This is a genomic window from Parapedobacter soli (assembly GCF_025460835.1).
Classification (GTDB): Bacteria; Bacteroidota; Bacteroidia; order Sphingobacteriales; family Sphingobacteriaceae; genus Parapedobacter; species Parapedobacter soli.
Genome location: NZ_JAMXAY010000025.1, coordinates 1 through 57,217, shown reverse-complemented (window position 1 = coordinate 57,217; position 57,217 = coordinate 1). Strand labels below are relative to the sequence as shown.

General features: G+C 48.4%; 60 protein-coding genes and 3 tRNA genes (1 of these 63 cut by a window edge). 30 read left to right on the top strand and 33 right to left on the bottom strand.

Translation table 11 applies throughout. From position 1 onward, the window contains the following. From NGM62_RS12110 to NGM62_RS12085, 6 genes are all read left to right on the top strand, one after another. Positions 1–929, top strand: the 3' portion of a protein-coding gene (locus tag NGM62_RS12110) for an acyl-CoA reductase (RefSeq protein ID WP_262248283.1). 88 nt of this gene lie to the left of the window's left edge; the window shows 929 of its 1,017 coding nt (coding positions 89–1,017); its start codon lies beyond the left edge, outside the window; the stop codon is at positions 927–929. 39 nt (positions 930–968) lie between these two features. Continuing rightward, complete coding sequence (locus NGM62_RS12105; protein WP_262248282.1) at positions 969–1,172, top strand: fructose-6-phosphate aldolase; 204 nt, start codon at positions 969–971, stop codon at positions 1,170–1,172. Positions 1,173–1,176: 4 nt separating this feature from the next. Then, on the top strand, positions 1,177–1,857 hold the full coding sequence (locus NGM62_RS12100) for a cell division ATP-binding protein FtsE (RefSeq protein WP_262248280.1): 681 nt from the start codon (positions 1,177–1,179) through the stop codon (positions 1,855–1,857). A gap of 143 nt (positions 1,858–2,000) precedes the next feature. Beyond that, positions 2,001–2,579: a nucleotide exchange factor GrpE gene (locus NGM62_RS12095; RefSeq protein ID WP_262248278.1), complete on the top strand. Its 579-nt coding sequence runs from the start codon at positions 2,001–2,003 to the stop codon at positions 2,577–2,579. A 12-nt stretch (positions 2,580–2,591) separates the two neighbouring features. Beyond that, complete coding sequence (gene dnaJ / locus NGM62_RS12090; protein WP_262248277.1) at positions 2,592–3,737, top strand: molecular chaperone DnaJ; 1,146 nt, start codon at positions 2,592–2,594, stop codon at positions 3,735–3,737. 368 nt (positions 3,738–4,105) lie between these two features. Next, complete coding sequence (locus tag NGM62_RS12085; protein ID WP_262248276.1) at positions 4,106–4,690, top strand: porin family protein; 585 nt, start codon at positions 4,106–4,108, stop codon at positions 4,688–4,690. 54 nt (positions 4,691–4,744) lie between these two features. Here the strand turns inward: NGM62_RS12085 and NGM62_RS12080 are convergent, their stop codons facing one another. From NGM62_RS12080 to NGM62_RS12050, 7 genes are all read right to left on the bottom strand, one after another. After that, on the bottom strand, positions 4,745–5,956 hold the full coding sequence (locus NGM62_RS12080) for an NADH-quinone oxidoreductase subunit D (RefSeq protein ID WP_262248275.1): 1,212 nt from the start codon (positions 5,954–5,956) through the stop codon (positions 4,745–4,747). Then, positions 5,937–6,437, bottom strand: coding sequence for an NADH-quinone oxidoreductase subunit C (locus tag NGM62_RS12075; RefSeq protein WP_262248274.1), 501 nt, complete (start codon positions 6,435–6,437; stop codon positions 5,937–5,939). Before NGM62_RS12075 ends, NGM62_RS12080 begins: the two co-directional genes overlap by 20 nt. Positions 6,438–6,450: 13 nt before the next feature. Further along, positions 6,451–7,104, bottom strand: coding sequence for a pyridoxamine 5'-phosphate oxidase (gene pdxH, locus NGM62_RS12070; protein WP_262248272.1), 654 nt, complete (start codon positions 7,102–7,104; stop codon positions 6,451–6,453). 13 nt (positions 7,105–7,117) lie between these two features. Then, entirely contained in the window at positions 7,118–7,930 is an 813-nt protein-coding gene (locus NGM62_RS12065) for a M48 family metallopeptidase (RefSeq protein WP_262248270.1), read from the bottom strand. A gap of 95 nt (positions 7,931–8,025) precedes the next feature. After that, the gene (plsY, locus tag NGM62_RS12060) at positions 8,026–8,676 is read right to left on the bottom strand and encodes a glycerol-3-phosphate 1-O-acyltransferase PlsY (protein WP_262248268.1); all 651 of its coding nucleotides are present in this window, start codon (positions 8,674–8,676) and stop codon (positions 8,026–8,028) included. A gap of 60 nt (positions 8,677–8,736) precedes the next feature. Beyond that, on the bottom strand, positions 8,737–9,597 hold the full coding sequence (nadC, locus tag NGM62_RS12055) for a carboxylating nicotinate-nucleotide diphosphorylase (RefSeq protein WP_262248267.1): 861 nt from the start codon (positions 9,595–9,597) through the stop codon (positions 8,737–8,739). Between the two features lie 142 nt (positions 9,598–9,739). Further along, positions 9,740–10,123 carry a DUF4783 domain-containing protein gene (locus NGM62_RS12050; protein WP_262248265.1) on the bottom strand — a complete coding sequence of 128 codons (384 nt, stop codon included), beginning with the start codon at positions 10,121–10,123 and terminating at the stop codon, positions 9,740–9,742. Between the two features lie 286 nt (positions 10,124–10,409). On the opposite strand from NGM62_RS12050, the gene gpmI reads away from it, so the two are divergent. Both gpmI and NGM62_RS12040 read left to right on the top strand, forming a co-directional pair. Next, entirely contained in the window at positions 10,410–11,939 is a 1,530-nt protein-coding gene (gene gpmI / locus NGM62_RS12045) for a 2,3-bisphosphoglycerate-independent phosphoglycerate mutase (RefSeq protein WP_262248264.1), read from the top strand. A gap of 10 nt (positions 11,940–11,949) precedes the next feature. Then, on the top strand, positions 11,950–12,531 hold the full coding sequence (locus NGM62_RS12040) for a hypothetical protein (protein WP_262248263.1): 582 nt from the start codon (positions 11,950–11,952) through the stop codon (positions 12,529–12,531). Here NGM62_RS12040 and NGM62_RS12035 read toward each other — a convergent pair. Continuing rightward, entirely contained in the window at positions 12,503–13,150 is a 648-nt protein-coding gene (locus tag NGM62_RS12035) for a tetratricopeptide repeat protein (protein ID WP_262248261.1), read from the bottom strand. The genes NGM62_RS12040 and NGM62_RS12035 overlap by 29 nt on opposite strands. Positions 13,151–13,621: 471 nt before the next feature. On the opposite strand from NGM62_RS12035, the gene lon reads away from it, so the two are divergent. Together lon and NGM62_RS12025 are read left to right on the top strand one after the other, a co-directional pair. Next, positions 13,622–16,081: an endopeptidase La gene (gene lon, locus NGM62_RS12030; RefSeq protein ID WP_262248259.1), complete on the top strand. Its 2,460-nt coding sequence runs from the start codon at positions 13,622–13,624 to the stop codon at positions 16,079–16,081. 53 nt (positions 16,082–16,134) lie between these two features. Further along, positions 16,135–17,436, top strand: a complete 1,302-nt coding sequence (locus NGM62_RS12025) for a hemolysin family protein (protein ID WP_262248258.1) — start codon at positions 16,135–16,137, stop codon at positions 17,434–17,436. Here the strand turns inward: NGM62_RS12025 and pyrF are convergent. The 7 genes from pyrF to rpsU all read right to left on the bottom strand — a co-directional run bounded on the left by pyrF (position 17,431) and on the right by rpsU (position 22,761). Then, on the bottom strand, positions 17,431–18,261 hold the full coding sequence (gene pyrF, locus NGM62_RS12020) for an orotidine-5'-phosphate decarboxylase (protein ID WP_262248257.1): 831 nt from the start codon (positions 18,259–18,261) through the stop codon (positions 17,431–17,433). The two genes, NGM62_RS12025 and pyrF, sit on opposite strands and share 6 nt — an antisense overlap. 67 nt (positions 18,262–18,328) lie before the next feature. Next, entirely contained in the window at positions 18,329–19,477 is a 1,149-nt protein-coding gene (locus tag NGM62_RS12015; RefSeq protein WP_262248255.1) for an acyl-CoA dehydrogenase family protein, read from the bottom strand. Between the two features lie 178 nt (positions 19,478–19,655). Continuing rightward, positions 19,656–20,186: an adenine phosphoribosyltransferase gene (locus tag NGM62_RS12010; protein ID WP_262248254.1), complete on the bottom strand. Its 531-nt coding sequence runs from the start codon at positions 20,184–20,186 to the stop codon at positions 19,656–19,658. Further along, on the bottom strand, positions 20,179–21,126 hold the full coding sequence (locus NGM62_RS12005) for a ComEA family DNA-binding protein (RefSeq protein ID WP_262248252.1): 948 nt from the start codon (positions 21,124–21,126) through the stop codon (positions 20,179–20,181). The genes NGM62_RS12010 and NGM62_RS12005 overlap by 8 nt, the downstream gene beginning before the upstream one ends. A gap of 110 nt (positions 21,127–21,236) precedes the next feature. Next, positions 21,237–21,584 carry a ribosome hibernation-promoting factor, HPF/YfiA family gene (gene hpf / locus NGM62_RS12000; RefSeq protein WP_262248250.1) on the bottom strand — a complete coding sequence of 116 codons (348 nt, stop codon included), beginning with the start codon at positions 21,582–21,584 and terminating at the stop codon, positions 21,237–21,239. A 14-nt stretch (positions 21,585–21,598) separates the two neighbouring features. After that, on the bottom strand, positions 21,599–22,480 hold the full coding sequence (locus NGM62_RS11995; RefSeq protein ID WP_262248248.1) for a tyrosine-type recombinase/integrase: 882 nt from the start codon (positions 22,478–22,480) through the stop codon (positions 21,599–21,601). A gap of 89 nt (positions 22,481–22,569) precedes the next feature. Next, positions 22,570–22,761, bottom strand: coding sequence for a 30S ribosomal protein S21 (gene rpsU / locus NGM62_RS11990; RefSeq protein WP_262248246.1), 192 nt, complete (start codon positions 22,759–22,761; stop codon positions 22,570–22,572). 151 nt (positions 22,762–22,912) lie between these two features. Here rpsU and NGM62_RS11985 point away from each other — a divergent pair, with 151 nt between their 5' ends. Further along, complete coding sequence (locus NGM62_RS11985) at positions 22,913–23,377, top strand: DUF1569 domain-containing protein (RefSeq protein ID WP_262248244.1); 465 nt, start codon at positions 22,913–22,915, stop codon at positions 23,375–23,377. 181 nt (positions 23,378–23,558) lie between these two features. Here the strand turns inward: NGM62_RS11985 and NGM62_RS11980 are convergent. Next, positions 23,559–23,631: transfer RNA gene (locus NGM62_RS11980), tRNA-Phe, on the bottom strand. 187 nt (positions 23,632–23,818) lie between these two features. On the opposite strand from NGM62_RS11980, the gene mnmA reads away from it, so the two are divergent. Further along, entirely contained in the window at positions 23,819–24,907 is a 1,089-nt protein-coding gene (gene mnmA / locus NGM62_RS11975; protein ID WP_262248242.1) for a tRNA 2-thiouridine(34) synthase MnmA, read from the top strand. A gap of 490 nt (positions 24,908–25,397) precedes the next feature. Here the strand turns inward: mnmA and gap are convergent, their stop codons facing one another. The 3 genes from gap to pfkA are packed head-to-tail and all read right to left on the bottom strand — an operon-like array spanning position 25,398 to position 28,216. After that, complete coding sequence (gene gap, locus NGM62_RS11970) at positions 25,398–26,393, bottom strand: type I glyceraldehyde-3-phosphate dehydrogenase (RefSeq protein ID WP_262248241.1); 996 nt, start codon at positions 26,391–26,393, stop codon at positions 25,398–25,400. A 6-nt stretch (positions 26,394–26,399) separates the two neighbouring features. Further along, entirely contained in the window at positions 26,400–27,248 is an 849-nt protein-coding gene (locus NGM62_RS11965) for a hypothetical protein (RefSeq protein WP_262248240.1), read from the bottom strand. After that, a complete protein-coding gene (pfkA, locus tag NGM62_RS11960; protein ID WP_390937196.1) occupies positions 27,245–28,216 on the bottom strand; it encodes a 6-phosphofructokinase in 972 nt (323 codons plus the stop codon). The genes NGM62_RS11965 and pfkA overlap by 4 nt, the downstream gene beginning before the upstream one ends. A gap of 163 nt (positions 28,217–28,379) precedes the next feature. On the opposite strand from pfkA, the gene NGM62_RS11955 reads away from it, so the two are divergent. Next, positions 28,380–29,078: an NUDIX hydrolase gene (locus tag NGM62_RS11955; protein ID WP_262248238.1), complete on the top strand. Its 699-nt coding sequence runs from the start codon at positions 28,380–28,382 to the stop codon at positions 29,076–29,078. 7 nt (positions 29,079–29,085) lie between these two features. Here NGM62_RS11955 and NGM62_RS11950 read toward each other — a convergent pair whose 3' ends face one another. Further along, complete coding sequence (locus NGM62_RS11950; protein ID WP_262248237.1) at positions 29,086–30,393, bottom strand: sensor histidine kinase; 1,308 nt, start codon at positions 30,391–30,393, stop codon at positions 29,086–29,088. A gap of 186 nt (positions 30,394–30,579) precedes the next feature. Between NGM62_RS11950 and NGM62_RS11945 the strand changes: the two genes are divergently transcribed. Then, the gene (locus tag NGM62_RS11945; protein ID WP_262248235.1) at positions 30,580–30,906 is read left to right on the top strand and encodes a HesB/IscA family protein; all 327 of its coding nucleotides are present in this window, start codon (positions 30,580–30,582) and stop codon (positions 30,904–30,906) included. Between the two features lie 46 nt (positions 30,907–30,952). Here NGM62_RS11945 and bshB1 read toward each other — a convergent pair whose 3' ends face one another. After that, positions 30,953–31,687, bottom strand: coding sequence for a bacillithiol biosynthesis deacetylase BshB1 (bshB1, locus tag NGM62_RS11940; protein ID WP_262248233.1), 735 nt, complete (start codon positions 31,685–31,687; stop codon positions 30,953–30,955). 5 nt (positions 31,688–31,692) lie between these two features. Further along, the gene (locus tag NGM62_RS11935) at positions 31,693–32,319 is read right to left on the bottom strand and encodes a DUF4294 domain-containing protein (protein ID WP_262248232.1); all 627 of its coding nucleotides are present in this window, start codon (positions 32,317–32,319) and stop codon (positions 31,693–31,695) included. Positions 32,320–32,513: 194 nt separating this feature from the next. Between NGM62_RS11935 and NGM62_RS11930 the strand changes: the two genes are divergently transcribed. From NGM62_RS11930 to NGM62_RS11915, 4 genes are all read left to right on the top strand, one after another. After that, on the top strand, positions 32,514–34,721 hold the full coding sequence (locus NGM62_RS11930) for a RelA/SpoT family protein (RefSeq protein ID WP_262248231.1): 2,208 nt from the start codon (positions 32,514–32,516) through the stop codon (positions 34,719–34,721). A gap of 62 nt (positions 34,722–34,783) precedes the next feature. After that, positions 34,784–35,290: a Fur family transcriptional regulator gene (locus NGM62_RS11925; RefSeq protein ID WP_262248312.1), complete on the top strand. Its 507-nt coding sequence runs from the start codon at positions 34,784–34,786 to the stop codon at positions 35,288–35,290. Between the two features lie 157 nt (positions 35,291–35,447). Continuing rightward, a complete protein-coding gene (locus NGM62_RS11920; protein ID WP_262248230.1) occupies positions 35,448–36,722 on the top strand; it encodes an adenylosuccinate synthase in 1,275 nt (424 codons plus the stop codon). A 7-nt stretch (positions 36,723–36,729) separates the two neighbouring features. Next, positions 36,730–38,013 carry an anthranilate synthase component I family protein gene (locus tag NGM62_RS11915; protein WP_262248229.1) on the top strand — a complete coding sequence of 428 codons (1,284 nt, stop codon included), beginning with the start codon at positions 36,730–36,732 and terminating at the stop codon, positions 38,011–38,013. Positions 38,014–38,129: 116 nt separating this feature from the next. Here the strand turns inward: NGM62_RS11915 and NGM62_RS11910 are convergent, their stop codons facing one another. From NGM62_RS11910 to gldG, 7 genes are all read right to left on the bottom strand, one after another. Then, entirely contained in the window at positions 38,130–39,416 is a 1,287-nt protein-coding gene (locus NGM62_RS11910; RefSeq protein ID WP_262248228.1) for a M16 family metallopeptidase, read from the bottom strand. Further along, positions 39,409–40,653 carry a M16 family metallopeptidase gene (locus NGM62_RS11905; protein WP_262248227.1) on the bottom strand — a complete coding sequence of 415 codons (1,245 nt, stop codon included), beginning with the start codon at positions 40,651–40,653 and terminating at the stop codon, positions 39,409–39,411. Before NGM62_RS11905 ends, NGM62_RS11910 begins: the two co-directional genes overlap by 8 nt. 23 nt (positions 40,654–40,676) lie before the next feature. Beyond that, positions 40,677–41,576 carry an oxygen-dependent coproporphyrinogen oxidase gene (hemF, locus tag NGM62_RS11900; protein ID WP_262248225.1) on the bottom strand — a complete coding sequence of 300 codons (900 nt, stop codon included), beginning with the start codon at positions 41,574–41,576 and terminating at the stop codon, positions 40,677–40,679. A 14-nt stretch (positions 41,577–41,590) separates the two neighbouring features. Continuing rightward, positions 41,591–43,315, bottom strand: a complete 1,725-nt coding sequence (gene ggt, locus NGM62_RS11895; RefSeq protein WP_262248223.1) for a gamma-glutamyltransferase — start codon at positions 43,313–43,315, stop codon at positions 41,591–41,593. A gap of 7 nt (positions 43,316–43,322) precedes the next feature. Further along, the gene (locus NGM62_RS11890) at positions 43,323–44,330 is read right to left on the bottom strand and encodes an NAD(P)H-dependent glycerol-3-phosphate dehydrogenase (RefSeq protein WP_262248221.1); all 1,008 of its coding nucleotides are present in this window, start codon (positions 44,328–44,330) and stop codon (positions 43,323–43,325) included. 84 nt (positions 44,331–44,414) lie between these two features. Beyond that, positions 44,415–44,488: transfer RNA gene (locus NGM62_RS11885), tRNA-Arg, on the bottom strand. A 47-nt stretch (positions 44,489–44,535) separates the two neighbouring features. Continuing rightward, positions 44,536–46,932 (bottom strand): gliding motility-associated ABC transporter substrate-binding protein GldG, encoded by a 2,397-nt coding sequence (gene gldG / locus NGM62_RS11880; RefSeq protein ID WP_262248219.1) that lies wholly within the window; start codon positions 46,930–46,932, stop codon positions 44,536–44,538. Between the two features lie 177 nt (positions 46,933–47,109). Between gldG and NGM62_RS11875 the strand changes: the two genes are divergently transcribed. The 6 genes from NGM62_RS11875 to NGM62_RS11855 all read left to right on the top strand — a co-directional run bounded on the left by NGM62_RS11875 (position 47,110) and on the right by NGM62_RS11855 (position 49,936). Then, positions 47,110–47,197: transfer RNA gene (locus tag NGM62_RS11875), tRNA-Ser, on the top strand. A gap of 610 nt (positions 47,198–47,807) precedes the next feature. Further along, a complete protein-coding gene (locus NGM62_RS11870) occupies positions 47,808–48,104 on the top strand; it encodes a DapH/DapD/GlmU-related protein (RefSeq protein WP_262248217.1) in 297 nt (98 codons plus the stop codon). Between the two features lie 259 nt (positions 48,105–48,363). Next, a complete protein-coding gene (gene vapB, locus NGM62_RS11865; RefSeq protein WP_262248215.1) occupies positions 48,364–48,576 on the top strand; it encodes a type II toxin-antitoxin system VapB family antitoxin in 213 nt (70 codons plus the stop codon). Next, on the top strand, positions 48,576–48,962 hold the full coding sequence (locus tag NGM62_RS11860; protein ID WP_262248213.1) for a type II toxin-antitoxin system VapC family toxin: 387 nt from the start codon (positions 48,576–48,578) through the stop codon (positions 48,960–48,962). Before vapB ends, NGM62_RS11860 begins: the two co-directional genes overlap by 1 nt. Before the next feature lie 50 nt (positions 48,963–49,012). Continuing rightward, a complete protein-coding gene (locus tag NGM62_RS22220; RefSeq protein ID WP_390937226.1) occupies positions 49,013–49,330 on the top strand; it encodes a helix-turn-helix domain-containing protein in 318 nt (105 codons plus the stop codon). Positions 49,331–49,402: 72 nt separating this feature from the next. Continuing rightward, positions 49,403–49,936, top strand: coding sequence for a dihydrofolate reductase family protein (locus NGM62_RS11855; protein ID WP_262248211.1), 534 nt, complete (start codon positions 49,403–49,405; stop codon positions 49,934–49,936). Between the two features lie 262 nt (positions 49,937–50,198). On the opposite strand, the gene NGM62_RS22215 is transcribed toward NGM62_RS11855, so the two are convergent. From NGM62_RS22215 to NGM62_RS11845, 3 genes are all read right to left on the bottom strand, one after another. Then, positions 50,199–50,381, bottom strand: a complete 183-nt coding sequence (locus NGM62_RS22215) for a DUF5615 family PIN-like protein (protein WP_390937184.1) — start codon at positions 50,379–50,381, stop codon at positions 50,199–50,201. A gap of 283 nt (positions 50,382–50,664) precedes the next feature. Continuing rightward, positions 50,665–50,907: a DUF433 domain-containing protein gene (locus NGM62_RS11850; RefSeq protein WP_262248209.1), complete on the bottom strand. Its 243-nt coding sequence runs from the start codon at positions 50,905–50,907 to the stop codon at positions 50,665–50,667. Positions 50,908–51,086: 179 nt separating this feature from the next. Beyond that, entirely contained in the window at positions 51,087–51,539 is a 453-nt protein-coding gene (locus tag NGM62_RS11845; protein WP_262248208.1) for a hypothetical protein, read from the bottom strand. Between the two features lie 286 nt (positions 51,540–51,825). Between NGM62_RS11845 and NGM62_RS11840 the strand changes: the two genes are divergently transcribed. The 5 genes from NGM62_RS11840 to NGM62_RS11820 all read left to right on the top strand — a co-directional run bounded on the left by NGM62_RS11840 (position 51,826) and on the right by NGM62_RS11820 (position 54,442). After that, positions 51,826–52,011, top strand: a complete 186-nt coding sequence (locus NGM62_RS11840) for a hypothetical protein (RefSeq protein WP_262248206.1) — start codon at positions 51,826–51,828, stop codon at positions 52,009–52,011. A 258-nt stretch (positions 52,012–52,269) separates the two neighbouring features. Continuing rightward, on the top strand, positions 52,270–52,839 hold the full coding sequence (locus NGM62_RS11835) for a type IV toxin-antitoxin system AbiEi family antitoxin domain-containing protein (RefSeq protein WP_262248205.1): 570 nt from the start codon (positions 52,270–52,272) through the stop codon (positions 52,837–52,839). Between the two features lie 93 nt (positions 52,840–52,932). Continuing rightward, positions 52,933–53,472 carry a helix-turn-helix transcriptional regulator gene (locus NGM62_RS11830; RefSeq protein WP_262248203.1) on the top strand — a complete coding sequence of 180 codons (540 nt, stop codon included), beginning with the start codon at positions 52,933–52,935 and terminating at the stop codon, positions 53,470–53,472. A gap of 68 nt (positions 53,473–53,540) precedes the next feature. Continuing rightward, positions 53,541–54,137, top strand: coding sequence for a nucleotidyl transferase AbiEii/AbiGii toxin family protein (locus NGM62_RS11825; protein ID WP_262248201.1), 597 nt, complete (start codon positions 53,541–53,543; stop codon positions 54,135–54,137). A gap of 101 nt (positions 54,138–54,238) precedes the next feature. Then, complete coding sequence (locus tag NGM62_RS11820; protein WP_262248199.1) at positions 54,239–54,442, top strand: DUF2683 family protein; 204 nt, start codon at positions 54,239–54,241, stop codon at positions 54,440–54,442. A gap of 322 nt (positions 54,443–54,764) precedes the next feature. Here the strand turns inward: NGM62_RS11820 and NGM62_RS11815 are convergent, their stop codons facing one another. Next, on the bottom strand, positions 54,765–55,604 hold the full coding sequence (locus tag NGM62_RS11815) for a tyrosine-type recombinase/integrase (protein WP_006260881.1): 840 nt from the start codon (positions 55,602–55,604) through the stop codon (positions 54,765–54,767). Positions 55,605–56,186: 582 nt separating this feature from the next. Here NGM62_RS11815 and NGM62_RS11810 point away from each other — a divergent pair. Further along, a complete protein-coding gene (locus NGM62_RS11810) occupies positions 56,187–57,134 on the top strand; it encodes an aminoglycoside phosphotransferase family protein (RefSeq protein WP_182628773.1) in 948 nt (315 codons plus the stop codon). The last annotated feature ends 83 nt before the right edge of the window (positions 57,135–57,217 follow it).

Genomic DNA, 57,217 nt, shown 5'->3' with positions numbered 1-57,217 from the left:
CTGCTTATAACCATAATCCATGGTTCACACCCGCAGACGTACACCGGGCATTGGCAGCAACTGCCCACAACCTATCAAACGATCGGCTCCAGGATTGGTTGGCCCCCTACCCTTTCGATGGGGATACCGATATGACCGTGGGGTTGGTTCTGGCTGGCAACATCCCATTGGTAGGCTTCCACGACATCCTCTGTGTACTTTGCGCAGGCTACAACGTGCAAGTTAAAACTGCAGCGGCCGACCCCATCCTTACCTTCCACCTACTGACGAAACTGCGGGAGATCGACCCGGACTTTACCGCTAAGATCAGCGTGACCGACCGGTTGGCCAATTTCGATTTGGTAATCGCCACGGGCAGTGATAACAGCTCGCGATATTTCTCTTATTATTTCGGAGACAAACCACACATCATACGAAAAAACAGAAACAGCGTTGCCATCCTCACCGGCACGGAAACCAACGAGGAGCTGCAGCTCCTTGGCCACGATATCTTCGACTACTTCGGACTCGGCTGCCGCAATGTCTCAAAACTATTTGTGCCCCAAGGTTTCGACCCGGCCGACTTCTTCCAGGGGATTACAGGGTTTGCCGACATCATTAACCACCACAAGTATGCGAACAACTATGATTACAATAAATCCATATATCTTATTAATGGCGACGAGCACTTCGATAACGGCTTTCTATTATTGAAACCTGACGAGCGGATAGCTTCGCCGTTGGGGGTGGTTTATCTTGAGACGTATGCGACGGGAAGCGAGCTTACCGAAAGACTGGAGGGGTTGGCACCCCAATTGCAATGCGTGGTTTCCAAAGGGCAGTTGCCAATCGCCACGCCGGTAGTACAGTTCGGGCAAAGCCAACAGCCGGCCCTCGACGACTATGCCGATGGAGTGAATACATTGGATTTTTTAGCTGCACACCGATGAAGCCTTTATCTTTCAGGTAATAATGCTAACTTTGCGATTATGTATGTCATCAAAGTAAAAGGCGTGGCCAAAATACCGGATTATGTCCAGCTACGCGATGATGAGTTTACATTACTAGCCTACTTCCGGGTAGACCGGCCCGACAAGTCCCTCGAGAAATTGGGATTGAGTGAAAAAGCGGCAGATATCATGGAGATAGTCAAAGAAATGCCCTTCGGGCAAATTAAAAAATTAGAATTGTAACTATATGATCGGCGATACGGTAATCACACTTAAAAATGTTGATATCTACCAACCCAAGCACCTGGTACTCGCTAACGTAAATCTCACCATCGATAAAGGGGAATTTGTTTTCCTGATCGGCCAGACAGGCAGCGGCAAGAGCAGTCTTCTCAAGATCATTTATGGTGATCTGCACATTGGCAGCGGTGAAGGGATGGTAGCCGGATTCGACCTTAAAAAGCTAAATGAGCGCGAGATCCCATTCCTCCGCCGTAAACTGGGCATCGTTTTCCAGGATTTCCATCTGCTGACTGACCGGACGGTGGAGAAAAACTTGGCGTTCGCATTGCGCGCCACCGGCTGGAAGGATAAAAACCTCATCAATAACCGGATGCTGGATGTACTCGAAAAAGTGGGCCTTCGTTCCAAACTCAAAAAAATGCCCCACGAGCTGTCTGGGGGCGAACAGCAGCGGGTGGTAATTGCTCGGGCTCTGCTCAACAACCCCGAGATCATCTTGGCCGATGAGCCCACCGGCAACCTGGACCCCGAGACCTCCGAGGAGATCGTCCTCCTGCTGAAAGAAATCAGCCGGGGAGGTACCTCCATCCTGATGGCAACGCACGACTATCAGATCATCCGTAATATGCCCTCACGGATTATTAAGACCGCAGATAGCATATTGCACGACAATGTGACAATATAACCCCTGATAAGCAGCCGTAACCCAAGTTAAGTACGCCACTTTGGACACAGCAGGCAAAAAAAACTGACAGGGTGACCGAATTTCGCTGCTGGCAGCGAAATTGCGGTTATAAGGAACAATTGACAAGATGTTTGATAACAGCTATGGCAAAAAATAAGAAAACAGAACACAACGACAATAACGACCCAATGGGAAATCCCGACGTATCCGTAAATGAAACACCAGCAACGGACACTGTGCCTCCCCAGGAGGAACAGGCTGCCGAAGAGCAGGTTACTACGGAGCAATTGCGTGCCGACCTCGATACGGCAAACGACAAATACCTACGCCTCTATGCAGAGTTTGACAATTACAAACGCCGCGTGGCCAAGGAACGCATTGAACTCATGCAAGTAGCCGGGAAAGAGGTCATCTCAAACTTATTGCCCGTGATTGACGACTTAGACCGGGCCCTTAAGGCATTTGAAACGGCCACTGAAGTGGCCCCGATACAAGAAGGCATCTCGCTGGTTGCCCAAAAGCTAAAAACCATTCTGGCAAACCAAGGACTCAAAGAGATGGAATCTATCGGAAAACCATTCGATGCCGACTTGCAGGAGGCCATCACCAATGTCCCGGCACCAAGCGATGACCTCAAGGGAAAAGTGATTGACGAGATTGAAAAGGGATATTTCTTACATGACAAGGTATTGCGCCACGCTAAAGTCGTTGTTGGTAGTTAACGGATTATAAGCATGGCAAAACAAGACTATTACGATATATTGGGCATTTCACGTAATGCTGACCAGGCTGAAATCAAGTCGGCTTATCGCAAATTGGCCATCAAGTATCACCCGGACAAGAATCCGGACAATAAGGAAGCAGAAGAGAAATTCAAAGAAGCAGCAGAGGCATACGAAGTGCTTAGCAATCCGGAGAAACGGCAGCGTTACGACCAGTTCGGACACGCGGGCGGAGCTTCGGGAGGTTTTAGTGGTGGCGGGATGAATATGGAAGACATATTCAGCCAATTTGGAGACATCTTCGGCGGTGGTGGCAGTCCATTCGAAAGTTTTTTCGGCGGCGGGCAGCGAAGTGGCCGCCGTGTCTCCAAGGGGTCGAACCTACGCATTAAAGTTAAATTGACATTGAGTGAAATCGCCAAGGGGGCGGAAAAGAAAATCAAGGTCAACAAAAAAGTGGTCTGCTCCACGTGCGATGGAACCGGCGCCAAAGACAAGTCATCGTTCAACACATGCCGCACTTGCGGCGGAACGGGTGCCGTACGGCGGGTTACCAATACCATCCTCGGCCAAATGCAAACCACCAGTACATGTCCGACATGTAACGGCGAAGGAGTGGAAATATCCGCAAAGTGTACCACATGCCACGGCGATGGCCTCACCCGCGGTGAAGAAACCATCACCATTAATATACCTGCAGGTGTAAGTGAGGGCATGCAGTTGTCCATGAGCGGAAAAGGAAATGCAGCACCCCGCGGCGGCATCCCCGGTGACCTGATCATCCTCATCGAAGAAATACCCCACGAAACGCTAAAGCGAGATGGTACCAATGTAATCTACGACCTGTATATCAATTTCGTGGATGCCGCACTGGGTACCAACGTGGAAGTACCAACAATCGACGGCAAAGCCAAAATTAAAATCGACTCCGGCACACAGGGAGGCAAAATACTGCGCCTGAAAGGCAAAGGTGTGCCGGAAGTGAATTCATACCACAAGGGAGACCAGTTGGTATACGTGAACGTCTGGACACCAAAAGCCCTCTCGCCCGACGAGAAGGAGCTCCTGGAACGACTACGCAATTCACCGAACTTCAAGCCACAACCCGGCCGGAATGAAAAATCATTTTTCGAACGTGTAAAAGAGTATTTCGAATAAATCGAACGCTCAAAAAAACATACTCAACTAGTAGGCCCTCGACAACAGACGAGGGCTTTTTTTTGTCTATATTTTTAGAATTGACTATATATATTAAAAAGTCAATACCTAGTTTCTATAAATTTGATAGCTAACATTGTTGTCGATTTATCAAATAATATGTTATGTATTTGTTTCGTAAAAAGATTGATACTCGTCAGTAAGATGCATTTCGATGAAAAGATGAAAGCGACAAAACAATGACAAACTAAATCACCTAAAAATAATTTCTGGCATTGCTATTGTAATATTGACTTCGAAAGTCAAATGGTATAAACATACAGTCTATACGAATTGGCTGGGAGTTTTTAACTAAAATTTATCACATCATGAAAAAACTATTTTTAACTTTATCAGCAGCCGTAGCATTAACCTTCGCCGCCCAGGCACAGACCGAGAAAGGCAAGACCATTCTGGGTGGAACTGTATCGTACGATTATTCGAATGTGAAAGACGTTGACGGCAGCGTCCAAAGCTTTTCCATCATACCTAGTGTTGGTGTATTTGTAAACGACAATGTGGCAGTAGGCCTCGGCATCGGTTACGCATGGGGTCAAGAAGACAATGGTACTAACAAAACCAAGATTGGCGAATTTTCTGCTGCCCCCTATGCCCGCCTCTACAAAGGCGATGGTAACTTCAAATTCTTCGGGCAGCTTTCCGTACCGATGGGTTGGGGCAACTCGAAGGTTGACGACACCAAATTAGGCAGCTCCGAGCGTTACGGCGTCGAACTGGCTCCGGGTTTTGCTTTCTTCCCTACCAATAAGATAGGCATCGAATTTTCGGTAAGGGGTCTGTATTACCAAAACAGCACATTGAAGTCGGAGGGTGGCGACAATGTTTCGACCAACTCGTTCGGTTTGGACGCCAGCTCGTTCGCACCTCGGATCGGGCTTCAGTTCTATTTCTAAGTATAAACAGACACTAGCGTAAAGAGCGTCCGGGCGGGTAGCCCGGACGTTTTTTTATCGGTCCACCTCTCCCAGCACAATATCTATCGATCCCAGAATAGCAATCAAGTCTGCAATCAGTACGCCTTTTGCCAACTCCGGGAGCACAGAAAGGTTATGGAAGCTCGGCCCCCGGGCCTTCACCCGCTTCGGGATATCCGTTTTCTCCTGCGTCACGAAATAGAATCCCAACTCACCCTTTGGGTTTTCTGCGCGCACATAATAGTCCTGTGCTTTGAGGTTTACTTTTTTCGGCACCAAAGCCCGCGGGTCGAAATCGGCGGTGCGCTTCAACGGTCCTTCCAGCCGCTCCAGGCATTGTTCGATAATCCGCACAGACTCCTTGACTTCATCGATCCGTACTTTGAACCGGTCCCAGCAATCCCCCTTGCTGCCCATCTCCCCCTTACCTACCGGTATATCGAATTCCAATTCGGGATATACCGAATATTCGTCGACCCGCCTCAAATCCCATTTGACGCCCGAGGCGCGCAGCATCGGCCCGGAGCAACCGTAATTGATTGCCACGTCGGCCGGCAGAATCCCTATATTTGCTGTCCGCGAGATAAAAATCTGGTTGTCTGTCAGCAACTCGTCGAGCTCTGGCAACTTCGGTTTGAAATACCGTACAAACTCACTGCACCTTGCCTCGAAGCCCACGGGCAGGTCATAAAACAACCCGCCTACCCAAATATAATTATAAAGCATGCGCGACCCCGATGCCCATTCAAGCATATTCATGATATGTTCTCGGTCGCGGAAGCACCACATGAACGGAGTAAAAGCCCCGATGTCTATCCCGTAGGTTCCGATGGCAATCAAGTGCGAGGCGATACGGTTGAGCTCACAGACCAGTACACGGATATACTCAATGCGCTTCGGTATTTTCCGGTCGATACCTAGCATGCGCTCCACCCCCATCACAAAAGCGTGGCTGTTGTTCATCGACGCCAGGTAGTCCAAGCGGTCGGTAAACGGGATGGTCTTACCATAATTCATTGACTCCGCATGCTTCTCAAAGCAGCGGTGCAGGTAGCCTACATGGGGGATGACCTCTTTAACCAACTCGCCGTCGGTTATCAGCTGCAGGCGTAGCACCCCGTGGGTAGAGGGGTGCTGGGGCCCCATGTTGATCACCATTTCTTCGGCACCTACGGCTGCCAATCGGGCCTCGTATGCCCGAAGTGCCTCCTGGTAGGGCGGTGTGTCATTTAATTGGAATGCCATGATATGCTTCTGCTTCTTCGTAGTCCTTACGCAAGGGATATCCTTCCCAATCGTCTGGCAGCAATATCCGCCGTAGGTCCGGATGCCCGTCAAAATAAATACCCATGAGGTCAAATGCTTCCCGCTCATGCCAGTCGGCCGTGCGCCAAACCCCGCTTACGGTAGGCACCACCGGAAGGTTATCGAGCGTCCTGTCGTTTTCTATAGTTGTTTTCAGGGTTAGCTGGTGCTGGTGGGGTATGGAAGCCAAGTGGTACACTACTGTAAACGAACCGCTCTCCACACCGTTATCCACGGCGCTGATACAGGAAAGAAAATCGAAATAGGTCTCTTCATGATCGCGGAGATACAAACAGACCTCAGGCAGCGCTTCCGAGGCTACCACGAGTGCGGCCTGGAGCCCCGACTCCTCTATGGCAACAATCGCTTGGTTGCCAAACGCTGCTACTAGCAGCTCTTGAACACGTGTTATAATTTCCATTCAAATTGAGTGGTTAAGGTGCCAGCCGGCTGACTTCCCATTCCGTACCCTGCTGTGTATATACCAACCTATCGTGGAGCCGGTTATCGCCCCCCTGCCAAAACTCTATCCGATCCGGATGTAGGCGGTAGCCCCCCCAATGGGATGGCCGTGGAATCCGGGTACCATCCTTGTACTGCTGTTCCAACTCGTCCAGTTTCGTGCTAAGCGTTTCCCTACCGGTAATCTCCCGGCTCTGCGGCGACGCAATGGCTCCCAGCTGGCTGCCCCGGGGCCTGGAGTGGAAGTAAGTTTCAGACTGCTCGGCAGACATCTTTGATACCCGTCCCACTACGCGCACCTGCCGCTGCAGCTCCGGCCAGAAAAATAATAAAGCAGCCTTGGGGTTGCCTTGTAGCTCAACACCCTTCTGGCTCTCATAATTGGTGAAAAATCCGAAACCATTGTCGTCCAAATCTTTGAGCAGTACAATCCGTGCCGAAGGTTGTCCATTGGACGATACCGTAGCCAGTGTCATGGCATTTGGTTCCATCACATCTTTTTCTAGCGCCTCTTCAAACCAATCCCGGAATTGTTCTATGGGATCGGGGCGGAGCTCGTCTTCACTCAACTCACCCATCTTATACGCCGTCCGGATAACTCCGATATCAATACGTTTCAATGTCATTCCCGTTTACGCCTTATTTCTTATAATAGCTCAACGCTTCGGGCATCAGTTTTTTGATGTTATTGATACGCCGGGCGTCACTAGGGTGCGTGCTCAGGAATTCGGGGGGTGCTCCCCCGCCCTGCGCTTCTTTCGCTTGGGCCATACGCTCCCAAAAACCGATGGCTTCATTGGGGTCATACCCCGCCATGGCCATGAATACCAGTCCTAACCGATCGGCTTCACTTTCCTGATTACGCGAGTAATTCAGTAATGCCAGCTGGCCACCCAAGCCATAGGCCGTATTGAGCACAGCCCGGGTGGTACTCGATTTTTCGGCTGTGGCCACGTCCACGGCAACACCACCTGCCTGCGCCAATATCGTTTGAGACATGCGCTCGGCCGAGTGCTTGGCAATGGCGTGTGCTATTTCGTGTCCCATTACCGTGGCAAGTCCTGCCTCGTTCTTGGTAACCGGCAGAATGCCGCTATACACCGCAACCTTCCCGCCGGGCATACACCAAGCATTTATCTGGTTCTCCTCAATCAGGTTGAACTCCCAGTGGAAATCATACTGGTTGCCGTACCCGTTCTCCTGCAAGAAACGGTTTACCGCATTTGCAATATTTTTTCCCACCCGCTGCACCATTTGTGCCTGATTGCTGCTCTTAATCACCTTGGTTTCCGAATCGTCCAGGAAATCCTTGTACACCAGCGCAGCCTGTTGCTGAATTTCAGCCTCGTTTACTAAACTCAATTGCTTCCTTCCAGTCAGCGGCACGGTTGCGCATGATGCGATGATAATTGCACCCAATAGGATGCAACCACGTGTGATAATATTGTTCATTTGAATATATTTAAATCTGGCTCCACAATTCAACTTTTTAAAATGGCCTCAGCCACGCATTTCAAAGAAAGCAATATATATGCCGAATTTGCGTCTTAAACCTTCGCCCGCTTTCCAAACAAATAAACTTTCGACTCCTTTCCTTTCAACAAACGTTCGATATTTTTCTGGTGGGTGATCAGAATCAGCACACAGATGCATATCCCATACAGCAACACGGATTTAACCGATGTGTGGAACAGGAAAACAATGCTGAACGGGAAGGCGAACCCGGCAGATATCGAACTCAACGATACGTAGTGGGTAAGCAGCAATACGATTAAGAATACCGACACACATACCAGGGCTGCCTGGAAATGCACGGCCAGGATCATCCCGAATAATGTGGCCACCCCCTTACCGCCCCTGAACCCCGCAAATACCGGGAATAGGTGCCCCACAACTGCGATAACACCCAGCGCAAGTTGGTAATTCACAAATTGAGCCGCAGCTTGCGGTCCGGTTACAGAAGGCCCGATGAAATAGGCCAGATTGGTGGCGGTCCACCCTTTCAGAATATCGATGATCATTACGGCAACACCTGCCTTGGTACCCAGCACGCGGAACGTGTTGGTAGCCCCGGCATTCCCACTGCCGTATTCCCGTACATCCACACCATAGAACGATTGCCCCAACCATACCGCAGTGGGTATTGATCCAAACAGGTAGGCTAAGACAACAGCTCCAATGAGATAGCTCGATATCATGAGTTACAAACTTAGATAAAGTTGATTTTATTCGCAATGCTTTATCAGCAATGCGATTATTTAATCGACCACTTTTGCTTTCAAACTCATATCCAGCCCTTTTACGGAATGTGTCAAAGCACCGATAGAGATAAAGTCAACCCCTGCCGCGGCGTAATCGCCGATATTGTCGGCGGTAATCCCGCCAGACACCTCCGTTACTAGTCGCCCATCGATCAAGGCTACCGCCTTTCTTACTTCACCGGGCGTGAAATTATCCAGCATTATCCGGTCTACACCCCCAACGGCAAGTACCTCTTGCACTTCTTCCATATCCCGCACTTCTACCTCAATGGCAATAGGCCGTTTCATTTTCCCTTGGTATTCTCGGGCACGTGTTATGGCTTCCTTTATTCCGCCGGCGTAGTCTACGTGGTTATCCTTGATCAGCATCATGTCGTGCAATCCGAAGCGGTGGTTTACGCCACCGCCTGTTTTCACTGCTTTTTTTTCAAGGAATCGGAGCAATGGTGTGGTTTTGCGGGTATCCAGCACTTTTGTACCCGTACCCGCGATCGCGGCAACAATCCGGTGTGTTGCGGTGGCAATCCCACTCATCCGTTGCATCATGTTGAGCACAAGCCGTTCGGCGATCAGGATACTGTGGATGCTCCCGGTAACCGTAAGCACCACATCGCCTACAGCTACTGCATCACCGTCGGTGCTGAAGGTCGAAACCACCAGTGTTTCGTCTACATAACGGAATACCGCCAGCGCTTCTTCTAAGCCCGCCAGTATCCCTGCCTCTTTGATAATCAGTTGAGCCTGGCCTGCTGAGCCAGCCGGGATAGTGGCTATCGAGGTATGGTCACCGTCGCCTACATCTTCTGCAAGTGCTGCCGCAATGAAGCGCAGCAATAATTCGTTTTCAATCTGAGTCATTGGTTATCCATCATGCGTACTCCATGTATGCCAAGTGTTTCGAAACACCCCATGCAAACATGGAATAACTTCCGTTAAACGGCGCTAAGATGGCTATTTAAAATAAAAGAAAACGAATAAAATTAAAAATCGGGTAGGTTTATCAATAAATCGATTCGATACGAAATTCGGTAACCTCGAAGGTATTGTCGTTGTTTGTCAGCTTATAAGAAACCCTAAATGTATCCTTTGCCGTTTCAAGATTAAGCACCACATACCGGAAGTTGGGATTTGAATCCAACCGGTGTGCAACCTTTACGTCCGTGGGTGTATGCTTATTGAAAAAATCCCTTAGAATGATTTCCGCCTGCACGCGGGAGTAGATTCCCTCATCATTTAGCAACGTCATACTCACGGTCGATGAAAAATGCTTGGAAAGTTCTTTGGTGTTGCCGCTACGTACGCACGACGCGATATCATCGATCACATCATTGATATTGGCAAATCCCACTCCCATCACGAGACACATTGCACCTATCATCCCCATCTTTTTAATCAAACTAATTCCCATCGCGTTCCAATGTAATTGTTTATCCAAATTTCAATTCTGTTTGGCGTTTAACTCGTAAAGTCCACATTCATTGATTAGATTGTAGACTAAATTCTACACATATCGGACTGTGGGCCCGATTCACGTTCAACGGTTTACGTATAGCTAAAAACATGCCATCTTTTGCGGCTGTATTCCCTACTACAGCAAATACACGCTGTATCCGTGCGATATAGCAGCCGATAAACTTGCATCTAAAAGCAACTTTGTCTAAGTTTGCTCCGTGAATAACAGTAGAAAAGTAGCGCTCATAATCTTGGATGGTTTGGGCTATGGCAAAGCGGATCAGTCGAATGCCGTCCGTGCAGCAAACACACCGTTTTTGGATGAATTATTGGCCAGTAAACCCAATTCGCGGCTGGAGGCGTCGGGCGAGGCGGTAGGACTTCCCGCAGGCCAGATGGGCAACTCCGAAGTGGGGCACATGAACCTGGGGGCCGGCCGTGTCGTTTACCAAGAACTGGGGCGGATACACAAAGCCGTTGCCGACGGTGAATTCAACCGGAATGCCGTACTGCAGGACGCGTTTGGCTATGCAAAGGCAAACGGCAAACGCGTACACTTTATCGGACTGTTGTCTGATGGCGGGGTCCACGCCCATACCCGCCACCTCAAGGGACTGTGTGATGCCGCCAAACATGCCGGGTTGACAAACGAGAATGTATTCATCCATGCGTTTTTGGATGGCCGCGATACCGACCCCAATTCGGGTGTTGGGTACGTAGCTGATCTGGAAGAATTCTTACCTACAAGTGTAGGTCAGCTGGCTTCAGCGATCGGACGGTACTATGCTATGGACCGCGACAACCGGTGGGAACGGGTTAAGTTGGCCTACGACCTGCTGGTACACGGAACCGGCAGCAAGACTACAGATTTAGGTAAAGCGATCGAGCAATCGTATAAGGAAGGTATCACCGATGAATTCGTCAAACCAATCGTCAAGACCGATTCGGAGGGTAATCCGTTGGCGTTAATCGCTGCCGGTGATGTAGTGGTATGCTTTAATTTCCGGACCGATCGTGGCCGGGAAATTACGATAGCGCTTACGCAGCAAGCGTTCCCGGCTTTCGACATGCTTCCACTCGATCTGCATTACCTCACCATGACCACCTATGATGAAACCTTCAAGGACGTCCAGGTGCTATTCCTCAAAGACAACCTCACCAATACGATCGGCGAGGTACTGGAGGCTGCCGGCAAGACACAGACCCGCATTGCGGAAACCGAGAAATACCCACACGTCACCTTTTTCTTCTCGGGTGGGCGCGAGCAGGAATTCAAAGGCGAGCATCGCATCCTGATACCGTCGCCCAAAGTGGCGACGTACGACCTGCAGCCAGAGATGAGTGCCCAGGGTGTGGCAGATGCTATCTGCAATGATATATCGCTGAATAAGCCCGACTTTATCTGCCTAAACTTCGCAAATCCCGACATGGTGGGTCATACCGGGGTGTTTAATGCAGTGGTAACAGCGGTGGAAACCGTAGACCGATGCGCACGGCAAGTAGTTGAATGCGGACACCGGGAAGGTTACAGCTTTATCATCATTGCAGACCATGGAAATGCCGAATTCATGGTCAACGACGACGGATCGGTTAATACGGCCCACACGACCAATCTGGTGCCCTGCATACTCATCGACAGCAATTATACGGCGATTGCCGACGGGAAATTGGGCGACATCGCGCCGACGATCCTGACCCTCATGGGTATCCCCATTCCGCCGGAGATGACAGGCAATGTATTGGTATAAACGGAATGCCATGCGTTGGCTAAACACAACATCGTGGCGCTATCTCATTGCCGCCGTACCCATGCTGCTCACCTCATGCGGCGACGCAGGCGATGCATCGGGGGCTGCGATTCGCCCAGAAACCAACTATTTCAGCCTAACTGACTATTTTGATCGGGAAGCGGAACGGTTACAGCAAATCAATCCTGAAATCACCAAAACAGTAGCTAAAAGTGGGGATAGCGAAAGTAAAAATATCAGGGTAACCGACTGGAAAGGTGAATTTGCCCTATTTACAGATGCCGACATCAATAAGCCCGCTTGGCAAAACAGCTACCGGATAGACAGTACGGCAAGCTCTGTAAAATATACCGCAACCGACCCTACGTTGCGTACCAAAGAAATCCTTGTGGAAAAATCGGATGATGGCACCATTACCCATATCCGCATCACGAACCAGGTAGACAATATGCTATACCATACCGATGAGCAACTCGACTACTACACCGATTCGCTATACCGGATCGACAAAAAACAGCGCGTGCGTGTAATCGGCGAAAGCCATTACACCATCTCCGGCCGGTTTATTTCAGGTTATCCCGATACACCTTAGCCTTCTTGATTTCAGTTTGGATATCCTTTTTGCCTGGCGACATAGCCAATACCTGCTCAAAATCGATTACACTTTTATTATAGGCATCGGCAGCGACTTCTTTGTCGTAATTGGCGGTGCCAGACGTTCCCCTCAGGATGCCTAAATCGCGGTAGGCTATACCCCTATTTTGGTAATACTTCACATCTTCGCCATTCAGCTCAATAGCTTTGGTATAATTCACGATAGCATCGTTCAGCATCTTTTCACGATTGGTCGAACTGATCTTCTTATCCGTTTGCACCGCTAGGATGTTGCTGGCTTTACCCCGGTAATAATAAGCCGATTCGTGGTCAGGACGCAATTCAATCACCTTGCTGAACGAATCCAGTGCTTTGCGGTACTCACCGATCTGGTATTGCGAGTAGGCCAGCATATACATCACATTCGGATCGTTGGCCTCTGCAGGCAACGCCTTTTGCAGATGGCCTGCAGCCGCTTTGAAATCGCCATCTATCAACGCTTTCTGACCCAAACGTACATATGGGTTGCTGGGTGCGGTTTCAGTGGTCTGGGCATGGCCCCCCATTACTACAACACACAGTAGCGCCATGACGATACCCGATTTAACTCGTTCCAAAATAGTGTTCAAATTGTTTATTTTCATCACGTTATAAAATTACACAAACTTCTCCGGGCCCTGCCATTCGGCAAAATAACACCCTTTTGCCATTCGTTACTACAATTTCCGTGCTACAAACATAACCATTAGTTTGCCACCTTCAAGTGCTGCGTAACCAGAATTTTCCACTTAAAACTCCAAATCGGCCATTTTATTATCCATTGATTTAATTTTACTGGGCAATTACGTATATTAGTCAAATTATCCGTATGCAGCGATATCTTTACCAACATGCAACCGTAACCCGGCCGAGCGTTTCACAGCTGACTTTTTTTCAGCAAATGCACCTAATGACACAAGTTTGCATTCAAATACCGGCCAGACTCACTATTGGCATAGGCATTGCAATTATGTCTACATTATATGTAGTTAATTCACCAAGTGTTTCCAGCTGCCAAAATGGCGCCACATCATAGACGAAAAATATACATGAGCAATTTTGATCCATTTGATTTTAATCAAGCAATCCCCATCATAAATGAAGACACGGAGTTTTTCCCCTTGCTAAGCCAGCAGGATGAAGATGAGATGAGCAATGCCGATCTTCCGGAGTCATTGGCTATCCTACCATTACGCAACACCGTGCTGTTCCCCGGTGTGGTCATCCCAATCACCGTCGGGCGCGACAAATCCATTAAACTGGTAAAGGAAGCTTATAAGGGCGATCGCATAATCGGTGTCGTTTCACAGCAGAACATGGCCATTGAAGACCCGTCGTTCGATCAATTGCATCTAGTGGGCACGGTGGCCATGATTATCAAAATATTGCAGATGCCGGATGGCAATACGACCGTCATCATTCAAGGGAAACAACGTTTCCGGCTACGTGGGCTTATCCAAAGCGAACCATACATCAAGGCACACGTAGAACGATTCGAGGAGAAGAAACACAAATCGAACAGGGAGTTCAACGCTCTTATTTCGTCAATCAAAGAGATGGCCCTGCAGATTATCCAGCTCTCGCCACACATTCCAAGCGAAGCCGGTATCGCCATCAAAAATATCGAGAGCCCGGCGTTTCTGATTAATTTCATCTCATCGAACCTCAATGCCGACCTTTCGTTCAAGCAAGAATTATTAGAGATCTCCGGCTTGGATAAACGTGCGTCTAAAGTACTGGAACAGCTCAATGTAGAACTACAGTTGCTTGAGCTTAAGAATCAGATACAGAATAAGGTAAAGGGAGATTTAGATAAGCAGCAGCGGGATTACTTCCTCAACCAGCAGCTGAAGACTATCCAGGAAGAGCTGGGCGGTAACACGCCCGACCTGGAGATGGAAGACCTGCGCAAACGGGCCAAGTTGAAAAAATGGTCGAAAGAAGTAGCCGAGCATTTCGACAAGGAGCTCGACAAGCTTGCGCGCATCAATCCGGCAGCTGCCGATTATTCGGTGCAGGTGAATTATTTAGAGCTATTACTTGAACTGCCGTGGAACGATTTTACCAAAGACAATTTCGACCTGAACCGTGCGAAACGGGTATTAGACCGTGATCACTATGGGCTGGAGAAAGTGAAGCGCCGGATCATCGAGTACTTGGCCGTACTGAAGTTAAAGCACAATATGAAGGCGCCGATATTATGTCTGGTCGGCCCCCCAGGTGTGGGTAAAACGTCGCTGGGCAAGTCTATTGCCAAAGCCCTAGGCCGCAAATATACACGCATGGCGCTGGGCGGTATCCGCGATGAGGCTGAAATCAGAGGCCACCGAAAAACGTATATCGGCGCTATGCCGGGCCGCATCATCCAGTCGCTCAAAAAAGCCGGCGCTTCAAATCCGGTGTTCGTGCTCGACGAAATCGACAAGGTCGGTAGCGACTTCCGCGGCGATCCGTCATCGGCATTGCTGGAAGTCCTCGACCCCGAGCAGAATAACGCGTTCTACGACCACTATGTCGAGCTTGATTACGACCTATCGAACGTGATGTTCATTGCCACGGCCAATACGCTCAGCAGCATCCAACCCGCATTGTTGGACCGCATGGAGATCATCGAGGTAAATGGCTATACCATCGAAGAGAAGATTGAGATTGCCAAGAAGCACCTGATCCCGAAACAGCGGGAATTGCATGGCCTCAAAGCTAGGGAATTTTCGCTCCGTACGAATATCATTGAGAAGGTAATCGATGAATATACGCGTGAATCGGGCGTACGTGGCCTGGAAAAGAAAATCGGCTCGCTTGTGCGCGGTGTGGCTACCCACATCGTTATGGAAGACCCGTTGCCCAAACCGATCGATGCGGCCGTTGTGGAGAAAACCCTCGGTGCGCCGATATTCGACAAGGAATACTATGAAAACAACGATGTAGCGGGCGTGGTAACTGGGCTCGCGTGGACCCAGGTTGGCGGCGACATCCTGTATATCGAGTCGAGCTTGAGCCCCGGCAAGGGCAAACTGACGCTTACGGGCAATCTGGGCGATGTGATGAAGGAGTCGGCAACGATAGCAATGGCATACCTGCGTGCAAATGCCGGCGAATTTGATATCGACTACCGCGTGTTCGACAAGTGGGATGTCCATATCCACGTGCCTGCCGGTGCGACACCCAAGGACGGTCCTTCTGCCGGTATCACCATGCTTACCGCACTGGCCTCGAGCTTCACCCAGCGCAAGGTAAAGGAAAAGTTGGCCATGACCGGAGAGATAACCCTCAGGGGCAAGGTACTCCCCGTTGGCGGCATTAAGGAAAAGATTCTGGCAGCCAAGCGAGCCAATATCAGAGAGATCATTCTCTCCAAAGCAAACAAAAAAGATATCCTGGAAATCAAAGAAGATTATATCAAGGACCTCACCTTCCACTACGTAGTAGAGATGCGCGAGGTAGTTGAAATTGCGCTACTGAGAGAACAGGTCAAAAATCCGAAAAGGCTTTTGACAGATGAAATATAATGCGGCATCGTTTCTGGCTTTTGTTTGTTTAAATTAATTATTACCTTAGCTTCATGCTTACTGAATCGCTGATTATCTTAGCGTTAATCCTATTGAATGGCGTTTTGTCGGCTTCCGAGATTGCTATCGTATCCAGTAAGAAAGCACGTTTGCAGGTACTGGCCGACAAAAGAAATTCAGCAGCCAACCAGGTGCTCAAGCTAAAGGACAAGCCCAACGAATTCCTATCGACCGTGCAGATCGGCATCACGCTCATTGGTATCCTTACGGGTATTTTCGGGGGTGCCACCATTGCGCAGCGCATCGAGGTTTACCTGTCGGGGATTTCTTGGATAGGCAGCCACGGCGGGCAACTGTCGGTACTAATCGTCGTGATTGCCATTACATTTTTGACGTTGGTTTTCGGCGAGTTGGTACCCAAGCGGATTGGGCTGGCCATCCCAGAGCGATTCGCCATGCTGGTGGCCTACCCCATGCAGGTGCTTAGTAAGGCCGTGGCTCCCTTCGTGTGGCTGCTCAGCGCCACGACGGAAGGTGTGGTCAGGCTACTCAATATCAAAACGTCGCGGAGCGCCGTTACCGAAGAGGAGATCAAGGCCTTGGTCGACGAAGGGGCCAACAGTGGAGCCATCGAAGATATCGAGCATGAAATCGTGGATCGTGTGTTCAGCTTGGGCGACAAACGTGCCATCAACCTAATGACCCACCGCAGCAACATCGTATGGCTGGATATCAACGACGGCTACGACGTACACCGCGACACCATCCTGAAGAGCGGCCACACTGTGTATCCTGTTTGCCAAGGCGGGTTAGACAACATCATCGGTATCGTCCACATCAAATCACTGCTCAACCAATACCTCATCGACCACCCCATACAATTGGACCAGTTGACGCAACCCCTCAATTATGTACACGAAAACAGTTCGGCATACAGCATACTGAATAAATTCCAAACCTCTCGGATTCACCAGGCGATTGTACTCGACGAGTACGGGTCGCTCCAGGGCATCGTCACCATCAACGACATCCTCAGCAGCCTTGTAGGCGACATTTCCGACGGGGATATGGCCGAGAAGCCCGAAATCGTTACCCGTGAAGACGGAAGCCTGCTTATCGATGGCCAGTACCAATTGGATGAGCTGTTCATTGCACTGAATATCGATCTTTCTGAAGACGAAGATGAAAGCATGGGCAGCATCAGCACCATCGCTGGCCTGGTATTGCTCAGGCTGGGCCACATGCCGGCCATTGGCGAGCGCACGCAATGGAAAGACCACGAATTTGAAGTGATGGATATGGACGGCAATCGGATTGATAAAGTGCTCGTTACCTACCTTGGGGAGCAATTATAACGAACAGGCTTCCAATTCCTTTTCCATCTGCCGTTGCAATGCCAGGGCCTCTTCCCTAGCCCGCTCCGCAAAATCTTCACCATTGGAAGCGTAAATGATCGACCGGGTAGCGTTTACCAGCAGCCCGCATTCAGCATTCATCCCATAGCGGCACACCTCTTGGAGGCTGCCCCCCTGTGCGCCCACACCCGGGACGAGCAGAAAATGATCAGGTGCCAATTTACGGATGGCAGTAAAAGCCTCACCCCGTGTGGCGCCCACCACATACATCAAATTATCCGTGGTACCCCAGCCGTTGGCTTTTTCGATCACACGCTCAAACAGCTGCGTGCCACTTTCGTCCCGGTGTGTTTGGAAGTCGAGCCCTCCCGCATTCGACGTGAGTGCCAATACGATTGTCCACTTACCCTCAAAACCGAGGAAGGGTTCCACTGAGTCGTGTCCCATATATGGTGCCACGGTGATGGCATCAAAGCCGAGGCCCGAGGTCTGTGGGTCGAAGAAAGCGTTGGCGTACATTTTGGATGTGTTGCCTATATCGCCCCGTTTGGCATCAGCTATGCTGAGGCAGTCGTGCGGCAACGCGGCCCATGTCTTTTGCAGGCTTTGCCATCCAGCCGCCCCCCGGCTTTCGTAAAAGGCAATATTGGGCTTGTAGGCCACGCATAGGTCTGCCGTCGCCTCAATGATTTGCCGGTTGAATTCAAAAACCGGATCTTCATAGTCCAGCAGGTGGCGGGGTATTTTTCCGATATCTGTGTCGAGTCCCACACATAGGAAAGAGCGCTTGGTTTTTATCTGGTGGATGAGTTCACTCCGCGTCATAGCTGCTTATGATTTTAGTCACCGCAAACCTAAGACAAAAATTGCTGCTAAAAAACAAAAAGCTGGTCTATTTCAACACCTCCCTGGCGATGACCATTTTTTGGATTTCGGATGTTCCTTCGCCAATAGTGCACAGTTTAGCATCACGGTAGTATTTTTCTACGGGGAAGTCTTTGGTATATCCGTAGCCCCCGAAAATCTGTACCGCTTCGGTCGCACAGCGCACGGCAACCTCCGAGGCGTAGTATTTGGCCATAGCCGAATTTTTGGTGACATCGCCACCGGAATTCTTCAGGGCGCAAGCCTGCCTGACCAGCAGCTCGGCGGCCTCGATCTCCGTGGCCATATCGGCCAGCTTGAACGAGATGCCCTGGAAATTAGCTATCGGTTGTCCGAACTGGTGCCGTTCCTTGGCGTAGTCGACAGCGGCTTCCAACGCCCCTTTAGCCATGCCCAATGCCAGCGCGGCAATGGAGATGCGCCCCCCATCGAGCACTTTCATGGCTTGTTTGAACCCCTGTCCCTCCTCACCTAGCAGGTTCGCACGCGGCACGCGGCAATTATCGAAAATCAGCTCCGTGGTTTCCGATGCCCGCATACCCAGTTTGTTCTCTTTCTTTCCATGTGTGAAACCAGCTGTTCCTTTTTCAATGACCAATGCCGATACCCCGGCCGATTTATTTGTCTCGCCGGTACGCACCATTACCACGGCCACATCACTGCTTTTGCCGTGTGTGATCCAGTTTTTCGCACCGTTAACCACATAGTGGTCACCGTCTATCCGTGCCGTGGTAACCATACGAAGTGCATCGGAGCCGGTGTTGGCTTCGGTGAGTGCCCAGGCACCCAGCCACTCGGCCGAGGCGAGCTTGGGCAGCCACCGCTGTTTCTGGCCCTCGTTCCCGAATGCCAGGATGTGTCCTGTACAGAGCGAATTATGGGCTGCCAGTGAAAGCCCGATGGAGCCGCACACTTTGGCTACCTCCACGATGATGTCTACATACTCGTCGTACCCCAACCCCGCCCCGCCATATATCTCAGGCACCAGTACTCCCATGATGCCGAGTTGGCCCATGGCTTTGAACGTATCGATTGGGAATTGTTGCTCTTCGTCCCATTCCATCACATGCGGTCGGATATGCTTATGTGCAAATTCGCGGACCATCTGCCGAACCATCTCGCGGTTTTCGTCGCCCATTATTACTGATTCCATCATGACAACTAATTGGTTTTATCGCAATAATAAGCAATATGGCAAAGAAAGTAAACCAAAGAAAATGCGGTATAATGTAGAATAAAACGGTTTTGGGTATGAAAGCCATTTGGGTAAGCCCTATCGGCAGCAATCATCCCTTCGCACCGGCACGAAACGGTCGAAAAAATATTTCACTTAATCAATCGTAGCCTATGAGTGAATGGATGATCGGGCTGAAATCGGCGAGACATGCCCTACCGTTGAGGAAATCAAGGCTAATAATAAAGGTATAGCCAGCCACACTACCGCCCAGGCGCCGGATCAGCCGGCTTGTGGCGGCCACCGTACCTCCTGTAGCCAGCAGATCGTCGTGAACGAGCACGCGGCTGCCGGGGGCGAAGGCATCGGAATGGATCTCGATGGTTGCACACCCATATTCGAGTGCATACTCCTCCCGCACGGTTGTATACGGCAACTTCCCGGCTTTCCGGATTGGTACGAAGGGCTTGCCCAGCCGCTGCGCTAGCATGGGGCCGAAGAGGAAGCCGCGGCTTTCGATACCCGCCACCATGTCGATCGTATTCGCATCAAGCGGTTCGGCCATGCACTCCACCACCGCTTCGCAGAGCTGCGGATCCTTCAGGATGGGCGTAATATCTTTGAAAACAATACCGGGCTTAGGGAAATCAAGTACATCCCGTACGGCAGATTTCAGTCGTTGTTCAATCATCAGTCAGCGTTAAGTACGGTGCAATTTTAAGCAAAATTTGCTCATCCACGATAGCGATGTTCAATAAATCGCCGATAGACGCATAGGAGCCGTGCTGTTTGCGGTATTGCACGATTGCGTTGGCCAACTTGTGGGTAATCAGCGGGTGGTCGCGGAAATGCTGGTAGTCGGCCTTGTTGAGTGGTATTTTTCTTACTTTCGCCGTGTCCACATACACATGCGCCTCCAGTCCCTCAAACCGCGCTGTGTCAAACCCGTACACCTGCATCAGCTGTTCTACGTGGTGGAAACCTCCCAGCCGTTCGCGAAACCGGACGATACGCGACGCAAATACAGGCCCTATACCGGGCAGGTATTGCAACTCGAGCGAGTCAGCCTCATTTAAATCGAGATGCAACCGCTGCTCTTCCGCGGCTGGTGCTGCTGCGCTTTGCCTAGTTGCAAATGCCGTCATTGACTTTCGGCCGCCATCATCCACCGTTTCTTTAATTTCAATATACGGCTCCAACCGGGCATAGTCGGCATCGGATAGCGTATACATTTTCCGAAGGTCTTCTTTCTTCCGAAAGCGGCCGCCTTTGGCTTCATAATTCTTTATTACCTGTGCCTGGCGTTCGGATAACCCCAGCCGCTGCCAATCTTCGATGGATAGTCCATTCGGGTCGAACGGGAAAAGGGTTACTTCATCGGTTAGAATCCGCCCACCGCGGGATTCGGGTGCCCCACCGTGATGGTTTGCAGCGGTTGTAGATTCGTGTAGGGTAATTAAGAACCGATCGATTTCTGCGGCTTGTCTGGAAATATCGTACGCCGGCATATTACGACGGAGAGGAAAGACGCGCAGAGCGCCCCACAGTATTAGCAACAGCAATATCAGCGCGCAAACACCATTTAGTTCGCTGCGGTTAAAACCGAAAAACGTTGCAAACCATTTTTGCATGGCTGGTCTACAATTGGTTATTCAAAACAAAAATTCAAACCCGACTGGCACTGGGCGTGTCGTGTCGGGCTTGAATAGCATTAATAATCTATGATGACAACCGACGGTGGTTATGCAGTCATTTCATCGGTCATCGAAAGCAAATCCTTGTGATTGCTCGCTTTAGTTCTGGTTTTCGTTTTATGTTTATTGATCTGCCTACGCAGTGATTCAACCGCCAGGTCTGTGGCTTCTTCAAAAGATTTAGCCTGCGCCTTTGCAAACAGCTGACTTCCGGGAATATTGAGTTTAAACTCCGTAATCTTGTTTGCTTCGTCTTCTACATTTTCCAGTTTGAGATAACACTCTCCATCAATAATCTGGTCAAAGAATTGGTCAAGTTTGTTTACCCTTTTTTGGATAAACTCGATCAGCTTCTTGTCTGCATCGAAACGGATTGATTGCACAGTAATGTTCATGATTCCTCCTTTTTTTAAGCTTTTGGATGGGCCTGTTTATAAATCGATTTAAGTCGCTCGACTGAATTATGTGTATAAACCTGGGTAGCTGCCAGTCCGGCATGCCCCAACAACTCCTTTATCGCGTTCAAATCCGCACCGTTGTCTAACAGCGTGGTAGCAAATGTATGCCTAAGCACGTGCGGGCTTTTCTTCCGCTGCGCGGATATTCCGCTCAGGTAATGTGTTACGATGTCATAGATCAACCCCGGGTAAGCGTCTTTCCCTTTTTTAGTAACGATAAGGTATGGCGATTTGTTGTCGAAATGTTGTATATTTTTTTCATCGATATAATACCGGAGCAACATTTGAAGCGATTTATTCATCGGCACCAGCCTTTCTTTATTCCTTTTACCAAATATACGGATATTCCCGTTGTAAAAGTCGATGTGTTCTTCACGGATTTGCAATAATTCGGCAAGCCGTATCCCGGTTCCAAACAGCAGCTCCAACACCATTTTGTCTCGTAGCCCTTCAAAGGTATCTGGAAATACTTCTGCCGTATCCAGCAAGGCGGTGAGCTTATCCTTATCTACGGTAACGGGGAGCTTTTTCGGTGTTTTCAGTGCCTTTACAAGAGCGAACGGATTCTGTGCGGTTACCCCTTCGCGCATCAGGAACCGGTAGTACGTGCGGAGTGCGGCAAGGCTTCGGTTTACCGACACGGGGCTACGGCCTGAGTCGAGCCGCATAGCAAGGTATGCGCGCGCTTGTCGGTGGGTTATCCGGGTAATATCCGTATCCGTTGCCTCCAGGTAATCGGCGTAAACAGCTAATTCGTGAGAATATGCGGCGACGGTGTGCTTTGAAAAGCGCCTTTCATAGGTGATGAAACGGATAAAACGGTCTATAAACATAGAAAAACTACCCTTATATTCTAATGGTTGAATATACGGATAGTTTTTCTATATTACAAATAAACCGCCAATCAAAGCGGACGCAATCATTAGATGGCATCCTGGTTGAGGCTCTGTTTATATATCGCCTTTTTACGTTGTGTACGACGGGCAACGGATTTCTTCTCGTAGGCTTGGCGTGAACGCAGTTCGCGCAATACACCTGTCTTTTCAAACTTCTTCTTGAAGCGTTTCAACGCGCGGTCTAATGACTCGCCTTCTTTCACATTTACAATGATCATCCTTTAATACCTCCCTTCGTACAATTTTTTTGGACTGCAAATGTATGAAAGTTTCGGATTGTTTCAAAGTGATTGTTAAATATTTAGTTCGTGTTGCGTATATTTGGGTGATTCGGCAATATGCCGTATATGTCAGTCAAGGAACGTTATAATGGAACGAAAAACAAAAACAATTTTTGAAACTTCACCCCAAAACCAACTAATACAAAGGATCAATTTGCTTAGTAAAAGTCACAGGGCAGTATGGGGAAAGATGAACGTTTTCCAAATGCTAAAGCACAATACCTATTGGAATGGCTGGATACTCGGCAATGACGAACATACCTACAAGCAAGAATTTTTAGGGAAACTTTTCGGTAAAATGGCATTACAACGAATGATAAAGGATGAAAAGCCGTTTGACAAGAATATTCCAACATCTAACCAATTCAAAGTAAAAGAACTACATTGTGATTTGGAAGCTGAGAAAAGCAAATGGATTTCATTAATTGAAGAATACGAAAACTATAATAATCCAAATTTCGTCCATGATTTTTTTGGAAAAATGACAAAAGAACAAATAGGGGTTTTAGTATATAAACATACCGACCACCACCTAAGGCAATTTGGGGTATAAAATTGTAAAGTATCGCCTGTTCCATTTTCAGCTTGATGCAATTGAACCAATGCCTAGCACGATAGACGCAAATCACCGTAGTCTTGCTTAGTCCATAGGTTTTGAAACTGATCCGCGCAATATGGAGCCGACAACACAAAATTAAAAAACCCCTCATACGTTTTATACAAGGGGTTTTCTGTGGTACCAGCTGGATTCGAACCAGCGACACAAGGATTTTCAGTCCTTTGCTCTACCAACTGAGCTATGGTACCGCCTTCTCGACCTTATTGTGGCCGTTTTGGGACTGCAAATGTAGCTCCTTTTTTCATTTAAGAAAATTTTTTTTGAAAATTAATGGGCAGTGGATGGCAAGCCGCTGATTGCGTTGGGGATAAAATGACAGCCCGAAAACATACGGTAATAAAAATTAGCTGTACCTTTGCACATTAATTCGTTGAAATGAGTAAAAGAGGAAGAGTATTGGTGGCTATGAGCGGCGGGGTAGACAGTTCAGTTGCGGCTGTGATGCTCCACGAGCAGGGGTATGAAGTCATCGGGCTGACGATGAAAACCTGGGATTATGCCTCTTCGGGTAGCTCCTCCAAAGAAACGGGCTGCTGTAGCCTCGACAGCATAAACGATGCACGGGCGCTGGCCGTATCTTTCGGGTTCCCACATTATATATTGGATATCCGGGGGGAATTCGGCGACTCGGTAATCGATAATTTCGTAGATGAGTACCTGGCCGGACGCACTCCGAACCCCTGTGTGCTTTGCAACACCTACATCAAATGGGAAGCGTTGCTGAAGCGTGCCAACAAATTGGACTGCGAATTTATTGCCACCGGGCATTATGCTAATATCCGTCAACAGGAGAATGGCCGGTACGTCATTTCCAAAGGCCGGGACACACACAAAGACCAATCATACGTGCTCTGGGGTGTTTCACAGGAAAACCTCGCCCGCACGCAATTCCCGCTGGGATCGTATACCAAATCCGAAATCAGGCAGATGGCGGCAGAAATGGGGCAACTGGAGCTTGCTAGCAAATCGGAGAGCTATGAGATCTGCTTTGTGCCCGACAATGACTACCGGGCGTTTTTGCGCCACCGGGTGGAAGACATCGACGACCGCATAGGTCCGGGCAACTTCATCCTTACCGACGGCACCGTGGTAGGCCAACATCAAGGCTATCCCTATTATACCGTTGGCCAACGGAAAGGGCTGGGTATTGCCCTCGGCCGCCCTGTATTCGTAACCAAGATCATGCCCGAGAGCAACACCGTGGTGCTGGGCGACGAACACGAGCTGCAAAGCCGTGAAGCGTATGTGAAGGATGTGAACCTTGTTAAATATGCCGCGATCGACCAACCGATGGAAGCGGTAACCAAAATAAGGTATAAAGACGCGGGCATGAACAGCACGATTGTTCAACAAGACGGGAAGATGAAGGTCGAATTCCACCATGCGGTAAAGGGCATTGCGCCAGGCCAATCGGCTGTTTTCTATGAGGGCGATGATTTACTGGGCGGCGGCTTCTTAATATAACCACAAGCAACGGCTTCCGGGCCATAAGCAACGGTTTCCGGACCACAAGCAACGGTTTCCGGACCACAAGTAACGGCTTTCGGACCACAAGCAACGGTTTCCGGACCACAAGTAACGGCTTCCGGGCCGCAAGCAACGGCTTCCGACCCACAAGTAACGGCTTCCGGGCCGCAAGTAACGGTTTGCGAGACGGAAGCAACGGCTTCCGGGCCGCAAGCAACGGCTTCCGGGCCGCAAGTAACGGCTTGCGAGACGCAAGTAACGGCTTCCGGGCCGCAAGTAACGGTTTCCGGACCACAAGCAACGGTTTGCGAGACGGAAGCAACGGTTTGCGAGACGCAAGCAACGGCTTCCGGGCCGCAAGTAACGGTTTGCGAGACGGAAGCGATCGTTTCCGAAGGTAGTATCCCGCCAAAACAGACAGTTTATCCACACAAAAAGCCCCCGGAGACCGAGGGCTTTTTCACGTTTAATGGGACGTCAGCGTTGGTTAAGCTTTGCCAACCAATTCAACCAAGTCAACCAGCTTATTCGAATAACCCCACTCGTTGTCATACCACGACACGACTTTAACGAAGTGTTCATTGAGTGAGATACCGGCACTGGCATCGAAAATGGATGTACGCGCATCACCGCGGAAATCCTCAGACACAACGGCATCTTCAGTGTAACCAACGATACCTTTGAGTTCGCCTTCTGCAGCATCCTTAAATGCTTGCTTAATTTGCTCGTACGTTGCCGGCTTTTCCAGACGGGCAGTAAGGTCTACCACCGAAACATCAGGAACGGGTACGCGGAACGACATCCCGGTAAGTTTACCTTTCAGCTCGGGCAATACCAAGCCTACAGCTTTGGCTGCACCCGTAGACGACGGGATAATATTTTGGTAAGCACCGCGTCCGCCGCGCCAATCTTTCACTGATGGGCCGTCAACGGTCTTCTGGGTAGCGGTAACGGCATGGATGGTACTCATCAGGCCTTCAACAATACCGAAATTATCGTGCAGTACCTTGGCGAGTGGTGCCAAGCAGTTGGTTGTACAAGAAGCATTAGACACGATGGTCTGGTCTGCCCTCAGCTCTTTATGGTTCACACCGATCACGAATGTAGGAGTGTCGTCTTTGGCCGGGGCCGACAATACCACCTTCTTCGCACCTGCGTCGATGTGCTTCTGTGCGGCTTCTTTAGTCAGAAATAGACCCGTAGATTCGATGATCACCTCTGCTCCTACCTCACCCCAATTTAAATTGGCCGGATCCCGCTCCGCGGTAACACGCACGGTTTTTCCGTTTACTACAAGGTGGCCGTCTTTCACTTCCACCGTACCATCAAACTTCCCGTGAGTGGAGTCATATTTCAGCATATAAGCCAAATAATCCGGCTCCACGAGGTCATTTATCCCGACAATTTCAATACCCGGGCGGTTCACTGCTGCCCTGAATGCTAAACGGCCAATCCGGCCGAATCCATTGATTCCAATTTTCATTTTATATTAGTTTTTATTTAAATAGTATTTCAATAAATTATGTATCGGCTCCCTGATTACGGTGCCAACGGTGATGTTATATTTACCTGCCACCTCCCGCAACCATTCTTCATAGCTTGCAGCCACGCTCCCTGTGAAGTTAACCACGACATCAGGGTATTGTTTGGTGAGCGGCAGCAAGTACGTTTCAACATACAATTTCAAGCCGTGGTAAATGGTTTTCTTCACAAAACGGTGCTTGTGATTCTCCAATATAAAATCCGCAAACGATGTCAAAAATAGGGTCGGGTTTGCCTGATTATATACTTTATCCATGATGATTTTACGGTCTATCGGGTACCGCTCCACGAATTTCTCAAGCAGATCCTCGGGTATCGTTTCGTTGAGGTAGCTTTTCAACAGCATACGTCCTATCCAGTTTGCCGACCCTTCATCGGCAAGGATATACCCTAGGCCGAAATTATTTTCAACTGTACGCTTACCATTGAAATAGGCCACATTAGACCCGCTGCCCAAAATCCCGATGAGGCCCTTGCTATCGCCAAATGTCGAAATGGCCGAAGCGCGCACGTCATGGTCCACCGTTACCTTGGCATTTTTAAAGAACTGTCTGAAAACCGAGGCAATCTTATCTTTCCGCTCCGGCGAGGACGAACCCGCACCGAAGAAGTAAATCCGCCTGATCCTTTCGGCATAGTTGATGAGGTTGTTGCTCTTATTCAACAGCTGCAGGATAAACCGTTCGTCGTGCAGATAAGGGTTAATCCCCATCATCCGGAAACCGGTTACGATTTTCCCCCGTTCGGCCAATCGCCAGTCCGAAAACCTGGAGCCGCTGAATACTACCGCTATCATATCGACAACACTTCCATCATTTCCAACATATCCTCGCTCAGCTTGAACACTTTCCTGTTCAATACCTCTTCCAGTGGCGTTGCTTTTATCTCGTTACCCCACAGTCCGACCATTACCCGGCTCTCGCCGGCAAGCAGGCGCTTCACCGCGGCGTAGCCGAGCCGGCTGGCTAATACCCTGTCGAAACTGCTGGGCGACCCACCCCGCTGGAGGTGACCCAAAATCGTCACTTTTGTGTCGTAGAAATCAAATCGTTCCTTTACTTCCTTAGCCACCTTATACGCACCGCCGTTTTCCTCGCCTTCGGCGACGATGACGATGGTCGATGCCTTCTTGCTATTTGCCGCAGTCTCCAACTGACTGCAAAGCGTATCGATGCCCATTGATTTCTCCGGCAACAAAATCGCCTCCGCACCGCCAGCAATGCCAGCATTCAACGCAATACAGCCCGAGTCGCGCCCCATCACCTCCACAAAGAACAGCCGGTCGTGGGATGCGGCCGTATCGCGTATCTTATCAATAGCCTCGATAACCGTATTGGTTGCCGTATCATAACCCAGTGTGAAATCCGAGCCATAGAGGTCGTTATCTATCGTTCCCGGAATACATATCACCGGGATATCAAATTCGCGGGAAAAGACCTCGGCACCGGAAAAGGTGCCGTCGCCACCGATGCCGATAAGGGCATCTATCCCTGCCGCCTTGATATGCTCATAAGCCTGTTGCCGTCCCTCCGCCGTGCGGAACGCTGCACACCGGGCGGTTTTGAGAATGGTACCGCCCAACTGGATGATATTGCTCACCGATCGGCTAGTCATCTCCTCAAAGTTGGCGTCTATCATCCCTTGGTACCCTTGGTAGATGCCTACAACCGATTTGCCGGCGTGCAACGCAGTCCGGACAACCGCTCGGATACAGGCGTTCATCCCCGGGGCGTCACCACCTGAGGTATAAACCCCTACTTTCATTATGCTTTGCACTTTTCTAATAATCTTTTGTAAATTAGCAGCACGAATATAGTGTGTATTTGTTACACTATTAAATTTTTCAAGAATTATTTTATCACTCGAAGGGCTTGAGTGTGCGAATTTAACAAATTATAATCAATTAATATACAAAATATAAGCTGTTTTGCAATCAAATTTACCACATTTACAATCCACATTCACCACAGACTGTGTTATTTTTGGCTTCCAGGGGGGCGAGTTAAAAGTATTATTGATTGAACGCAACGAATATCCGTTTAAGGGATGGTGGGCTCTCCCTGGCTTTTTCGTAGAGCACAGCGAAACCATCGACGACGCGGTAGAGCGTATCCTTTATGAACACACGGGCCTGCGGGGCATCTACATGGAGCAGCTTTATACTTTCGGAGACCTCAAACGCCATCCGCAGGGACGGATAATCACCGTGGCCTATTACGCGCTGCTACGGCTGGACGACCTCGAAAGCCAGCCCGTGCCGGTAACCGACTATGCACGCCAAGCAGTGTGGCATCCGTTGAACAACCTGCCCGAACTTGGTTTCGACCACGGCCACATCATCGATAAGGCCATCCAAAAGGTACGCCGCAAGATAAGCTATAGCCCTATAGCTTTTGAGCTGCTACCGGAGAAATTTACACTGACCCAGTTACAGCAACTTTACGAAGCGATTTGGGGGCGCAAGCTGGACAAGCGCAATTTCAGGAAGAAGATGCTGAATTACAATATCTTAAAAGAGCTGTCTGAATTCCAACGGGGCGTCTCTTACCGTGCGGCAAGGCTGTATAAACTCGACAAGCGAAAGTACGCTAAGGTTTTCCAAAACGAGCTCACGTTCAGTAGGTAGATAAGTATTAGTCTACCAACGGCAACCTAAGCCGGAACGTAGTTCCCCGTCCCGTTTCGCTCTCAAAAGTCAGCGTTCCGTTGAATGCTTGTGTGTATTCATGGCACAAAAATAATCCCAAGCCTATGCCGCGCTCGTTGTTGGTGCCATAGGTAGACCGGGTCTTCAGGGAAAAAAGCTCCGACTGCTGCTCCTTAGCTATACCTATACCATTATCTTCCACAATCAGCTCGCACTCCTCCCCTATTCGTGTCCCCAAAACCCGTATATGCCCTGATGGCAGGGTAAACTTAATGGCATTGGTCACCAGGTTACGGATAATCAACTGCAGTATGTCTCGATCGACCAGAGCATGCAACGATTCATCTATCTCTGATTCGAGACGGATATTTTTCTGGCTGGCGTAAATCTTTTGTATATCAATAACGGGCTTCAGCACCTGAGCAATGTTATTCCTGACCAATGTCAACCGGAGCCCGCTCAGTTGGCTTTGCGACCACACCAGCATATTGGAAAGCATCTCTTGCGAGCCGTGGAGCGCATTTGCCAATCCACTCTCCACCTGTTTCCGCTCATCCGGCGTGAGGCGGTCGCTCGCTATTAACCGGATATAACTGTGTAACGACGACAGGGGCGCCTGTAAATCGTGCGAGATGATCGAGAACAGCTTCAGCTTCTCGTCATTCATCTTCTCCAATTCGATCGACTTCAGCTCCGCGGAAGCCCTCTCCCGGTTATAGGCTTTCTTTAAATACCTCAATCCGAAAAAGCAAATGAAAATACCCGTGATATAGGCAACCCCCAAATCGATAAACTGGGCTTTGTCGCTCGCGTAGGTAACCTGGATCGTTTCCGGAAAACGGTATTCGATCACCAACAAACCGATAGCGATTACTAAAAAGAGTATCGCCCACAACCCATACAGCTTTTTGGGAGACATGATGAGGGTGAGGATGAACGACAGCAGAAACGACAGCAGTGAGGCGCCCTTTGCCCCTGCACTGAAAAAATAACTAATTGAAAACAAAATGATAACAGCACCAGCAGCGATGATTACGCCCAATTCCAATCGCCGCCGGCGACGCCCTTGGTAGTACGCAATTCCTACAATAGCGGTAAAGACCGTAAATATCGCCGCGGTCGTCTTCAACCCCGAGAAATAATTGAAGGGGATATTGAAAACCATGATGAAAATAGCAATCAGACAGACCGAATTGAGTAACCGGGTTTCGAGTGGCAACGACTGATCACCGATTAAGTATCCGATCCATTGCTTGATGTCTTTTCTGCTCTTCCTAGGACTTTCAGTGGCCATGGCGCAAAAGTAAGTAAAGTAATCGAAGAAAATTTTTAATTCTTATTGGGTCATGGTATTAGTGGGAGCGAATATGACACACACCAAACCTAACATGCTATCATATTTCGTAAATATTCCGATATTTGCAATTCCGTTTGGACTTACGCGGGGGGCGTATGTTCTTCCGGGGTAATTATATAGGATATGGTAACGATAACTGAGAAAGCGAAACAGCGTGTCCTCGATATCATGGCTAAGGAAAGCTACGATGACACCTACTTCATTCGGGTGGCTGTGGAAAGTGGCGGCTGCTCGGGACTGAGCTACCGTCTCAACTTCGACAACGAAGAGCGGAAAGGCGACCAGCTGTTTGAAGATAAGGGCATCAAAATCTGCCTCGATATCAAATCTTACTTATACCTGGCGGGTACCGAGCTGGACTATTCGGACGGGCTCAATGGGAAAGGGTTTGAATTCCACAATCCGAATGCATCGCGCACCTGTGCCTGTGGCGAGAGCTTTGCGGTATAGCGGGGGTTAAGGTAGCGTTCCCCACGACCTATTTTCTTACGAAAGGTTATTTCAATACAAAGAGGCTGTCGACCCCCAAGAGCCTGCGGCAGGTAAACCCTTCCGCATATCTCGCACCGATATACTTGCCATATTCCCGGGCCCGTCCCTCAATGTATTCCATAAAATCGGGTTTCGAGATGTAGGTGACCGGCTCATCCGACACGTATTCTTCATTATGGAACTGCGATCGGTATGCTTTGATGGCCTTCACCTTATCTGGCCATTCGTCCGTTACATCCACCGCAATGTCTGGCTTTATGTAGTAGTCTTGGATCAGCTGGAGTAGCAGCCGGGGGCGGTGAGGCACCTGCAGGGCACCGCTATCATCGCGCGTCTCTATCTTCTGGAGACCCGCCAGGAAAACTGAGTCGTTCACCAGATCGCCCGCCCGGCCGTGGTCCGGATGACGGTCCATCAGTGCATTGGAAATGATGATTTCGGGCCGGTATTTGCGGATAGCACCGATCACCTGTAGTTGATGGGCCCCGTCGTTACGGAAGAAGCCATCGCGCATCCGAAGGTTCTCGCGGGCCACCAGCCCCATCACCGCCGCCGCCTCGCGGGCTTCTTCATCACGTAGCTCGGCCGTGCCGCGTGTACCCAGCTCACCGCGGGTAAGATCGACAATACCAACTCTTTTCCCCATACGGGCGTGTTTGATGATGGTGCCACCACAGCCCAACTCAGCATCATCGGGGTGCACAGCGATGACGAGCAAATCCAGTTTGTTGTTGTCCATAGTCATTAAAAATACCCGTAAGCCGGGCTACGCTCCAAGCTGCGTATGATGTTTTCGATCTCGAAGTCTTCCTCCGGGCTATACGTATTTTTGAGGTTGTGGCCGAATACGCGGGCAATGGACTGGTAAAAAAAGGCTGTAACCCCACCTCTTAAATCCTTCACCACCTCATAGCTCGAATTCCCCGTCTGGCGGTCGATGAGTTTAATCAGTATTTCGCCTTGTGAAATCGTCAGGTTTTTCACTTCGCGGTTGAACATGTCTTTGATTTCCTTCTCGCATGCTTTCACCAACTGCTTCTGTTCACGGCGGTTGCCTGTCAACGCCAGGTCGCGGTACAGCTGCTGGTACCTTTCCTGTGCATACTTGGCGTAAGGCAGCACTTTGATCACATTATACCGCAGCCGGAGGTAGCGTGCCTTGTCTTCAGGGCTCCTGAAAACCCGTTTGCGTGTCACGGTCACCTCCGGAACCAGCATCCACGGGAGCCGCTCACCGTCGACCAACGTCGTGGCTACCCGATGCCGCGGAGGCCGCTGGCTTTCAGGGTGCCGCGAAAGCGTATCCTGCGCAACCAATTCGCCCGATAGCATCACCGCGATTAGAAAAAGTGTCAGCCGGAAGAAAGCCATGTTATACAATATCCAATAATTATCCGTATATTTATAAGGTTAAAAAGGAGCGCTATAATTGCGCTTCCATATCCCGATACGGATATACAAACTTAGCTAAAGTTGTTTTGATATGCAATTTTAATCGCTGATGGAATGGACAACTTCTTAGCAAGAGACAAAAACTTGGTGCCACGAGAAACTAGACGACATGTATGAAAGAATTGGTGATTGATTTAGAGGCAGAAAGCAAGGAAATACGCAAACGGTACCGGGCATTGCTACGGGCTTGTAAGCCCACACTGCAACGTGGCGACAAGCAGATGATACGGCGGGCGTTTGATATGGCGTTGGAAAGCCACAAGGATATGCGCCGCAAATCGGGCGAACCGTACATCTACCACCCCATTGCCGTAGCACAGATCGCGGCCGAGGAAATAGGCTTGGGCACGACATCTATTGTGTGTGCGCTGCTGCACGATGTGGTGGAAGATACGTACATCACCTTGGAAGATATCGAGCGGGAGTTTGGCAAAAAGGTTGCCCGCATCATCGACGGCCTCACCAAAATATCGGGCATATTCGACCCCAACAGCTCCATACAGGCCGAAAACTTCCGTAAGATGCTGTTGACATTAGCAGACGACGTTCGGGTTATCCTGATCAAACTGGCCGACAGGCTCCACAACATGCGCACCATGGATTTCATGCCGCGGGATAAGCAGCTGAAAATAGCCTCTGAAACGTCGTACTTGTACGCACCGCTGGCCCACCGCCTAGGGCTCTACGCCATCAAGTCGGAACTGGAAGACCTGTCCATGAAGTATACCGACCCGGATACTTACAAGTTTATTGCTAAAAAGCTGAACGAAAAGAAAGCCGAGCGCGAGCGCTTCATCCACAACTTCGTGGAACCAATCAACGAAATACTCAGCGAACAAGGCATCAAAGCCTCGGTATTCGGCAGGCCGAAGTCTATCTATTCGATATGGAATAAAATGCGCAAAAAATCGATCCCTTTCGAAGAGGTCTACGACCTGTTTGCTATCCGCATCATCATCGATACCGACCAGGAAAATGAAAAAGCAGAGTGCTGGAAAGCTTATTCCATCGTTACCGACCTATACCGGCCCAACCCCGACCGCCTGCGCGACTGGATTTCGTCTCCGAAAGCCAACGGCTATGAATCGTTGCACACCACGGTAATGGGCCCCAAAGGCCAATGGGTAGAGGTGCAGATACGTACTATCCGGATGAACGAGATCGCCGAAAAAGGATTTGCGGCACATTGGAAATACAAAGAATCCAACTCAGACAGCGGGCTGGACCAATGGATACAGAAGGTACGCGAAATACTGAGCAATCCCGAGCCTAATGCCATGGATTTCCTCGATGATTTCAAAATGAACCTTTTCTCCGACGAGATATTCATCTTTACCCCCAAGGGGGCACTCATCCAGCTTCCATACAACGCAACAGCCCTAGATTTCGCATTTGAGATACACTCCGACCTGGGCGCCAGCTGTATCGGCGCCAAAGTGAACCATAAATTGGTGCCGCTCAGCCACAAGCTGCAAAACGGCGACCAAGTGGAAATCATCACCTCCAGCAAACAGACGCCCAAGGAAGACTGGTTGAACTTCGTGGTAACCGCCAAGGCAAAATCTAAAATAAAATCGGCCCTTAAAGAAGAGAAAAGGCGCGTTGCCGAAGACGGCAAGGAGATACTGGAGCGAAAGCTGAAATCCCTGAAAATCACTTACAATACGGAAAACATCAATAAGCTGACGGCGTTTTTCAAATTTCCGTCTTCGCAAGACTTGTTCTACAACGTAGCCAAGGGCGAAATAGATATGAAAAATCTCAAGGAATTCGCCTTGGGTGAAAAATCGGCCGACCACCAAAACGGGCAGCAGTTCAATTCGCACATCAGTGGGCTCGTTGATAAGATCAACAAAAAAGACTACGAAACACTGCTGATCGGCGACGACCTGCAAAAAATAGACTACACGCTGTCTCCCTGCTGTAATCCCATACCGGGCGACGACGTGTTTGGCTTTATAACGGTCAGCGACGGCATAAAAATACACCGCACCAATTGTCCCAATGCGGCGAAACTGATGGCCAACTACGGCTATCGCATCGTCAAAGCCAAATGGACGTCGCAAAAAGAACTCGCTTTCCTTACCGGGCTGCGGATTGTGGGCATCGACGATGTGGGCCTCGTCAATAAGATTACCAAAGTGATTTCAGATGACTTCAAAGTGAACATCCGCTCGATTACCATTTCCAGCAATGACGGTATTTTCGAAGGATCGATTATGATTTTCGTCAACGATACCGCCCATCTCGAGAACCTTATCAAGCACCTCAAGCAGATTAAAGGGGTAACCGGCGTCACCCGATTCGACTCGAATAATTGAATTTGAAGGTGTTTGTTTATACAGGCGATATTGCGTAATTTTGTACAATTAACTTTCGGATGATGACTCAAACGGAAAACTACCAAACGGTAAAAAAAATTTTCGAAGCGTACCTGGAGAACAAGAGCTTACGTAAGACTCCAGAACGCTATGCTATTCTTGAAGAGATTTACTCCAGGAACGACCATTTTGATGTGGAATCGCTTTACATCCACATGAAAAATAAAAAATACCGGGTAAGCCGCGCCACCGTGTACAACACGCTCGAACTTTTGGTTTCTTGCGATTTGGTGACCAAACACCAATTCGGGAAAAACATGGCCCAGTTTGAGAAATCCTACGGTTACAAGCAGCACGACCACATCATCTGCATTGAGTGCGGTAAAGTCGTGGAATTCTGTGATCCGCGTATCCACCAGATCCAAAGCATGGTGGGCGACCTGCTCAAATTCGAAATCAAGCACCACTCGTTGAACCTGTATGGTATATGCAGTGACTGTGCTGCGAAAAAAAGTACTGAGTCACCCGTATCTACCATAGCAACTAGTGAATTGGTGGAAACCCATTAAAGAAAACAGCCGCATCTTTATTTCATCCAATGGTTGGGCAATTCGAAAAGCGATATGTGCGCCTTTTTGATTTAAGGGGGTGAGAGTTTCAAAATAATGTTAGATTTGCCTCAAGTTTGGTATACTACTATTTTTAATTTTTCAACGCTGATAAACTATGCAAGTTGATGTGCTTCTGGGCCTGCAATGGGGCGACGAAGGGAAGGGCAAGATTGTGGACGTACTCTGTCCGAACTATGACATGATAGCCCGTTTCCAAGGCGGCCCGAACGCGGGCCATACATTGGAATTCGACAACCAAAAATATGTCCTGAACACCATCCCCTCGGGTATTTTCAACGCGGGAACCCTCAACTTGATTGGCAACGGGGTGGTCATCGACCCGATTATCCTCAAAAGAGAGCTCGATACCCTGAAGAAAAACGGGTTTGACACCGTAGCATCAGGCAAGCTGGTAATCGCCCGGAAGGCCCACCTCATCCTGCCAACCCACCAATTGCTGGATGCCGCCTCGGAAAGTAAAATGGGGGCCGGAAAAATCGGGTCTACCCTCAAAGGGATCGGCCCTACTTACATGGACAAGACCGGGCGAAACGGGTTGCGCGTTGGCGACACAACGCTGCCCGATTTCAAGGAGCGCTATCAGCGTCTGGTTGAAAAGCACAAATCCATCCTCTCCCATTACGGGGAGATCCCCGATTTCAGTGAACGCGAACAGGCATTCCTCGAAGCCGTAGAGTTCCTCAAAACCATCCCCCACGTGGATAGCGAGCACTTGGTGAACCAATACCTACGCGATGGGAAAAGTGTCCTTGCAGAGGGGGCACAAGGCACCCTATTGGATATCGATTTCGGCTCCTACCCGTTCGTCACTTCGTCAAACACCACCACGGCAGGTGCCTGTACAGGACTCGGCATTTCGCCTTCCAAAATCGGCAAGGTGATCGGTATATTCAAAGCATACTGCACACGGGTGGGCGGCGGCCCCTTCCCTACGGAGCTTGAAAACGAAACCGGTGAAAAACTCCGCCAGTTGGGCCACGAATTCGGAGCGACTACCGGGCGTGCGCGCCGGACGGGGTGGATCGATCTGCCCGCACTTAAATATGCGATTATGCTCAATGGTGTCACCGAGCTGGTGATGACCAAAGCTGACGTGTTAAGTGGGTTTGAAACCATCGAGGTATGTACACACTATATCCAGAACGGCGAGAAAATCGACTACATGCCCTACGATATCATCAGCGTTCCGCCCGAACCCGTATATGAAACGCTACCCGGGTGGAATGAAGACCTGTGCCACATTACCAGTCTTAACCAAGTGCCTCCAACACTTCAACAATATATCGCATATCTGGAGCGCCACCTCGGTGTACCCATCAGATATCTGTCAGTAGGGCCCGACCGTAAACAGACACTGGTATTGAGCTAAGGCTGCCATGGTATCTTTAGCATACCACTTGGACGATAGTGAGGCATTCACCCAAAAGGCATTGCAATGGGCAGCGCAGTTTGACCACGTTTGCTACCTCGATTCCAACGGCTACCGTGACAACTACGGTAACATCAGCGTGTTTATCGCCGTGGGAGCAACGGCAATTTTCAATCCCGGAGGCGACAACATCTTTTCAGCCCTACAGCGATTCGTGGATGCTTATCCGAATACGTGGATACCCGGATACCTGGGATATGACCTGAAGAATGAGCTCGAAGACCTCCAATCACAGCACCCCAACCGCACCGGATTTCCGGATGCATACTTTTTCGTGCCGAGATACACGTTGCTCATCGGCCAGTACAATGTGGAAATCAAGGGGCCAGAACCGGAACGCGCTGTAGCACAGATCGAGGCAACTAACGTACAGGAGGACGAATCGCCGGGCTTCCGAGGTAGGCTGAAATACCGGATGAACAAAACGACGTATTTTGCGGCATTTGCCAGCCTTCAGGACCATATCCGCCAAGGCGATGCCTACGAAGTAAACCTGTGCCAGGAGTTTTACGCCGAAAAGGCCGCCCTCAACCCACTCGCGGCCTACCGGCGACTCAACGAGGTATCACCTACCCCCTTTTCTTGCTTCTTCAAATTCGGCAGCAAGTATATCCTATCCGCCTCGCCGGAACGTTTTTTATCTAAAAACGGTAATACGCTGCTATCACAGCCGATAAAAGGCACCGCTCCTAGGGGCAAAGACGCGACAGAAGACGAGCGGATAAAAGTTGCGCTCGCCACCAACCCTAAGGAAATCAGCGAAAATATCATGATCGTGGACCTGGTGCGCAACGACCTTACGCGAAGTGCCTCGCCGGGAACGGTAAAAGCATCACAGCTATTGCAGATACACAGCTTCAGGCAGGTCCATCAACTCATTTCTACCGTTACCTGCCAAATACGGGAAGGTGTGGACACGGTAGAAACCCTCCAAAACACATTTCCCCCCGGCTCGATGACCGGAGCACCCAAAATCAGTGCGATGAAGCTCATCGACCACTATGAGAACAGCCGCCGTGGGGTGTATTCGGGGGGCTTGGGCTACTTCAGTCCGCAAGGCAACTACGACTTCAGCGTAGTCATCCGCACCCTGCTGTACAATGCCGAGAATGGCTATCTATCGTTCCATACCGGTGGTGCGATTACCGACAATGCCGACCCCGAAAAGGAATACAACGAATGCCTGCTAAAGGGAAAGGCCTTGTTTGAGGTGCTTAAGAGGAATTATTAATGGTTAATGGTCAGTTGTTAATTCTGTCAGCCGTTTTTTAATTGTTAGCGGTCAATTCAATTAACCATTAACATTTGACCATTGACAATTAACATTTGACCATTGACCATTGACAATTAACTAAGTTTCCCCACAACCACTTTAACCATCTTATCGTAATCTAGATAGGTATTGGCCAATCGCTGCACCTCAGCTTGTGTGATTGAATTGACCACATCGATATAATAATCGTAATAGTCTAAATCGAGTCCCGAAAAATAAACGTTCTTGAATTTATCCGCATGGGAAAATATGTTTTCCAAACTGCCGAGCATGGTTCCCATCATGTAATTGCGTACGGTTGCCAATTCGGTCTCTGGCACCGGCTCTTCGCGCAACCGGCGCATCTCCTTTTCGATTTCGACTAACGTCGCCGCCGTGACTTGCACTCCGACCTCCGAAGCGATGGTGAAAAACGCACTGTGCTTGAGTGAGGCCAAGCCGGAGCTCACGCCATACGTGTAGCCTTTGTCTTCGCGGATATTGGCCATCAACCGCGAACCGAAATAGCCCCCCAGCAATGTGTTGACCACCTGCAAACCGGGGAAGTCGGGATGGGACCGCTGGATCGACTGCCTCCCCAAACGGATGGCCGACTGCAGTGCATCGGGTCGCTCCACAACAATGAGTTCGCCTGCTTGTGCAGGTGTTATTGTGGGTGGGCCGTCTACGGATGCGGCGGTGCCCGCAGGCTGCCATTCGTTGCCAAACAGCCGTTCCAGCATATCAATCACCTCATCCGTCACCTTCCCAGCTACCACCAGCGTACCATTTTCCGGCCGGTACTGCTTACCGAACAGTTGCAATAGATCGTTGCGGTTGATGCGCTCATAATCTGCCACTTCGGGCGCATAGCCATAACGGGAGGTTCCGAATACCGCGCGGTTGAACTGCCTACGTGCTTCGAATCCGTTTTTCTTGAGCGACACCTGCAATTTCTGGGTACTGTTTCGGATGTAAGTAGCCAGCTCCCTCTCGGGAAAAACCGAATCCGTGAGGATTTCGCGCACCAACGGCAACAACTGATTAAGGTGTTTATTGAGCGAGAACAACGTTAAGGACGACTGGTCGTAGCTAAACGACGGCACTAAGAAAGCACCATGGAAATCAATCAGCTCGGCCAACGCCGCGCTGCTATGGACTGATGTGCCTTCGAGCAGCATTTCGCACACGGCGGTATTCAGCAGAGCATGATCTTCTGCTGCGAAAATGTTGCCAACGATCCATTCAATCCGCACGAGGTCTTGGTCGCCCGCATCAAAAACAAAAACCGGAAGCCCGTTTGCGAATGTAACTTGCCTAGGCCGGATCAGATCGAACCTTGTGGTTGCGAAATGTGCGGGTGCTTTCGTTCTATCAAGCATGGTCATTAGCTAAATAAATCAAGGTGGACGAATTTTCTTTCCTGAATAGTTGTTGTGCTTGTCGTTGGATATCTGCTTCCGTTACCGCGAGGTAGCGTTGCGTTTCGTGGTTAAAACCATCCGCATCTCCCAACAGCTCGAAATACGCGAGATTCATCGCTTTTTCCAAGATTCCCATCTCGGCGAACACCATGGTCGACTCAATCTTGTTTTTCACTTTCTCCAGTTCATAGGGTTCAATCGGATGGGAACGTAGTTCCGCTAACTCCCGCCAAATTGCTTCTTCAGCAGCCTCCATCGTCACATCCGGCAGTGGCTTGCCCTCCACTACCACGAGACCGGGATCCATGCTTCCGGTTTGGTAAGCACTGATCTCGCTAAACAGCTGGTTTTCTTTGACCAACCTGCGGTATAACCGCGACGATTGCCCTTGCGAAAGCAGGTCGGTGATCAGGTCGACGGTATAATAACCGCTATCGCGGCGGGCGGCACCGTGGAACGCCATATAAATAGCATTCTGGGGGATGTCGGCGTGCACCACTTCCCTACGGGGAGCCAGCTGTGCCGGCTCTACGGGCAGCTGGCGGCGAGGCTTCTGCCCTGCGGGTATCGGACCAAACCATTTTTCTGCGAGCGCTTTCACTGTGGCGGTTTCAACATTCCCGGCCACAACCAGATAGGCATTTGCAGGTGTGTAATAGGTGGCGAAGAAATCCTTCACATCCTCCATTTTAGCATGCTCGATGTGGGCGAGCTCCTTGCCGATGGTTGCCCAGCGGTATGGGTGCACCTGGTAGGCCAATGGGCGCAGCCGCAGCCACACATCGCCGTAAGGCTGGTTGAGGTAGCGCTGTTTGAATTCTTCACATACCACATTGCGCTGCACTTCAAGACTCTTTTCATTGAAAGCCAGCCCCAGCATCCGGTCGCTCTCCAGCCAAAATGCAGTCTCGATATTAGCCGCCGGAAGCGTGATGTAGTAATTGGTGATGTCGTTGCTGGTAAACGCATTGTTTTGCGCCCCGGCGACCTGCGAGGGACCATCAAAATTGGGGATATTTACCGAGCCACCGAACATGAGGTGTTCAAACAGGTGCGCGAAACCAGTGCGGTCGGGGTTTTCGTCCCTGGCACCCACGTCATACAGCACGTTCACTACAGCCATAGGGGTAGCGTTATCCTGATGTACCAATACGCGCAAGCCGTTGGTCAGCGTAAATCGATCGAAAGAGACCATCTTTTATATGATATAATACATTGTCAGTATGTCAACCAATCCACGCCCTGCCTAAGCATGGAAAGTGTAAAGGCTTCGTCACTCCCCGGGCTGGGCTTAAAGTCGTACACCCACTGTGCCTGTGGGGGCAGGCTCATCAAGATCGACTCAATGCGCCCATTCGTTTCAAGCCCGAATTTCGTCCCCGCATCGTATACGAGGTTGAACTCCACGTACCGGCCACGCCGCAGGTATTGCCACTGCTTGTGTTGCTCGGTGAACGCCTTATCCCGGTTCCTATTTACCAGTTCAGCGTATATGGGCACAAATTCGTTACCCAATGCACATGAAAATTCAAAGATATCAGACCAAGCCACGCCGGTTTTCTCGGGCGTGAGCCGATCATAAAAAACCCCGCCAATCCCCCTGGTTTCCTGGCGGTGTTTGATGAAGAAATAGCGATCGGCATGAGCTTTGAAATCGGGGTAGAAAACCGGGCTATACCGGTCGCACACCGCTTTCAATGCCTGATGGAAGAACGAAGCATCTCCGAGCTGCACATAATGCGGAGTGAGGTCGATACCACCACCGAACCAGCGAATGTTTTCGTTCAGCTCAAAGTACCGGATATTCATGTGTATGATCGGTACGAACGGGTTATGCGGATGGATAACAATGGATACGCCCGTGGCGAAGAACTCCTCATCCCGCACGGTAAAAGCTTTTTTGACCGGTTCGGGCAGCACGCCATGCACCGCCGAGAAATTCACCCCGCCCCGTTCGATCACATTGCCCTGCTGGATGATTCGGGTGCGGCCGCCGCCGCCACCTTCGCGCTGCCACAGCTCCTCCGCAAAGGTTGCGCCACCGTCTAGCACCTCCAATGCACTGCAAATGCTATCCTGTATTGTTTTATACCGCTCAGCTATCTGTTGTTTATCCATACCTGTTTTATATGCTAATAGCCCATCGCCACATCATCACCCCGCGGGTCTGCCCCACCCTGCAACGTGCCATCGGGCAATATCAATATCGCATCTACCCTGCCTATGGCACGGCGGCTAATCAGTTTGTAGCCTGTCGTTGTCAATGCACTGCGCACCGGTTTACTGATTGCGTCCCTTTCCACGGCCACTTCATCCGGCAGCCATTGATGGTGAAACCTCGGTGCCGACACAGCTTCCTGTATATCCATGCCGAAGTCGACCACATTGAGGATCGTTTGGAATACCGATGTCATAATCGTGGAGCCTCCAGGTGTACCCAACACCATAAACAATCTACCATCCTTCTCGAGGATAGTGGGCGTCATCGAACTGAGCATCCGTTTGCCCGGCTCGATGGCATTGGCTTCACCGCCAGTTAGCCCGAACATATTCGGAGCCCCGGGTTTCACGGAGAAATCGTCCATTTCATTGTTCATCAAGAAGCCTGCACCCGCAACGACCACCTGCGAGCCGTAAGATCCATTGATGGTGGTGGTAACGGCTACCGCGTTGCCCGCTTCGTCTACAATAGAAAAATGGGTGGTCTCTTCGCTTTCCACCAAAGGCGCTTCACCTGCATAAATATCGTTGCTTAATGAGGCATGGCGAAAACTCATACTCTGCATCCGCCCGGCATTGTAGCTCGAATCGATAAGCATCTCCAGCGGCACATCGTAGTAGTCGGGGTCTCCCAAGTGGGTAGCACGATCGGCATAAACCCGGCGTTCGGCCTCAATCATCACGCGCATGGTGGAGTCGCGCTGGAAACCCCACTTCGACAAAGGATAGGCTTCCACCGACTTGAGCATGGATATCAGGGCGATGCCACCGCTCGACGGGGGCGGCATAGATACCACGCGGTAATCGCGGTAGGTGGAAGCCACGGGATCACGCCACTTGGCCTCGTAATTTTTCAGGTCGTCATGACTGATGATGCCATTACCATTGTTCATCTCCTCGACAATACGGTCGGCAATCTCGCCCTCGTAGAATCCTGCCCGTCCCTGCTGGCTGATCAATGTCAGTGTATGCGCCAGCTCGGATTGCACCAACGTGTCGCCCGCCGCCCAGGGGTCGGCTTTTACGAAAGCGGTCCCTTCGGGGTTATATTTCTGGAATTCTTCCCTCCTATTATTAAGCTCATCGGCCTGCATCTGCGTAATGGCAAACCCATCTTGGGCCAACCGGATAGCCGGCTCCAACAACGTGGCCCAGTCCAGCTTCCCGTAGCGCGCATGCGCTTTCACCATCCCGTCTACGGATCCCGGTACGCCCGATGCGAGCTGGCCGCGTAGGCTCAGATTCACTATCGGCTCACCCTGCTCATCCAGGTACATATCCACAGTTGCCGCTCCCGGTGCCGCTTCGCGGAAATCCAGCGCCGCAAATTCGCCCCCCGCACTACGGTATACCATAAAACCCCCACCGCCGATGTTGCCAGCGTTGGGGTATACAACTGCGAGCGCAAACTGCACCGCCACTGCGGCATCCGCGGCATTGCCGCCATCTTTAAGTATCTGCAATCCCACAGCCGATGCCTCGGGATGTGCGGTGACCACGGCAGCACGCTCGTATGAGAGCGGTTTAGTGTCACCATCCGGCGTATTCGCCGTATTGCATGACGAAACACCAACCCACAGAAATGTAACTATGAGACCCTGTATCAAAACTCGGCGATTGGGTAGTGAGTCCTTCATGGTATAATCAAGTCAATTTATCGGCTAATACCTTCATTTCGGTAGCCGGCGGCTGCTGTTCATATAACACCCGGTATACGGCATTACAGATAGGCAGTTCAATCGCGTATTTACGGCAGATCTGCTCAATGCAGTTCGAGGCATAATATCCCTCTGCAACCATATTCATTTCCAACTGGGCAGACCTAACGGAATAGCCTTTTCCCACCATGTTGCCAAAGGTACGATTCCGGCTGAATTGTGAGTAGGCTGTTACCAACAAATCACCTAAATAAACCGATTCTTTGATATCGCGTGCTATAGGGTGAACAGTGTTGACGAAATGCGCCATCTCTCGGATCGCGTTAGACACCAGTACCGCCTGGAAGTTATCTCCAAACCCCACACCACGGCACAGCCCCACGGCTACGGCATAAATATTTTTCAATACCGCGGCATATTCGGTGCCATAGATGTCGTCAGAAACGGTGGTTTTAATGTATCGGGTACTGATGAGCGACGCTACCAGCGTTGCGGTATCAGAATTTTGCGATGCCACGGTGAGGTACGAAAGCTTTTCGAGCGAAACCTCCTCGGCGTGGCAGGGACCACCCACCACGGCTATCCGGTCAATCGGTATGCGGAACCGTTCTTGGAGATAGTCACCCACAATTTGGTTTTCGTCCGGTACAATCCCTTTGATCGCCGAGACCACGATCTTACCTTCGAGCATCTGGGGGGTAATGCCCCGCAGCGCCTCTTTCAGGAATGCAGCCGGCGTATTCAGAATCAGTATGTCGGCATGTCCAACGACCGATTGCACATCCGTATGGATATGTCGTTTAGGGATTTTTACCGTTACCGCACTCAGGTAGTTGGGATTATGCTTGTAGTTGCGGATATAATCGGCAGTTTGCCTGTTGCGCACCCACCAATGTATTGCTTTATCGGGCTCGCTATCACCCAGCATTTTCACCATCGCTGTTGCCCAGCTCCCACTTCCGATAACCCCTATTGTTTGTTTCTTAGATTCCATACAGCTTTATTATCGGTTGCAAGCGGGTACCGCAAGAACCGTTAACAAAAAAGCCCCTCAATTAGACATCAAGAGGCTCTATTGTACGCCAATCAGGATTCGAACCTGAGACCGACGGTTTAGAAAACCGTTGCTCTATCCAGCTGAGCTATTGGCGCATCCATTTTCCGGTGCAAATTTAGTTAAAATTGTTAGAATACGTAAACTATAAATACTTCCGTTTGCGCAGCAGATGCTGGCCTATTGCGGCGAGCAACAGCAATACGCATGGAGCTAAGATATTAATCGACTGCCAGAAAACACGGCCTTCCTGCACCTTAGCCCTATCCAACAAACGCAATTTCAGCTCTTTCCCCCGCAGCCCGATGATGTCTTCGCCGTCGGTGAGGTAGTCGATCGTATTCAGCAAGAATGCTTTGTTGCCGTATTGCTGTTCGGTATAGCGGTCCCACCCCAGCGGATAGGGCGACCCATCGGTAGGGTTCACTTGTCCGCTGAATATATCGCCATCGGCAATCATCACCATTTTCGCAGGCTTTCCACGGCGGGGCGCAGTAGCCTCCGGGGCAATCCCGACGGGCAGGGGGCGATCGGCGAATGCCGACGGAAATTCACCCTCTAGCAACGCCGCCACAGGATACGGCCGATTTCTGAATTCGGCGGGATCGGGCTGTTCGGTAGCCATTTGCAGGGACAAGCCCGCGGGCACCTGCAATACGCGCGAAAAAGGTGAAGAACTGAGCAGGATAGTCTTTTCTATGCCCGGCACGGCAATGGTATCGAGCGTGCCTACAAATTCGCCACGTATGCCATCGAGGTTTTTCACGATTGGCTGGTCATTGTTGGTGGCTAGGATAGGATAAAATGGCCACGGTGCCAACTCAATGGCTGCTTGGGTGGCGGTACCGCCCACGGTGAGCGGTATCTTGGCGCAGTTCAGGTCGGCAACCAAGTCGTAATTGAACCGCACGCCATAGGTAAAAAGCAGGTCATCCAAGTGAAGGCGCCGCGCCAGGGCGGTCTGCTGGCCGTCAGACCGCAGGCTGTCCAGATCCGCATCTAGCTGGTCAATGGCCCAAACCACGCTCCCCCCTCCCATCACATAATGATTGATTTTGTATTTTTCAGCTTCGGTGAACGGCGCCGTCGGTTTGGCTACAATAAGAGCTTCCAGCTTGCTGAGCCCTTCCAGCGTAATGCTGTCTAGGTTGACAAAACCCACCTCATAGCTGCTCATCAAGCTTTGTATTGCGTCATAGAGCAAAACGTTGTCCGGCTCACCGTGCCCTTCGGTAAAGCCAATGAGTGGCCGCCCGCCCCGGGTAGCTTTACGGAATGCCGACACCAGCCCATATTCAATGTTTTGGATGGAGTTGTTCAACGCCGCTTCGTGCGATTGGTTCATCCGATTCTGCAACAGGTTGACGGGGATATCGGTATCACCGTATGTCACCAATGCGGCGGGGTATACCAATTGTTGTGAGAAACCGGCGTCGCTACGCACATTCACGTTGGTCGGCATGATGCCGTATCCGGCGAGTGCTTCGGTATTTTCCTGCTGTTGCTGGGCGTTGCCATCCAAGGGGTCTACCACGGTAAAACTCAACTTGCCCGACGAGTAGGCTTTCAGGTCGCGCAACATATCAATGGTGGCACGCTTCAATCGTTCAAATCCGGCAGGCAGGTTGCCATCCAGCAAAAGGGTGACGTGGAGTGGGCTTTCGAGTGACTTTACCGTCTCTACAGAAATTGGCGAAAGGGTAAACCGCTTGTCGGCGGTGAAGTCTACCCTACCGAAAAACAAGGAAGCCACAAAATTGACCACAATGACGCCGACGATAGCCCGAGCGGCGTACCCCACTACATTCTTTTTCGACCACCGGTTGTGCAACAGCCACACCTGGGCAGCCGCTAAAAACAGGAATATCACACTTAAAAAATAGACCAAGTCGCGACTATCCAATACGCCACGGCTGATGGCATCGAAATGCGATTGGATACCCAGCGAGGCGATGTGGTAGGCCACGGTGGAAAAGATGGCTAATCTACTCACCGATTCGAACGCATAGAAAAGAATGAAGCATCCGAAAAAGCCGACGAGGAACGCCACGATGACATTCCGGCTGAGCGCCGAAGCGAAAACACCCACCGCACAAAAAGCCGCTCCTAACAAAAACAGGCCAATATAGGAGCCGATAACCGCCCCGGTATCCACATTGCCTACAGGCGCAGCGAGTTGATACAGGGTGATATAGTAGATTGTGGTCGGGATCAGCGCCAGTAGCACAATGGTAAGGCTACCCAAAAATTTGCCCAATAGGATATGGTGCATGCGTATCGGGCGCGTAAGCAGCAACTGCCATGTACCCTCGTTTCGTTCGCCGGCGATACTCCGCATAGTGATAGCGGGTATAAAAAACATGAAGAGATAGGGACACAGTTGGAAGAAACCTTCGAGCGATGCGTAGCCATAAGCCAGAATGCTGGTATCCGGGAACACCCAGAGCAACAGACCTGCTGCCAACAGGAATAGACCTATGGCGAGGTAGCCGGTTAATGAACTGAAAAAGGTAGAGATTTCTTTTATATAGATGCTGCGCAAACCCTTTGACTTTTGATGGTTCGAAAATAGGAAATCACAGTGACATCGCAAACAACAGTCCGAGCTATCGCCATTAGGCACTTAAGGTGTTGCATCTTATTCACCTCATAATGTAAGCATTACCAAAAAAAGCATAATTGAATTTGCAAAATGTATTAGAGTTCGTACTTTTGCGCCGGAGAGTTGGCAGAGTGGTCGAATGCGGCGGTCTTGAAAACCGTTGACTGTCACAGGTCCGGGGGTTCGAATCCCTCACTCTCCGCCACTCAAAATGAAGCCCGACGAAAGTCGGGTTTTTCTGTTTAAGGAGTTTGCCAAGCTTGCTTGGGCAAACGGATTAAATGAAAAAATAAATGAGCGTAGCGAATGGCTTCATTTTGGTGAAGCCTCCCCCCTAAGGGATGGCTGCGGTCTTCGAGTGCGGGGCCGCGCGGCGCAGCCAATCCCTATGGGAAAACCACTTAATGCGAGATACGCCTAAATTCCCGAAAAAATTATCAGATACCGATAAACTTCCAAAAGAACATCCATACTTTTGAAACGAAGGCCTTACAAGTCAATGTGCAGCGATATGGCACAATAAGGACAAAGAAAATCTTGCAACAAATGTGCTGATGGTTGCGAATTATCTTCATCATCTTAGACATCGAAACCATTATAAATTTTAAGGGAGTCGGAAGAGGAAATTTTGAAAGGAATGGGTACCTACCTTGCCAATGGTCACCTATCAATTTGGGAAGCAATCAGCAAACGGTTATATTTTAACGCTAACCATTTAGGTCGATACCGGCTTTTTACTGCTGCCTCCCTTTTATACAGCCAGTGGGAAAGAAATCAGTGTCGGTCGGAATGTATTCATCAACCAGAATTGCACGTTGTATGACTTGGGTGGCCTCACCATCAAGGATGATGTAATGATCGGACCCAATGTGAGTATCCTGACAACCGGCCATCCTGTTAATCCCTCTCAGCGTCGTTCCATTACGATTGGAAACCCCATCGTTATCGAACGGAATGTCTGGATTGCGGCCGGAGCCACGATTATAGGTGGTGTAACCATAGGCGAAAATTCAGTCATTGCCGCCGGTTCGGTGGTTACAAAGGACGTGCCTCAAAATTCCCTTGTAGGAGGAACCCCCGCCCGGGTAATCCGCTCTATCGGCGATAAATAAATACAGCTAACCTGGAGTCATTATATTCTTACCAATTGCCGGCACTTGGTTATCAGCCTTAGCGGAAATTTGCAGTTGTAAAGCTAACGATTTCATTGCGGTATTAAACCACCAGGGATGTCAGTTCTTGATGGCCAATGAACACAACACGTTCAGAAAAATTAGTTTGTGCCTTCCGCGAGGACGGTGGTTATGCTTAACAGAATCTTTTTCAGCAAGCTAAAAAAGCTTATATTTGTATTCATAGCACAATCATACGATGGATAGCTTGTTATTATATAAAAAATTGAACCATTTGCCTGATGCCATGAAGGCCGAGGTAGCAGATTTTATTGAGTTCCTTGAACAAAAGGCTAAGAAGGGAAAGAAGAAGGTCGATAGACCTGTTCCCAAATTTGGCAGTGCTAAAGGTTTGTTTGTGATGCACGATGATTTTGATGAGCCGCTGGAAGATTTCAAAGATTACATGTAATGGCAGGTAATTTATTGGATACCCATGCATTTATCTGGTTCATCAACGGAGACGAAGCGTTATCCTCGAAGGGATTGGAAGCCATTGAAAAACATCCAGACTCAAATTACGTCAGTATAGCCAGTCTATGGGAAATTGCGGTAAAAATCAGCTTGGGCAAATTAGACATCAAACAACCATTTTCCAAGATTGCTGACGAAATCACGAAAAACGGCTTTCAGCTTTTGCCTATTGGGTTTGAAGACGTTTTACAGGTTACAGCACTCTCTTTTTTCCACAAAGACCCATTTGACCGCCTAATCATCGCTCAAGCTATTACCAACAAATTGCAAGTCATCTCAAAAGATCAATACTTCACCGAATATCCCGTTAATGTGATTTGGTAAAACTTATGAAGCATTGAATTAGGATGCTATTTTAATTTTTTTCGGACAGAATAAACAGCAAAACCAACCAGTTACAGGCGGTCATTAATGATATACATTCAGCAAACGGGCAAATTAGCGTCTACGACCTATCGAAACGACATTGCACAACTGTAAGACAATTAGAGCGGATTTTTAAAAAGAACATCGGGATATCACCCAAAGAATATTCGAATATTATTCGTTTTCAAAATGCATTGCGCATCATTCGAAATTCAGATAAAAATCGGAGCTTATTGGATATTGCATTTGAGTGTGGCTATTATGACCATTCGCACCTAACCAATGAGATTAAGAGGAACACAGGGTTAGTTCCCTCACAGATTTAATTTTGTCGTATTTTTCCAAAGCACCCGTATTGGTCTAAGACTAATTTTGTAGCGTATTAAAATTTAAGACAAATGCGTAAAGTATCACTTTTCATTGCAATGAGCTTAGACGGTTATATCGCAAAGCCCAACGACGACCTCAGCTTCTTAAACCTTGTACAAAGGGAAGGCGAAGATTATGGCTACGCCAAATTTACGGACAGCATCGATACGTTGATTATTGGTAGGAAGACTTACGATTACGTGCTCAAGAATGTCGGCGCTTCCCATTATGACAACGGGCAGAGGGATGTATATGTTATCACAAGAAATCAAAGGCCAAAGCTAGGGAGGACAACCTTTTTCACTGGAAGTCTGCCTGATTTGGTCAAAAGATTGAAGTCTGAAGATGGAAAAAACATTTATTGTGATGGTGGAGCGGAAGTAATCAATGAATTATTGAAGCACGACCTCATCGACGAATTTATCATTTCGGTCATACCGCTATTGTTGGGCGAAGGCACAAGGCTATTTAAAGATGGGCGACCGGAAAAACAGCTCGAATTCGTGCAGGTGGAAACATTTGACACAGGGTTAACCCAGTTGCATTACAAGAAAAAACAGTGAACCGTCAACTGGCACTCTCGTATGGCCCCTTGAAACATCAGCTTTACCTTTTATCATACGACCTTGGAGAAGTGGAAAGCTAAAGTGTTTGAATGCCTAATTTGATTTGATTGACCTAGTTTAGAGAGGATGCTTGCTCATCGAAAAAATCCTTATAATGCAGAGATATTATTTTATAGCCTCTTCATTATTTGGTAGACAACAACGACTTCAGTCTATGCCAGCCAACGCATCGCCAGCTGAATTTCCGGTCAAATATAGCTCACTGTAATTCCACAATGTCAATCTCCTCGCTCGACAGCAATTGCAATGCTTGCTCAATTTTTGGTTTAATGCGATCCCAAAGCAACTGGTTGCTACAATTTCCAATTTTTAGGTTAATCAATTTTGGTGGTGCTCCTAAACGGATGACTAACTCGGGGAAGTCTGCATCCTTGGAAATCAATACTACATTGCCATGGCTTTTTTGCCCGTTGGTAGATAGTAAGATCGTCCAAGTGGTTAAAGTCGAGCGTATATGAAGACTTAACCGTTACATTCAGGTAATCGCCCATCCATTTTGCAATANAATACTACATTGCCATGGCTTTTTTGCCCGTTGGTAGATAGTAAGATCGTCCAAGTGGTTAAAGTCGAGCGTATATGAAGACTTAACCGTTACATTCAGGTAATCGCCCATCCATTTTGCAATAATGGGTGAGATATTGGTGTCCAACCAAATTTCCACATCAAGCGGCATAGATAACGGCGGTGTTTTTCACCTTCATGGAAGCATAAAGTAATGCGGCTTGGATATCCAACTGTTCCAGTATAGGATGTTGTTCTAATATTTCAGCTTCGGTAAGGCCGCTTGCCAGTAATTCAAGGATATCACTGACCGGAAACCGTAAGCTTCGAACCGTAGGCCTCCCTCCCATCAAACCCGACTTGATCGTAATACGGTTTAATAATTCCTGTTGTTTAGCGTCCATAGCATTCACTTCTGTTAATAACAAAGATAAGTATTTTTATCATTGATTGAAAAAGAATGCGATACCGTATCTGTCGTGGTTAATAACTTGGCCCCTCCCTCCAGCCGGTTCATTCGATCGCTGCGACACTCGCTAATCTCATTCACTCACTTTCGGGAACCCACGGCAAGCGTATTCGCTCAATCAACCGTCCGTCCCTCATCCTTCGGGAGCCCGCTTTCCCTCATACACATGCCCTTTGCATACACCGTTGCGCTAAGGGGTGCGTTTCCGTTGAAATCGAATCCCTGAAGCAGGATCAATTCACCATCCAACACGTTCCGCAGACCGCGGTTACTTACCTGATCCGCCTTGATGACCCGCATCATTGCCCGCACTAAGCGGGAAATCATTCTCGAGTCCTGGGTTTTATTCAACACCGGGCGGATCGCCGTACACAGTGCCTTGCTCGCCTTACCCGCGCGTCCAAACTCCGTCACATTCCCCCGGGTCCGCTGAAAATTCGGGTCATTCAAGAAACGATCCTTTTCAACGCCACCCTTCTGCCTGGCTAAATAGCCGTCCTTGCTCTTGTAAAAGGTAATGTCCCCGATAGTACCTTTCAGTTTAATAATACCTGATTGTCTTGCCATATCACGCAAATTTTAACCTCACCTTTGCTGCAGCTGATCAGTGATTACTGGTTAAAAGTTGTGATAATATCTCCCGGCGGCAAGTACGCGCGTACCATACGGCGTTAATAGACCATAATGGTCAAATACTTCCTGTGAATATTCCGTATCTTGCAGCAAGATATCCGAAGATTCCACCTCAGCTTTATACCAACTTGTGCGCAAGTTGGGCATACGTTAAATGAATAGCTCGACTACCTCATCCTTATATAAGAAGGGTAGATAAAGCATACATGAAGTATAGGAGATGAGTAGAATCTGTATTTATCCCAAGGACATCGCCCGGATCACGGGCAAGAGTTACCGGCAAAGTCTGCGGATCCATCATGCCATCAAAAAAGTCAACAAAAAACAACCACACCAGGTCGTCACGCTTGAAGAGCTTTGTGCGTATTTAGGCCTGGAAAAGGAGGCGGTGAGCGGGATGATTTAGTACCCAAGCAATAGAACCTAAAAACAAACCGTAAGTCGTTCGTTGTCTGCGGTCTGCAAATAAAAAATGTCAAGTTTTCTGTGCAGAAAACTTGACATTTACACGTGGGGATCCAGTCCGACGTGCCTCCAAAGGTGATGTGTTAAGGTGGTGTCTTAAGGTAAGCGAGCTGGTGTCTTAAGGAAGAAAGGTGGTGTGTTAAGATTGAATAGGCGGATTACTAAATAGCGTTTAAGTTTTATTTCCTACACTTGTCAAATGCTTACTGCAGATAAATTTCGTAATAAATTGCGGAAAGGTAAGGTCTACCGCCGCTCGGATCTTACACAATGGTCCGCATCCATCGATCGTCATTTGTCTCGGCTTGTAGAAGCTGGTGTGTTGAAAAAGCTGGCGCGAGGCCTCTATTACGTTCCCAAATCATCTGCTTTTGGCCCAGTCCCTCCGGATGAAAAAGAAGTGATCAACGCCTATCTGAAAGGAGACGATTTTTTGTTGGTCTCACCAAATTATTATAACGGTTTGGGATTGGGGACAACGCAGTTGTACAACCGTACGCGGATATACAATCACAAAAAGCATGGAGATGTGCAATTTGGCAACAGGGTTTATGAGTTTCGTCGTAAGTCCAAATTCCCGAAAAAATTATCACGAGAGTACTTGGTCATTGACTTACTGAATAATCTAAAATACCTGGCCGAAGATGAGCAGGTAATTTTGGAAAATCTAAAAGGGAGTTTCGCCGCTTTCGATTCCCAGGCACTTCACGCATACGCACAGCAGTATGGAATAGGCAGAACGAAGAAAATCGTTCAAGATTTGCTGTAAAGGGATAAACTCTTCAGTTTAATAAAAGTGAAAGCCGACCAGTTGGCCTAACCTACTGAAGGCGTATACAGGTATTACAAACGCCGAATTTATATGCAAATATATCTTAAGATTATAAACAAAAATGTTTATATTTGTATTGTGATTAAACAATATGAAAAATATAAAGGTATTCACCCTGGAATCGTCCTTGGTAGGGAGTTGAAGAAACGCGCTATCAAGCAACGCCCTTTTGCTTTGTCCTTAGCTGAACATCCCCAAACCTTTAATGCAATCACAAAAGGAAAACGAGGCATCAGTACACCGCTGGCATTGAAGATCGAACGCGAACTTGGTTTGGAGGAAGGTACCTTGGTCATCTTACAGGCCTATTACGATATCCAAAAGGTTAAAGAACAGGAAAGCCAACCGACGCCGGATTTATCCATTCTCAGTAAATCGCTTTTCTGGGACACCGATATCAACCGGATAGATTGGCAACGACAATACCGCGCAGTTATCCAACGTGTATTTGAACGTGGAAATGAAAATGAGAAAAAGGAGATTACTCGTTTTTATGGTGCTGAAAGAATAAAGCAAGCGTTAGAAGCGTCTAAGACCAGACGTCCATACACCATCCATAAAACGAATTAATCAGCCTGTCAATCATGCCTTATTACAATACGGTAACTGACCCTTTAAAAGATTCATTGATTACGTTGATGAGTTCGCCTGTATTCGAGCCGTTCCGATTAGTAGGCGGTACGGCGTTGAGTCTGCAGATCGGGCATCGTGTATCTGTGGATATTGACTTGTTTACCGATGCACCATATGGCAGTATTGATTTTGAGAAGATTGATGAATTTATAGCCAATACATTTCCTTTTCACAGCCATTCTTCCGGCCTTAATCCGGCAATGGGAAAGTCTTATAGTATCGGTACGGACAGGGAGAACGCAATCAAATTGGATGTGTTTTACACCGACTCATTCATTCAACCTGCTTTGATAACGGACGATATTCGATTGGCCACAATCGAAGAGATTATTGCCATGAAGGTAGATATCGTCCAACGGATTGGACGTAAAAAAGACTTCTGGGATTTGCATGAGTTGTTGCCCAAGTATGATATCCAAACCATGTTAGCCTTACATCAACAACGTTATCCATACACGCACGATAAAGGACTTATCATAAAGAACTTTACGGATTTCGAGCTTGCGGACGATGAATTTGATCCGGTATGTTTACGAGGTAAGTATTGGGAGTTTATCAAAGAAGATATTGTAGAAGCTGTTGAACGGCACCAAGGCCTCTAATAAGAAGCCTGTAAGGGAAACACGGCTAATGTGTTCGTTATTTCAATCAGAAAACACACTTTTGTATGTAATAACAAACGTTTACCGTAATATTTTGCATTATGGATACCGTACTTATTCGTCTTAAGAACAAAAAGCAGTTGGAGCCTACAAAGGCTTTTGCTAAGGCTTTAAAAATGGATTTTGAAACTAACGATTCAGAAAGCCCCTATGATCCGGAGTTCGTCGATAAAATTCTCAAGGGCCGGAAAGATGTCAAAAATGACAAGGGAGTTAAAATAGCCGTGGGAGACTTATGGAAGTAATCTATACCTCACAGGCGGTCGTGGATTTGAACTGCTGGAAAAGCCTGAAAACACTATAAACAACTTTCAGCTAAACATTTTTTATACCCGTTCATTTCGTATATTTGCTATACGTTTAGGAATAGGGAAGCGTAAATTTTCAGTGCAGCGAGACCATAACGAGACCGCGCAAAATCGAAGCTTGTAAAAAATATTAAATGAGGAGGTTATGAGGATAGTTCGAATCCCTCTTTCTCCGCAATAAACACTGATACTTAATCAGTTAAAGCATAAACACCCAATTTTACACCCAAAAATGTAAAGTTGGGTTTTTTAATTTAGGTTACAAAAAATCTAATGGACTTGGTGTCGATTTCTTATCTACATCTGTAATATGAGTGTAAATCATGGTTGTTCTAATATCACTATGCCCTAATAATTCTTGTACAACCCGAATGTCAATTCCGCTTTTTATTAAATGTGTGGCGTATGAATGACGCAAAGTATGCACACTGCCTTTTGTTACAATATTGGCTTTTTTCATTGACTTTTTCAAAACTAACTGAACACTTCTTTCGCTGTATTGCTCATCATTAGTTCCTTCAAATAAAAATATTTTGGGTTTATATTCAATATAATATTCTCGCAACAAACTTAATAACTTATCAGGTAAAGCTACTAGCCTATCTTTATTCCCTTTGCTTTGTTGTATTAATAGTAAATTACTGTCGGATTTTACATCGGTTAGTTTAAGATTTATTAACTCACTTAAGCGTAATCCACAACTGTAAATAGTGGTAAGAATTGCTTTATGCTTTAAATTTTCTGTAGCATTTAATATTTTTCTCACTTCTTCTTGAGAAAAGAAAGTAGGCAGTTGGGTTGATTTTCGTTTAGGATATAAATAATTTAACTCTATCGATTGATTATTGACCAACTCATAAATCTTCTTAATTGCCCCAACTAAAGAGCGTTGATAAGATGCACTAATATTGTCTTGAAATACTTTTTCATTAATAAAACCCTCTATTTCAGCAATAGGTATTTCGTTGAGCGTACGATATTTATTCATATACTCTAAGAATATTTGTGCATAACCACAATACGATTTTATGGTATTATTGGCGTAGCGTTGCACTTGCAATCGGTCGTGTAAGGTTTTTAATATTGTTTCGCTATCCATACTTAAATAAATCTAATTTAACCTATTTTGTTTCGCTATCCACAAAAAATAACTTACTAAGTATCTAATTTACAAAAAAAGTAATTATATTAGCAACAGATTTTACGAAATGCGCATATAGGTGTTATTTTACGAAACTACACCGTGTTTTATTTCGTGAAATAACAATGTTGCTACGAAATTACGTTGGCCTGTGCAAGGAATTTTCGGCGGGTGGATAAAGCCTATCCTGAGGAAATCCGCCGGGACGGCAGGATTTGTCCAAGCTTTGCAAATGGGATTTGCGGAAAACGGTTTTTCCAAGCTAATCGCTTAAAAAGCTTGATGCGAAGTTAGTGGATAAAACTGATAAAGTCAAGTTTTTACGCTAACTTTCTTAGGATTCAGGCTCGGGCTTCCGAAAACCAATCCTCGACACGTCAGAAATCCACGGATTTATGCAATGTTTCGGATTATTTCCTTTGGCCTGTGCTTCCTACCACGTAACTTCGTACAACTGCCGTATTTGCAAAAGGCTACGCCCTTCGCAAATACGGCTGACGTTACCGGCAAGCCGAAAACAAAAACTGCACAAAATAAAAGATGATTGAAACATTGATAAAAATATTGCAAGAAAAATATCTTGTCAAAACAAACATAATTTCTAAACAGCAAGGTGGTTGGGCGTCTTTGGCTTACAAAATAGAAGACAAAAACGGACATTTTTACTTTTTGAAAGTTTATGAGAAAAGTAGAAAATCAACATCTTATTTAACGAAACACATAGATATTTATCTTCCAATTGCGGACTGGCTTGATGACCAAACTTCACTTAAAGGAAAAATAATTCGATTGATTAAAACGCAATCTGAAAATTTTAAGTGTGAGGATGAAAATTATGTGTGCATTTTGTTTGATTACATTGATGGAGAAACGGTTGGAGAACAAAATTTAACAGAAGAACAAGTAATACAATTAGCCGAAACTGTTGCTCAATTACATAATTTAGAAGATTTTCCTTTTGACATCAAGCAGATTTCTGAAACATTCCATCTTCCGTTCATTTCCACATTAAGTGAATGGATAGAGAAAAACTTTGACCACTTAAAAGTTGACATCAAAGAGGTATTGAAACCTAATATTTCAACTATCAAAAGTCAAATCAACGAATGGAACAACTTGTCTAAAGTATTAAAAGAACAGCATTTGAAATTCTGTTTATGCCATACAGACATTCATCATTGGAATATTATTACAAATAAACAGCACTTATATCTTTTAGATTGGGAAGGAATAAAATTTGCACCACCCGAAGCTGATATTTTTAGCATTTATCAACAACCTTATTTCAATTCGTTCATGAAAAAATATTGTGAACTCAATCCCGATTATCAAATAAACGATACTGTTTTACGGTATTATCAAATAAGCCGAAAACTTCAGGATATTTTTGAATTCATAGAACAATTACAATTTGACGAACTTAATCAAGAAGAATACAAAATCAATTTAAACTACCTGAAAAAAGAAGTTGATACGATAACAGGCTAAAATAGCAATATACAAACCTAAAAACACAGCCAGCAGGTAATCGAGTAGACGGCTCCGCCAGTAACTGACGGAGTGCGCCTCTC

Bases quoted from the DNA above. Each gene is read 5' to 3' on its own strand.
- NGM62_RS11950 (WP_262248237.1), bottom strand. From the start codon at position 30,393: ATGGCCACTGAAAGTCCTAGGAAGAGCAGAAAAGACATCAAGCAATGG.
- NGM62_RS12065 (WP_262248270.1), bottom strand. From the start codon at position 7,930: ATGAACAATATTATCACACGTGGTTGCATCCTATTGGGTGCAATTATC.
- NGM62_RS12080 (WP_262248275.1), bottom strand. From the start codon at position 5,956: ATGGCATTCCAATTAAATGACACACCGCCCTACCAGGAGGCACTTCGG.
- NGM62_RS11985 (WP_262248244.1), top strand. From the start codon at position 22,913: ATGGAACGAAAAACAAAAACAATTTTTGAAACTTCACCCCAAAACCAA.
- NGM62_RS11915 (WP_262248229.1), top strand. From the start codon at position 36,730: ATGGTATCTTTAGCATACCACTTGGACGATAGTGAGGCATTCACCCAA.
- NGM62_RS11910 (WP_262248228.1), bottom strand. From the start codon at position 39,416: ATGCTTGATAGAACGAAAGCACCCGCACATTTCGCAACCACAAGGTTC.
- NGM62_RS12015 (WP_262248255.1), bottom strand. From the start codon at position 19,477: ATGATGGAATCAGTAATAATGGGCGACGAAAACCGCGAGATGGTTCGG.
- NGM62_RS11830 (WP_262248203.1), top strand. From the start codon at position 52,933: ATGCAAATATATCTTAAGATTATAAACAAAAATGTTTATATTTGTATT.
- NGM62_RS12100 (WP_262248280.1), top strand. From the start codon at position 1,177: ATGATCGGCGATACGGTAATCACACTTAAAAATGTTGATATCTACCAA.
- NGM62_RS11835 (WP_262248205.1), top strand. From the start codon at position 52,270: ATGCTTACTGCAGATAAATTTCGTAATAAATTGCGGAAAGGTAAGGTC.
- NGM62_RS11920 (WP_262248230.1), top strand. From the start codon at position 35,448: ATGCAAGTTGATGTGCTTCTGGGCCTGCAATGGGGCGACGAAGGGAAG.
- rpsU (WP_262248246.1), bottom strand. From the start codon at position 22,761: ATGATCATTGTAAATGTGAAAGAAGGCGAGTCATTAGACCGCGCGTTG.
- pfkA (WP_390937196.1), bottom strand. From the start codon at position 28,216: ATGAAAGTAGGGGTTTATACCTCAGGTGGTGACGCCCCGGGGATGAAC.
- pdxH (WP_262248272.1), bottom strand. From the start codon at position 7,104: ATGACATTGAAACGTATTGATATCGGAGTTATCCGGACGGCGTATAAG.
- NGM62_RS11930 (WP_262248231.1), top strand. From the start codon at position 32,514: ATGAAAGAATTGGTGATTGATTTAGAGGCAGAAAGCAAGGAAATACGC.
- vapB (WP_262248215.1), top strand. From the start codon at position 48,364: ATGGATAGCTTGTTATTATATAAAAAATTGAACCATTTGCCTGATGCC.
- gap (WP_262248241.1), bottom strand. From the start codon at position 26,393: ATGAAAATTGGAATCAATGGATTCGGCCGGATTGGCCGTTTAGCATTC.
- NGM62_RS12050 (WP_262248265.1), bottom strand. From the start codon at position 10,123: ATGGGGATGATAGGTGCAATGTGTCTCGTGATGGGAGTGGGATTTGCC.
- NGM62_RS11845 (WP_262248208.1), bottom strand. From the start codon at position 51,539: ATGGCAAGACAATCAGGTATTATTAAACTGAAAGGTACTATCGGGGAC.
- NGM62_RS11995 (WP_262248248.1), bottom strand. From the start codon at position 22,480: ATGTTTATAGACCGTTTTATCCGTTTCATCACCTATGAAAGGCGCTTT.
- NGM62_RS12010 (WP_262248254.1), bottom strand. From the start codon at position 20,186: ATGATTGAACAACGACTGAAATCTGCCGTACGGGATGTACTTGATTTC.
- NGM62_RS11860 (WP_262248213.1), top strand. From the start codon at position 48,576: ATGGCAGGTAATTTATTGGATACCCATGCATTTATCTGGTTCATCAAC.
- hpf (WP_262248250.1), bottom strand. From the start codon at position 21,584: ATGAACATTACTGTGCAATCAATCCGTTTCGATGCAGACAAGAAGCTG.
- NGM62_RS12005 (WP_262248252.1), bottom strand. From the start codon at position 21,126: ATGCAAAAATGGTTTGCAACGTTTTTCGGTTTTAACCGCAGCGAACTA.
- NGM62_RS11890 (WP_262248221.1), bottom strand. From the start codon at position 44,330: ATGGAATCTAAGAAACAAACAATAGGGGTTATCGGAAGTGGGAGCTGG.
- nadC (WP_262248267.1), bottom strand. From the start codon at position 9,597: ATGACTCAGATTGAAAACGAATTATTGCTGCGCTTCATTGCGGCAGCA.
- NGM62_RS12025 (WP_262248258.1), top strand. From the start codon at position 16,135: ATGCTTACTGAATCGCTGATTATCTTAGCGTTAATCCTATTGAATGGC.
- NGM62_RS12095 (WP_262248278.1), top strand. From the start codon at position 2,001: ATGGCAAAAAATAAGAAAACAGAACACAACGACAATAACGACCCAATG.
- ggt (WP_262248223.1), bottom strand. From the start codon at position 43,315: ATGAAGGACTCACTACCCAATCGCCGAGTTTTGATACAGGGTCTCATA.
- NGM62_RS11820 (WP_262248199.1), top strand. From the start codon at position 54,239: ATGGATACCGTACTTATTCGTCTTAAGAACAAAAAGCAGTTGGAGCCT.
- NGM62_RS11810 (WP_182628773.1), top strand. From the start codon at position 56,187: ATGATTGAAACATTGATAAAAATATTGCAAGAAAAATATCTTGTCAAA.
- dnaJ (WP_262248277.1), top strand. From the start codon at position 2,592: ATGGCAAAACAAGACTATTACGATATATTGGGCATTTCACGTAATGCT.
- bshB1 (WP_262248233.1), bottom strand. From the start codon at position 31,687: ATGGACAACAACAAACTGGATTTGCTCGTCATCGCTGTGCACCCCGAT.
- NGM62_RS11965 (WP_262248240.1), bottom strand. From the start codon at position 27,248: ATGATAGCGGTAGTATTCAGCGGCTCCAGGTTTTCGGACTGGCGATTG.
- plsY (WP_262248268.1), bottom strand. From the start codon at position 8,676: ATGATATCGAGCTATCTCATTGGAGCTGTTGTCTTAGCCTACCTGTTT.
- NGM62_RS12075 (WP_262248274.1), bottom strand. From the start codon at position 6,437: ATGGAAATTATAACACGTGTTCAAGAGCTGCTAGTAGCAGCGTTTGGC.
- NGM62_RS11815 (WP_006260881.1), bottom strand. From the start codon at position 55,604: ATGGATAGCGAAACAATATTAAAAACCTTACACGACCGATTGCAAGTG.
- NGM62_RS11850 (WP_262248209.1), bottom strand. From the start codon at position 50,907: ATGGACGCTAAACAACAGGAATTATTAAACCGTATTACGATCAAGTCG.
- NGM62_RS12085 (WP_262248276.1), top strand. From the start codon at position 4,106: ATGAAAAAACTATTTTTAACTTTATCAGCAGCCGTAGCATTAACCTTC.
- mnmA (WP_262248242.1), top strand. From the start codon at position 23,819: ATGAGTAAAAGAGGAAGAGTATTGGTGGCTATGAGCGGCGGGGTAGAC.
- lon (WP_262248259.1), top strand. From the start codon at position 13,622: ATGAGCAATTTTGATCCATTTGATTTTAATCAAGCAATCCCCATCATA.
- hemF (WP_262248225.1), bottom strand. From the start codon at position 41,576: ATGGATAAACAACAGATAGCTGAGCGGTATAAAACAATACAGGATAGC.
- pyrF (WP_262248257.1), bottom strand. From the start codon at position 18,261: ATGACGCGGAGTGAACTCATCCACCAGATAAAAACCAAGCGCTCTTTC.
- NGM62_RS12105 (WP_262248282.1), top strand. From the start codon at position 969: ATGTATGTCATCAAAGTAAAAGGCGTGGCCAAAATACCGGATTATGTC.
- NGM62_RS11855 (WP_262248211.1), top strand. From the start codon at position 49,403: ATGCGTAAAGTATCACTTTTCATTGCAATGAGCTTAGACGGTTATATC.
- NGM62_RS11825 (WP_262248201.1), top strand. From the start codon at position 53,541: ATGAGTTCGCCTGTATTCGAGCCGTTCCGATTAGTAGGCGGTACGGCG.
- NGM62_RS11925 (WP_262248312.1), top strand. From the start codon at position 34,784: ATGACTCAAACGGAAAACTACCAAACGGTAAAAAAAATTTTCGAAGCG.
- NGM62_RS11945 (WP_262248235.1), top strand. From the start codon at position 30,580: ATGGTAACGATAACTGAGAAAGCGAAACAGCGTGTCCTCGATATCATG.
- NGM62_RS12040 (WP_262248263.1), top strand. From the start codon at position 11,950: ATGCGTTGGCTAAACACAACATCGTGGCGCTATCTCATTGCCGCCGTA.
- NGM62_RS11935 (WP_262248232.1), bottom strand. From the start codon at position 32,319: ATGGCTTTCTTCCGGCTGACACTTTTTCTAATCGCGGTGATGCTATCG.
- NGM62_RS11905 (WP_262248227.1), bottom strand. From the start codon at position 40,653: ATGGTCTCTTTCGATCGATTTACGCTGACCAACGGCTTGCGCGTATTG.
- NGM62_RS11840 (WP_262248206.1), top strand. From the start codon at position 51,826: ATGAGTAGAATCTGTATTTATCCCAAGGACATCGCCCGGATCACGGGC.